This window comes from Hanstruepera flava (assembly GCF_023634025.1).
GTDB classification, from domain to species: domain Bacteria; phylum Bacteroidota; class Bacteroidia; order Flavobacteriales; family Flavobacteriaceae; genus Hanstruepera; species Hanstruepera flava.
This window is the reverse complement of record NZ_JALJCW010000001.1, coordinates 114,717-172,387: the sequence shown is the minus strand read 5'-3', so window position 1 is coordinate 172,387 and position 57,671 is coordinate 114,717. Positions and strand designations below refer to the sequence as shown.

Annotated in this window: 56 protein-coding genes and 1 tRNA gene (2 of these 57 cut by a window edge); 29 read left to right on the top strand and 28 right to left on the bottom strand. The window is 36.8% G+C overall.

Translation table 11 applies throughout. The annotated features are described in order from the left end of the window. From MTX13_RS00915 to acs, 5 genes are all read left to right on the top strand, one after another. Positions 1-133, top strand: partial view of a sensor histidine kinase gene (locus MTX13_RS00915; protein ID WP_250432493.1) — the 3' portion only. It extends 2,555 nt beyond the left edge of the window; only the last 133 of its 2,688 coding nucleotides appear in the window; its start codon lies off the left edge, out of view; its stop codon occupies positions 131-133. Between the two features lie 18 nt (positions 134-151). Next, positions 152-514, top strand: a complete 363-nt coding sequence (locus MTX13_RS00910; protein WP_250432492.1) for a response regulator transcription factor — start codon at positions 152-154, stop codon at positions 512-514. A gap of 85 nt (positions 515-599) precedes the next feature. Continuing rightward, complete coding sequence (locus MTX13_RS00905) at positions 600-824, top strand: hypothetical protein (RefSeq protein ID WP_250432491.1); 225 nt, start codon at positions 600-602, stop codon at positions 822-824. Then, complete coding sequence (locus tag MTX13_RS00900) at positions 821-2,734, top strand: acetate--CoA ligase (protein ID WP_250432490.1); 1,914 nt, start codon at positions 821-823, stop codon at positions 2,732-2,734. The genes MTX13_RS00905 and MTX13_RS00900 overlap by 4 nt, the downstream gene beginning before the upstream one ends. Next, positions 2,727-4,634 carry an acetate--CoA ligase gene (acs, locus tag MTX13_RS00895; RefSeq protein WP_250432489.1) on the top strand — a complete coding sequence of 636 codons (1,908 nt, stop codon included), beginning with the start codon at positions 2,727-2,729 and terminating at the stop codon, positions 4,632-4,634. Before MTX13_RS00900 ends, acs begins: the two co-directional genes overlap by 8 nt. 47 nt (positions 4,635-4,681) lie before the next feature. Here the strand turns inward: acs and MTX13_RS00890 are convergent, their stop codons facing one another. Both MTX13_RS00890 and MTX13_RS00885 read right to left on the bottom strand, forming a co-directional pair. Beyond that, the gene (locus tag MTX13_RS00890) at positions 4,682-5,350 is read right to left on the bottom strand and encodes a 3'-5' exonuclease (RefSeq protein ID WP_250432488.1); all 669 of its coding nucleotides are present in this window, start codon (positions 5,348-5,350) and stop codon (positions 4,682-4,684) included. 1 nt (position 5,351) lies between these two features. Further along, entirely contained in the window at positions 5,352-7,244 is a 1,893-nt protein-coding gene (locus MTX13_RS00885; RefSeq protein ID WP_250432487.1) for a DUF294 nucleotidyltransferase-like domain-containing protein, read from the bottom strand. 143 nt (positions 7,245-7,387) lie between these two features. Between MTX13_RS00885 and MTX13_RS00880 the strand changes: the two genes are divergently transcribed. After that, positions 7,388-9,106, top strand: coding sequence for a serine hydrolase (locus MTX13_RS00880; RefSeq protein WP_250432486.1), 1,719 nt, complete (start codon positions 7,388-7,390; stop codon positions 9,104-9,106). Between the two features lie 42 nt (positions 9,107-9,148). Here MTX13_RS00880 and MTX13_RS00875 read toward each other — a convergent pair whose 3' ends face one another. Together MTX13_RS00875 and MTX13_RS00870 are read right to left on the bottom strand one after the other, a co-directional pair. Beyond that, positions 9,149-9,796, bottom strand: coding sequence for a DUF1801 domain-containing protein (locus tag MTX13_RS00875; RefSeq protein WP_250432485.1), 648 nt, complete (start codon positions 9,794-9,796; stop codon positions 9,149-9,151). Position 9,797: 1 nt separating this feature from the next. Beyond that, a complete protein-coding gene (locus MTX13_RS00870; protein ID WP_250432484.1) occupies positions 9,798-10,310 on the bottom strand; it encodes a DUF3124 domain-containing protein in 513 nt (170 codons plus the stop codon). A 209-nt stretch (positions 10,311-10,519) separates the two neighbouring features. On the opposite strand from MTX13_RS00870, the gene MTX13_RS00865 reads away from it, so the two are divergent. Next, positions 10,520-10,903 carry a hypothetical protein gene (locus MTX13_RS00865; RefSeq protein ID WP_250432483.1) on the top strand — a complete coding sequence of 128 codons (384 nt, stop codon included), beginning with the start codon at positions 10,520-10,522 and terminating at the stop codon, positions 10,901-10,903. A gap of 4 nt (positions 10,904-10,907) precedes the next feature. Here the strand turns inward: MTX13_RS00865 and MTX13_RS00860 are convergent, their stop codons facing one another. The 3 genes from MTX13_RS00860 to MTX13_RS00850 all read right to left on the bottom strand — a co-directional run bounded on the left by MTX13_RS00860 (position 10,908) and on the right by MTX13_RS00850 (position 14,780). After that, positions 10,908-12,854, bottom strand: a complete 1,947-nt coding sequence (locus MTX13_RS00860) for a beta-N-acetylhexosaminidase (protein ID WP_250432482.1) — start codon at positions 12,852-12,854, stop codon at positions 10,908-10,910. A 149-nt stretch (positions 12,855-13,003) separates the two neighbouring features. Further along, on the bottom strand, positions 13,004-13,858 hold the full coding sequence (locus MTX13_RS00855) for a CPBP family intramembrane glutamic endopeptidase (RefSeq protein WP_250432481.1): 855 nt from the start codon (positions 13,856-13,858) through the stop codon (positions 13,004-13,006). Positions 13,859-14,183: 325 nt separating this feature from the next. Then, on the bottom strand, positions 14,184-14,780 hold the full coding sequence (locus MTX13_RS00850; protein WP_250432480.1) for an N-acetylmuramoyl-L-alanine amidase family protein: 597 nt from the start codon (positions 14,778-14,780) through the stop codon (positions 14,184-14,186). A 117-nt stretch (positions 14,781-14,897) separates the two neighbouring features. On the opposite strand from MTX13_RS00850, the gene MTX13_RS00845 reads away from it, so the two are divergent. Continuing rightward, on the top strand, positions 14,898-15,503 hold the full coding sequence (locus MTX13_RS00845) for a Crp/Fnr family transcriptional regulator (protein ID WP_250432479.1): 606 nt from the start codon (positions 14,898-14,900) through the stop codon (positions 15,501-15,503). Positions 15,504-15,624: 121 nt separating this feature from the next. Beyond that, positions 15,625-16,182 carry a YceI family protein gene (locus MTX13_RS00840; protein WP_250432478.1) on the top strand — a complete coding sequence of 186 codons (558 nt, stop codon included), beginning with the start codon at positions 15,625-15,627 and terminating at the stop codon, positions 16,180-16,182. Positions 16,183-16,303: 121 nt separating this feature from the next. Here MTX13_RS00840 and MTX13_RS00835 read toward each other — a convergent pair whose 3' ends face one another. From MTX13_RS00835 to MTX13_RS00820, 4 genes are all read right to left on the bottom strand, one after another. Next, the gene (locus MTX13_RS00835; protein ID WP_250432477.1) at positions 16,304-16,789 is read right to left on the bottom strand and encodes a hypothetical protein; all 486 of its coding nucleotides are present in this window, start codon (positions 16,787-16,789) and stop codon (positions 16,304-16,306) included. Between the two features lie 516 nt (positions 16,790-17,305). Then, complete coding sequence (locus MTX13_RS00830) at positions 17,306-18,133, bottom strand: RHS repeat domain-containing protein (protein ID WP_250432476.1); 828 nt, start codon at positions 18,131-18,133, stop codon at positions 17,306-17,308. 95 nt (positions 18,134-18,228) lie between these two features. Further along, positions 18,229-18,795: a hypothetical protein gene (locus tag MTX13_RS00825; protein ID WP_250432475.1), complete on the bottom strand. Its 567-nt coding sequence runs from the start codon at positions 18,793-18,795 to the stop codon at positions 18,229-18,231. Between the two features lie 84 nt (positions 18,796-18,879). Continuing rightward, positions 18,880-19,398 carry a hypothetical protein gene (locus MTX13_RS00820; protein WP_250432474.1) on the bottom strand — a complete coding sequence of 173 codons (519 nt, stop codon included), beginning with the start codon at positions 19,396-19,398 and terminating at the stop codon, positions 18,880-18,882. A gap of 300 nt (positions 19,399-19,698) precedes the next feature. On the opposite strand from MTX13_RS00820, the gene MTX13_RS00815 reads away from it, so the two are divergent. The 5 genes from MTX13_RS00815 (at position 19,699) to MTX13_RS00795 (ending at position 24,240) form a co-directional block, all read left to right on the top strand. After that, entirely contained in the window at positions 19,699-20,460 is a 762-nt protein-coding gene (locus MTX13_RS00815; protein ID WP_223033409.1) for an NYN domain-containing protein, read from the top strand. Then, entirely contained in the window at positions 20,417-20,905 is a 489-nt protein-coding gene (locus MTX13_RS00810) for a DinB family protein (protein ID WP_317238866.1), read from the top strand. The genes MTX13_RS00815 and MTX13_RS00810 overlap by 44 nt, the downstream gene beginning before the upstream one ends. A 9-nt stretch (positions 20,906-20,914) precedes the next feature. Then, on the top strand, positions 20,915-22,342 hold the full coding sequence (locus MTX13_RS00805; protein ID WP_250432473.1) for a formylglycine-generating enzyme family protein: 1,428 nt from the start codon (positions 20,915-20,917) through the stop codon (positions 22,340-22,342). Positions 22,343-22,353: 11 nt separating this feature from the next. Then, positions 22,354-23,532 (top strand): C45 family autoproteolytic acyltransferase/hydolase, encoded by a 1,179-nt coding sequence (locus MTX13_RS00800; protein ID WP_250432472.1) that lies wholly within the window; start codon positions 22,354-22,356, stop codon positions 23,530-23,532. 78 nt (positions 23,533-23,610) lie between these two features. Beyond that, a complete protein-coding gene (locus MTX13_RS00795) occupies positions 23,611-24,240 on the top strand; it encodes a MarC family protein (RefSeq protein ID WP_250432471.1) in 630 nt (209 codons plus the stop codon). A gap of 52 nt (positions 24,241-24,292) precedes the next feature. Here the strand turns inward: MTX13_RS00795 and MTX13_RS00790 are convergent, their stop codons facing one another. From MTX13_RS00790 to MTX13_RS00760, 7 genes are all read right to left on the bottom strand, one after another. Beyond that, complete coding sequence (locus tag MTX13_RS00790) at positions 24,293-24,856, bottom strand: DUF1579 domain-containing protein (protein WP_250432470.1); 564 nt, start codon at positions 24,854-24,856, stop codon at positions 24,293-24,295. Positions 24,857-24,895: 39 nt separating this feature from the next. Further along, positions 24,896-26,437 (bottom strand): acyl-CoA carboxylase subunit beta, encoded by a 1,542-nt coding sequence (locus tag MTX13_RS00785; protein WP_250432469.1) that lies wholly within the window; start codon positions 26,435-26,437, stop codon positions 24,896-24,898. Positions 26,438-26,477: 40 nt separating this feature from the next. Continuing rightward, on the bottom strand, positions 26,478-27,920 hold the full coding sequence (accC, locus tag MTX13_RS00780; RefSeq protein WP_250432468.1) for an acetyl-CoA carboxylase biotin carboxylase subunit: 1,443 nt from the start codon (positions 27,918-27,920) through the stop codon (positions 26,478-26,480). A gap of 1 nt (position 27,921) precedes the next feature. Beyond that, positions 27,922-28,401 carry a biotin/lipoyl-containing protein gene (locus tag MTX13_RS00775; RefSeq protein ID WP_250432467.1) on the bottom strand — a complete coding sequence of 160 codons (480 nt, stop codon included), beginning with the start codon at positions 28,399-28,401 and terminating at the stop codon, positions 27,922-27,924. Between the two features lie 128 nt (positions 28,402-28,529). Continuing rightward, positions 28,530-29,207 (bottom strand): PrsW family intramembrane metalloprotease, encoded by a 678-nt coding sequence (locus tag MTX13_RS00770; protein WP_250432466.1) that lies wholly within the window; start codon positions 29,205-29,207, stop codon positions 28,530-28,532. 25 nt (positions 29,208-29,232) lie between these two features. Continuing rightward, positions 29,233-29,784: an NUDIX hydrolase gene (locus tag MTX13_RS00765; protein ID WP_250432465.1), complete on the bottom strand. Its 552-nt coding sequence runs from the start codon at positions 29,782-29,784 to the stop codon at positions 29,233-29,235. A gap of 49 nt (positions 29,785-29,833) precedes the next feature. Next, the gene (locus MTX13_RS00760; protein WP_250432464.1) at positions 29,834-30,922 is read right to left on the bottom strand and encodes a M42 family metallopeptidase; all 1,089 of its coding nucleotides are present in this window, start codon (positions 30,920-30,922) and stop codon (positions 29,834-29,836) included. Between the two features lie 113 nt (positions 30,923-31,035). Here MTX13_RS00760 and MTX13_RS00755 point away from each other — a divergent pair, with 113 nt between their 5' ends. From MTX13_RS00755 to MTX13_RS00745, 3 genes are all read left to right on the top strand, one after another. Then, on the top strand, positions 31,036-31,713 hold the full coding sequence (locus tag MTX13_RS00755; RefSeq protein WP_250432463.1) for a DUF4294 domain-containing protein: 678 nt from the start codon (positions 31,036-31,038) through the stop codon (positions 31,711-31,713). Beyond that, the gene (gene trhA, locus MTX13_RS00750; RefSeq protein WP_250432462.1) at positions 31,713-32,339 is read left to right on the top strand and encodes a PAQR family membrane homeostasis protein TrhA; all 627 of its coding nucleotides are present in this window, start codon (positions 31,713-31,715) and stop codon (positions 32,337-32,339) included. The genes MTX13_RS00755 and trhA overlap by 1 nt, the downstream gene beginning before the upstream one ends. Positions 32,340-32,422: 83 nt before the next feature. Further along, complete coding sequence (locus tag MTX13_RS00745; RefSeq protein WP_250432461.1) at positions 32,423-34,762, top strand: patatin-like phospholipase family protein; 2,340 nt, start codon at positions 32,423-32,425, stop codon at positions 34,760-34,762. Positions 34,763-34,929: 167 nt separating this feature from the next. On the opposite strand, the gene MTX13_RS00740 is transcribed toward MTX13_RS00745, so the two are convergent. Beyond that, the gene (locus tag MTX13_RS00740; RefSeq protein WP_250432460.1) at positions 34,930-35,229 is read right to left on the bottom strand and encodes a hypothetical protein; all 300 of its coding nucleotides are present in this window, start codon (positions 35,227-35,229) and stop codon (positions 34,930-34,932) included. A 283-nt stretch (positions 35,230-35,512) separates the two neighbouring features. Continuing rightward, on the bottom strand, positions 35,513-36,388 hold the full coding sequence (locus MTX13_RS00735; protein WP_250432459.1) for a sterol desaturase family protein: 876 nt from the start codon (positions 36,386-36,388) through the stop codon (positions 35,513-35,515). 223 nt (positions 36,389-36,611) lie between these two features. Here MTX13_RS00735 and MTX13_RS00730 point away from each other — a divergent pair, with 223 nt between their 5' ends. The 10 genes from MTX13_RS00730 to MTX13_RS00685 all read left to right on the top strand — a co-directional run bounded on the left by MTX13_RS00730 (position 36,612) and on the right by MTX13_RS00685 (position 49,927). Beyond that, positions 36,612-38,417 (top strand): helix-turn-helix domain-containing protein, encoded by a 1,806-nt coding sequence (locus MTX13_RS00730; RefSeq protein ID WP_250432458.1) that lies wholly within the window; start codon positions 36,612-36,614, stop codon positions 38,415-38,417. A 68-nt stretch (positions 38,418-38,485) separates the two neighbouring features. Beyond that, a complete protein-coding gene (locus MTX13_RS00725) occupies positions 38,486-38,644 on the top strand; it encodes a hypothetical protein (protein WP_250432457.1) in 159 nt (52 codons plus the stop codon). A 1-nt stretch (position 38,645) separates the two neighbouring features. Next, entirely contained in the window at positions 38,646-40,118 is a 1,473-nt protein-coding gene (locus tag MTX13_RS00720) for a serine hydrolase (protein WP_250432456.1), read from the top strand. Between the two features lie 73 nt (positions 40,119-40,191). Next, positions 40,192-41,154 carry an NAD(P)-dependent alcohol dehydrogenase gene (locus MTX13_RS00715; protein ID WP_250432455.1) on the top strand — a complete coding sequence of 321 codons (963 nt, stop codon included), beginning with the start codon at positions 40,192-40,194 and terminating at the stop codon, positions 41,152-41,154. A 27-nt stretch (positions 41,155-41,181) separates the two neighbouring features. Beyond that, positions 41,182-42,039 carry an alpha/beta fold hydrolase gene (locus tag MTX13_RS00710; protein WP_250432454.1) on the top strand — a complete coding sequence of 286 codons (858 nt, stop codon included), beginning with the start codon at positions 41,182-41,184 and terminating at the stop codon, positions 42,037-42,039. Between the two features lie 287 nt (positions 42,040-42,326). Then, a complete protein-coding gene (locus tag MTX13_RS00705; protein WP_250432453.1) occupies positions 42,327-44,855 on the top strand; it encodes a DEAD/DEAH box helicase family protein in 2,529 nt (842 codons plus the stop codon). A gap of 1 nt (position 44,856) precedes the next feature. Further along, positions 44,857-45,243 (top strand): hypothetical protein, encoded by a 387-nt coding sequence (locus MTX13_RS00700; protein WP_250432452.1) that lies wholly within the window; start codon positions 44,857-44,859, stop codon positions 45,241-45,243. A gap of 8 nt (positions 45,244-45,251) precedes the next feature. After that, positions 45,252-47,168: an N-6 DNA methylase gene (locus tag MTX13_RS00695; RefSeq protein WP_250432451.1), complete on the top strand. Its 1,917-nt coding sequence runs from the start codon at positions 45,252-45,254 to the stop codon at positions 47,166-47,168. A gap of 546 nt (positions 47,169-47,714) precedes the next feature. Then, on the top strand, positions 47,715-49,271 hold the full coding sequence (locus MTX13_RS00690; protein ID WP_250432450.1) for a reverse transcriptase domain-containing protein: 1,557 nt from the start codon (positions 47,715-47,717) through the stop codon (positions 49,269-49,271). Positions 49,272-49,273: 2 nt separating this feature from the next. After that, the gene (locus tag MTX13_RS00685) at positions 49,274-49,927 is read left to right on the top strand and encodes an Nmad2 family putative nucleotide modification protein (protein WP_250432449.1); all 654 of its coding nucleotides are present in this window, start codon (positions 49,274-49,276) and stop codon (positions 49,925-49,927) included. Positions 49,928-49,952: 25 nt separating this feature from the next. Here MTX13_RS00685 and MTX13_RS00680 read toward each other — a convergent pair whose 3' ends face one another. Together MTX13_RS00680 and MTX13_RS00675 are read right to left on the bottom strand one after the other, a co-directional pair. Beyond that, positions 49,953-50,699 carry a hypothetical protein gene (locus MTX13_RS00680; RefSeq protein ID WP_250432448.1) on the bottom strand — a complete coding sequence of 249 codons (747 nt, stop codon included), beginning with the start codon at positions 50,697-50,699 and terminating at the stop codon, positions 49,953-49,955. Positions 50,700-51,381: 682 nt separating this feature from the next. After that, positions 51,382-51,455, bottom strand: a tRNA-Met gene (locus MTX13_RS00675). A 173-nt stretch (positions 51,456-51,628) separates the two neighbouring features. On the opposite strand from MTX13_RS00675, the gene MTX13_RS00670 reads away from it, so the two are divergent. Together MTX13_RS00670 and MTX13_RS00665 are read left to right on the top strand one after the other, a co-directional pair. Beyond that, the gene (locus tag MTX13_RS00670; RefSeq protein ID WP_223033436.1) at positions 51,629-52,015 is read left to right on the top strand and encodes an START-like domain-containing protein; all 387 of its coding nucleotides are present in this window, start codon (positions 51,629-51,631) and stop codon (positions 52,013-52,015) included. Positions 52,016-52,070: 55 nt separating this feature from the next. After that, positions 52,071-52,916, top strand: a complete 846-nt coding sequence (locus MTX13_RS00665; protein ID WP_250432447.1) for an aminotransferase class IV — start codon at positions 52,071-52,073, stop codon at positions 52,914-52,916. Here MTX13_RS00665 and MTX13_RS00660 read toward each other — a convergent pair. The 6 genes from MTX13_RS00660 to MTX13_RS00635 form a co-directional block, all read right to left on the bottom strand. Then, a complete protein-coding gene (locus MTX13_RS00660; protein WP_250433847.1) occupies positions 52,909-53,469 on the bottom strand; it encodes a YqgE/AlgH family protein in 561 nt (186 codons plus the stop codon). The two genes, MTX13_RS00665 and MTX13_RS00660, sit on opposite strands and share 8 nt — an antisense overlap. A 121-nt stretch (positions 53,470-53,590) precedes the next feature. Beyond that, the gene (locus MTX13_RS00655; RefSeq protein ID WP_250432446.1) at positions 53,591-53,863 is read right to left on the bottom strand and encodes an HU family DNA-binding protein; all 273 of its coding nucleotides are present in this window, start codon (positions 53,861-53,863) and stop codon (positions 53,591-53,593) included. A 24-nt stretch (positions 53,864-53,887) separates the two neighbouring features. Continuing rightward, entirely contained in the window at positions 53,888-54,160 is a 273-nt protein-coding gene (locus MTX13_RS00650; RefSeq protein WP_250432445.1) for an HU family DNA-binding protein, read from the bottom strand. Positions 54,161-54,352: 192 nt separating this feature from the next. Further along, positions 54,353-55,303 carry a methionyl-tRNA formyltransferase gene (gene fmt / locus MTX13_RS00645; RefSeq protein WP_250432444.1) on the bottom strand — a complete coding sequence of 317 codons (951 nt, stop codon included), beginning with the start codon at positions 55,301-55,303 and terminating at the stop codon, positions 54,353-54,355. A 7-nt stretch (positions 55,304-55,310) separates the two neighbouring features. Then, entirely contained in the window at positions 55,311-57,215 is a 1,905-nt protein-coding gene (locus tag MTX13_RS00640) for a RecQ family ATP-dependent DNA helicase (protein WP_250432443.1), read from the bottom strand. Continuing rightward, positions 57,215-57,671, bottom strand: partial view of an AAA family ATPase gene (locus MTX13_RS00635; RefSeq protein ID WP_250432442.1) — the 3' portion only. It continues 86 nt past the right edge of the window; the window shows 457 of its 543 coding nt (coding positions 87-543); the start codon falls outside the window, past its right edge; it ends in the stop codon at positions 57,215-57,217. Before MTX13_RS00635 ends, MTX13_RS00640 begins: the two co-directional genes overlap by 1 nt.

Sequence of the window (57,671 nt, the reverse complement as noted above, 5' to 3'; positions counted from 1 at the left end):
CATTAAACCTCAAGGTAGTGGTTTAGGGCTAGCTATTAGTAGGCAAATCGTTAAAAAACATCATGGAAAAATATGGGTTAAAAACAATCAAAAAAGTGGCGTAACCTTTGGTTTTAAGCTACCTTTTGACTAAATTGTACTGCTGTAAAATATGAAGAAGATTTTAATTGTAGATGATGAGCCCAACATAGTTATGACGTTGGAATACGCTTTTAAAAAACAAGACTTTGAAGTGTATATTGCGAGAGATGGGAGTGAGGCTCTTCAAATATTAGAAAGGAATGTGCCAGATGTTGTTTTGCTGGACATTATGATGCCGAATGTAGATGGCTATCAAACCTTGAAATTTATAAAAGAACAAGCCAGTTTAAAAAATACCAAAGTAGTATTTTTAACGGCTAAAAATAAAGCTTCAGATATTGAAAAAGGCTTAAAACTCGGAGCAGATAAATATTTACTCAAGCCGTTTTCAGTAAAAAAAATAGTTTCAGAAATTCTTGAACTACTCAATTAACCATTGGTTTTGTGTGCAAACAAACAATGTTTAATAGAATAAGTCACAGATTTGTAGTGTGCTTATTTGAAAAGTAGTATTGATTATGAAATTTCGTATCAACCCATTAGCGTCAGATATTATTATTAGTATCTACGTGCTTATTACCCTATATCTTCGTTTTAAATTTGAAAATGACACACCCATAAGTACCGTTAACTCTATGGTTATTGGTGTTTGTTTTATTGTGATTATTTGGGTTTTAATTAAGCTGAAGGTATTAAATCCCAATTGGTTTGGTTTGTTTAATTCAAAAAAAACAAAGTCATGACCTATCAACAATTTTACAATAGCAGTATTCAAGATCCTGAAGGATTTTGGAAAACCCAAAGCGAAGCACTGGAGTGGTTTAAAAAACCAGAAACTATTGTGTCTAAAGATCAGCATGATTATTATCAATGGTTTCAGGATGGTGAATTAAATTTAAGCTATCTCTGTATCGACAAACACATTAAAGATGGTTTTGGAAGTCAGACAGCTGTTATTTATGATTCACCTGTTACTCAAACCAAACAACATATAACCTTTAACGAATTACATGATGAAGTCGCCAAATTAGCTGGAGGACTCCAATCATTAGGTTTACAAAAAGGTGACACAGCCATCATTTATATGCCCATGATTCCACAGGCTATTTACGCCATGTTGGCTTGCGTTCGAATTGGTGTGATTCATTCTGTAGTATTTGGGGGATTTGCCCCCAATGAATTAGCCATTCGCATTGATGACTGTCAACCAAAAGCGGTTATTACCGCATCTAGTGGCATTGAAATTCAGCGCATAATACCTTACAAACCATATGTGGATGAGGCCATAAAATTGGCTAAACACAAGCCCCAAAAGGTCATAGTTTTTAATAGAAATCTGAATGCCGAAATCCCTAAAAAGGATTATGATGTGGATTATCAAACGCTGGTTGAAAGTTCTATTCCAGCGGATGCTATTTCTGTTCCTTCAACGCATCCATCATACATTTTATATACATCTGGTACAACAGGAAAACCCAAGGGGATTATTCGTGATACTGGAGGTTATGCCACAGCTTTAAAATTTTCTATGAAATATATCTATGGGGTAGAACCTGGAGATGTGTACTGGGCTGCCAGCGATGTTGGTTGGGTAGTTGGTCATAGCTACATTGTTTATGCACCATTAATCAACCGTAATACAACCGTTATTTTTGAGGGAAAACCTATTAAAACACCTGATGCATCAACCTTTTGGCGGGTCATTAGTGAGCATCGAGTTAAGGTTATGTTTACTGCACCAACAGCAATTCGTGCCATTAAAAAAGAAGACCCAAACGGCAAGTTTTTAAAACAGTTTGATATGTCTTGCTTGAAATATCAGTTTTTGGCAGGTGAGCGCTGCGATGTGGCTACTTTAAAATGGACAGAAGAAAAACTTCAAGTTCCTGTCATTGACCATTGGTGGCAAACCGAAAGTGGCTGGCCCATGTTGGCCAATATGGCTGGTTTGGAATTACAGGATGTACAACCAGGATCAGCAGGATTTCCGGTGTGTGGTTATGATATTCAAATATTAAATGAAGAAGGCCAAGAAGTCCCATCCAGTAGTGAGGGCTATGTGGCAGTTAAACTACCACTGCCACCTGGAACTCTAATGAATCTCTGGGGAAATCCGGAACGATTTAAATCAGGTTATTTGGAAAAATTCCCGGGCTATTATTTTTCGGGAGATGGAGGCTATAAGGATGAAGATGGTTATGTGTTTATTACTGGTCGTGTAGATGATATTATCAATGTTGCCGGACATCGTTTGTCAACGGCTGAAATGGAGGAAATTGTCGCGTCGCATAAAGCTGTTGCAGAGTGTGCCGTTTTTGGTGTTCATTGTGATTTAAAAGGCCAAAAGCCAATGGGATTAGTGGTGTTAAAAGCAGAAAGTAATGATAGTGTGGAGGATATCCAAAAGCAGATTATTCAAGATGTACGTCATGAAATTGGAGCTGTTGCTTCATTTCGGGATGTTCTCGTAGTAGATAGGTTGCCAAAGACACGATCCGGGAAAATTCTTCGTAAATTGTTACGCAATATAGCCGATGAGATGAGTTATAATATTCCATCGACAATCGATGATCCTGAAATCATAAATGAAATAACTACAGTTTATAAAATCAATCAAATAGGAATTCATAAAAATTTAACGAGTCATGAGTAATTATCATATCAAACATTTAGAAGAATATTATCAAGTCTATAGGAAATCGGTTCGGGATCCTGAAAATTTTTGGGAAGAAGTAGCCGAAGAACATTTCCTTTGGCGTAAAAAATGGAATAATGTTTTAAGTTGGGATTTTTCAAAACCAGAAATCAAGTGGTTCGAAGGAGCCGAACTAAATATCACCGAAAATTGTATTGATAGACATTTGGCAACTAGAGGTGATAAAACAGCTATTCTGTTTGAGGCAAATGATCCTAACGAAAAAGCCGAACATATCACCTATAGACAACTATACCATCGGGTAAATAAAATGGCCAATGTGTTAAAATCCAAAGGTGTTCAAAAAGGCGATAGGGTTTGTATCTATGTGCCTATGATTCCGGAATTGGCTATTGCTGTATTGGCTTGTGCTAGAATTGGCGCAGTACATTCTGTAGTATTTGCCGGATTTTCATCTACAGCTTTAGCAACGCGAATCAATGACTGCGATTGTAAAATGGTTATTACTAGCGATGGTTCTTATCGTGGCGCCAAAACGATTGATTTAAAAGGTATCGTAGATGATGCTTTAGAATCGTGTCCTGGTGTGGAAACCGTTTTGGTAGCCAAACGCATCCATAGTGATATCACAATGAAGGATGGTCGCGATGAATGGTTGCAACCTTTATTGGATAAAGCATCAGATCAATGCAAGGCTGAATTGATGAAGGCTGAAGATCCTTTGTTCATTTTATACACATCGGGTTCAACAGGACAGCCAAAAGGTATGGTACATTCTACGGCAGGCTATATGGTGTATACGGCTTATACGTTTAAAAATGTATTTCAGTACCGTGAACATGATGTGTATTGGTGTACAGCAGATATTGGTTGGATTACTGGGCATAGTTATATAGTCTATGGACCATTATGTAATGGTGCAACCACCGTGATGTTTGAAGGTGTGCCGAGTTATCCAGATTTTGGGCGTTTTTGGGAGATTGTTGAAAAGCATAGGATCAATCAGTTTTATACAGCACCTACAGCTATCAGGGCTTTGGCGAAGCAAGGTTCAGAACTAGTTGAAAAATATGATTTATCCTCATTAAAAGTATTGGGTTCCGTGGGAGAACCTATCAATGAAGAGGCATGGCACTGGTATAACGATAATGTCGGTAAGAAAAATAGTCCGATTGTGGATACCTGGTGGCAAACGGAAACAGGCGGTATTATGATTACGCCAATCCCTTATGTCACACCAACAAAACCTACCTATGCTACCTTACCATTTATTGGTATCCAACCTGCATTGATGGATGAAAATGGTGAAGAATTAAAAGGCAATCAAGTAGAGGGACGTCTATGTATCAAATTCCCATGGCCTAGTATGGCACGAACCATTTGGGGTAATCATCAACGCTATAAGGACACTTATTTTTCAGCGTTTGAAAACAAGTACTTTACAGGTGATGGCGCTTTAAGGGATGAGGTTGGTTATTACCGTATAACCGGTCGTGTGGATGATGTCATTATTGTTTCTGGTCATAATTTAGGAACGGCACCAATAGAGGATGCCATTAATGAGCATCCAGCGGTATCTGAATCGGCTATTGTTGGATTCCCTCATGATGTAAAAGGTAATGCCCTTTACGGTTATGTAATCTTAAAAGATACTGGTGAAACCCGGAATCATGATAATTTGCGTAAAGAAATCAACCAGATAATCACCGAACATATTGGACCTATTGCCAAATTAGATAAAATTCAATTTACCCAAGGCTTACCAAAGACGCGATCGGGTAAGATTATGAGACGCATCTTACGAAAGATAGCCCATAAGGACACGAGTAACCTAGGAGATATTAGCACATTGCTCAATCCAGAAGTGGTTCAAGATATTATGGATAATGCCCTATAAGAGCAGAAATTAATAGCAATGAAGGCGCTTCGGTTGAAGCGCTTTTTTTATAATAAACCGATGCGCTTTTTAGGTATGATGAGGTCATCAAGTTTTAAGTTAGCTTTTTGATGTCTTAAAAGGGCTATCAATTTCAAAAACAGAACGGCTGTAATATAGGCATCACCAGAAGCTGTGTGCCTATCATGTTGTGGAATATTAAATTGTTTGGATAGGTCATCTAAACTGAAATGCAGGTTTGGGTTTGCTGAATTCAAGGTGTTTTGATAAACAAATCCTGAATCAACAACCTTGTTTTTGAGATTGGGTAAGCCCATTCGTTTCAAGCAGGCATTTACCATCGCAATATCAAAGGCCGCATGATGTGCCACTAGTACCGCATTTTTAATATGCTTTAAAAATTCCATGATAGCAGCTTCTTCGGTGACTTTCTCTAGCTTACCTGCTTTTAGAAGTCCATGAATTTTAACGGTTTCCGCATTAAACGTGTCTTGCTTTAAATAGACTTCCAATTGATCAGAAATAATAATGGTATTGTTTATAATAGCAATGGTTCCAATGGATAGTATCCGATCACTTTTAGGGTTTAATCCCGTGGTTTCGGTATCAAAAACAACGAACCTGATATGATGAAGCTCTTTTTCAGAATGGTTGTCAAACGACGATATATACTCATTCCAGAAAGGTGGATAGCTATGTTTTTTAAACCATCCCATATTACATAAGTTGTGATAATTTAAATCGGGTTTGAATAAGTTCTTGAACCGATTTTATGGCTTTGAAACTACTTTTAAGCTCCAATCTATCTGCCTTACTTAACTGTTGTAAATCTATGAAACGTCCAGAATCCTTATGTTTGAGACCTTGCCTGGTTCTAAAGCGCAACAAATCTTCATAACTCAATAAGCAGGCTTCGTAAATATCCTTGTTTTGAGGTTCTAATGCCATTAATTTTTGATAGCGCGCTGTAGTATTATTGATAGACGCTATGTGTTTGGAGAGAATCAGCAAACGTGCAGCATCAACCAAAGGCACCATAGCACGTGCCTTAATATCAAATTGATCTTTGTGCTCGCCAGAAGATTCAACCAAAAAGTTCCTAAAGAAACTTAAAGGTGGCGGATTGTTAAGGGCATTTAAACCTAAATAATTTAAAAAAATATCATGGGAATCAATAGCATCAAATATGTTTTCAGTTAGTTTGTCAGCCAGAGTTTGGTCACCATAAACAAATGCAAAATCAAAAAATATGGTGCACAGCATCAAATGGTCTTGATCAGGATGGGTAATCCAACGTTTAAATTGGGATTGCCATTCCGATAGTGATAGGCACCATTTGGGATTACTGCCCATCATATTGGCAGGACAATACTCAAAACCTACGGTATTGAGATTCTCGGTGATTTTTTTAGCAAATTCTAAAAAGTAGTTTTGTGTTGTTTCATAGTCTGCTTCCTGAACATTGTCGAAAACCAAAAAATTATCTTGATCAGTTAATAGTAATTGCTCATGTCTACCCTGACTACCCATAGACATCCAAGCATAGGCAGTTGGAGGTTTCGTTGGCATGTCTTTTTGTACCAAACTGATAACTTGCTTGGTGATATTATCGTTAATGGCCGAAATAATTTTAGAAATATGGTTGATAGGTAAATTTTGTTCCAAATAGCGTTTTAATAAAGCTTCACTACGTATTCGAATTTGTTGTAGCTCAAGGCTGGTTTGACAACGTTTAATTTCTTTAACCAATACCGAGGCATTGTTCTCTCGAATGACCAAAATATCGTGTTCAGACAGAATACCTGTTAATATGGAATTCGGTGTACCATCTTTGGTGATGCATAAGTGGGTGATTTTGTGCTCCAACATGGCAATTTGGGCTTCAGCCACAGAAATAGTTTCAAGATAGGTAATAACGGGTGAGGACATAATTTCAGTAACTGAAGCCTTAATACTAACTTGCCCTGTAGCAATCTTAACCCGTAAATCTTTGTCCGTTATAATGCCAATGGGTTTTTGATTATCGGTGATAATGATACTTCCCACACGATTGTCAGTCATGGTTTTAGCAGCATGTTGTATTAGGGTATTCGGATTACAGGTTATGGGGTTTTTACTGTAGGTTATACTTTCAGCTTCATTGAAGTCACCAATAGACATTGTTGAAGGTGGGCTTTGCCACGTACTATCTGGCCTTAATGAGATATTGGAGGCAAAGGATTTCATTAAAAACTTATTAGCTTCCATGTTTGAGGTAATATATTCTTCTAGTAGGTCGGATGATATACTATAAACAATGCTTTCCTCCAATGCTTTGGCCGTGAGTTTATAGTTGCCTTGTCTTATTAGTGCACGTAATCCAAAGATATCACCTTCATCGCACTCATCAACCAAGTTTTGGGTGTCTTCTCGATATAAACCAATGGCTCCCTCACGAACAACATAAAATACACTTTTAACGTCTTCGGTAGTTTTAAAAACAAAGTTTTCAGGTTCCACATAAATCACTTCAACAGCTCCAGATATAGCAAGTAATTGGTCTTGCTGGAGCATGTTGAATGGTGGATATTGTTTTAAGAAATCCGATATACGCAGTGCAATGGTATTCATGACAGAAAGTTAGTCATAATTGTTAGGTATAACTATGAGAAATATCATAAAATTGGTAAAATGATATACATTATAAATCAGAATGTTAAATAGATGATTTTGCGCCTTTTTTGGTATCTTGCTATTAATAAAAATCAATAAAGATGAAATATATAGTTAGCTGTCTATTACTTTTATTAAGTGTTCATGCAATTTCTCAAGTTCAAATACCAGATGCCATAAAAGAAAATATTCAAGCCAGAGTTGAGGCTGGTGAGAATGTTGGAATTTCCATAGCTTATGTGGAAGGCGATAAAGTTGATTTTTTTAGTTATGGCACAACCGATTTAAAACATAACATTCCAGTAAATGAGCATACTGTTTATGAAATAGGTTCTATCTCTAAAGTTTTTACCTGTATCATGTTGGCGGATGAAGTTTTGAAAGGCAGTATGAAACTATCGGATCCCATTGTAAACTATCTGCCAAATACTGTTAAGGTCCCGACGCGTAATGGAAGAGAAATCACCTTGTTGGATTTAGCTACACATACATCGGCATTGCCCAGAATGCCTGATAATTTTAATCCTAGAGACCCAAGAAATCCTTATGTGGATTACACACCAGAACACATTTATGAATTTATGTCTTCCTATGAATTAACTCGGGATATTGGTTCGGATTATGAGTATTCTAATTACGCCATGGGCTTATTGGGGCATATTTTGGAATTACATACGGGTAAAAGCTATGAAACCCTATTAATTGAAAAAATAGCGCATCCTTGCAACATGATTAGTACCAGGTTGGCATTAACCGATAGTATGAAAAACCATTTAGCAAAGCCCCATGCACAAGGTGTTGAAGTGTCTAATTGGGATATAACAGGCTTGGCTGGAGCAGGAGGTATTCGTTCGACAACTGAAGATATGGTGAAGTTTTTAATGGCCAATATGGGTGTGTTAAAACCGAATATATATGAAGCCATGACATTGAGTCAACAGGTAGCTTATGAAAAGCAAACTGATCAATTTAAAATTGGTTTAGGTTGGCATTATGCCCAAAACGGTGATGATACCATAATCTGGCATAATGGTGCAACAGGTGGTTATAAATCATTCACTGGTTTTATAGAAGGAACACAAAAAGGTGTTGTGGTTTTAGGTAATGCCGATACTGATATAGGTCGTTTAGGTATGAAATTATTGGGCGACCCAAGACCATTGGAAGTACCAAAACCTTCTATTGCAACCGTAATTAATAAAGAAATTGAGGCTAATAGTATTAAATCAGCTATAAAACTGTATCAGCAATTAAAGACGGAACAATCGGATGCCTATAAATTTGATGAAAGTCAATTAAACACTTTGGGTTATAAGTATCTATCAGAAGGGCATAATACGATTGCTTTAGAGCTATTTAAATTGAATGTAACTTCATTCCCAAAAGCTTCCAATCCTTATGATTCATTGGGTGAAGGCTATTTAAAAGTGGGTGATACCACACAGGCTATTACCAATTACAAGAAATCCTTGGAATTAAATCCTGCAAATGATAATGCCAAAACCGTTCTTTTAAATTTAGGCGTTGCTAAATCAGAACTAGTTACTGATGTTGAGGTGCCCGAAAATGTGTTGGACACTTACTGTGGCCAGTATGAATTACAACCTGGATTTATTATTACAGTTACTCGCCAAGAAAAACAATTATTTGCTCAAGCTACTGGTCAGCCACAATTTGAGTTGTTTGCATCGGCATATAATAAGTTTTATTTAAAGGTGGTTGAGGCACAAGTAACCTTTAAAGCTAATGACAAGGGCAAAATAGATAGTTTAACCTTGCATCAAAATGGCCAAAATATGCCAGCAAAGCGTATAGAATAGGCGTGAAACACATTCCCATTGTATAATTTAAATTATAGGGTTCTATAAAACTTTGTCTAATTGTTTATGCGAGCCATCGCAATTAGGTTTTCGCTTTGAAAGCCCGCAAACGCAATCGTTAAGGCCATAGCCATTCATAATACGATTAATGTTTTTCTCTATTCGGGATGTTTTGGTTTTAGATTGTTTAGGTTTGTTAAAATACAATAGATAACCACGTTGACGTCCTGGAGTCAAATTTTCGAATGCTTTTTTAAAGTTGAGATCTTCAGAAAATTTCTGTTTCAATTCTTTAGGTGTTTTATATTCTGAAGTGCTTTTTTTCTCAACCTGTTTGCCTGATTTTTCGATTTGTATGGCTTCATTAATATACGACTTTATGGTTGGTTCTAGCTCTTCAATTTCTGGTAAGTCCGTAAACCGTATCTGTCTTGCAGATTGTACGTTTTTAGTTTGCTGTACCAATAGTTTAGCAGGGTCGTTAAGCAAGACACCTTTATGAAATAAAATGGCACAGTAATTTTTAAATTCGTGAATCAATACAATGTTTTTTCCATTATAGGTATAGCAAGGATGCATCCATTTAAACTCTTCATTTAAACCAGAATCACTTATAATATCCCGAAGCTTGGACAATTCAGGCTTCCATTTTTTAAGTGTGTTTAGGTATCTATTAACGTCTTTGTTCATATTATTTAACCCTTTTGCCCTGGGTGGTAAAAGACAGCCCCTGTTGCCCCATAGTGGACGACATAATGCCTTCAAACAAAGGTTCAGGACAGGTTTTAGGTGTTTTCCATTCAAAAATAAAGTTTGAGCCTGTTCCTCCAGAAACATCAATTTCGTCAATTATTATTTCTGAAGTTTCCATAGGAGCTAAATATATGGGCGAATTGAAATATGTTCTTACCGATGTTCCGTGTGTGTCATAATATTCTGCTCTCAACAAGTAAATGGTGTCTGTTTCACTGGTATTTCTCATGCTTATCATAGAGGTTAAACTATGGGTTCTATGCTCGTTTATACTGTAAATTTGTGAGTATACAGATAAATAGGTTTTTCCATATTCTAAAGAATCTTTTTGGGTAATATCAATAGCCCGTTTAGACCAATTTTCAGGGTTAATAGAACTCTTTTCATTCGGTTTTTCTTTACAATTAAAAAGAAGAATTGCTACGAGTATACTTAAATATTTTAATGTCATTGCAGAATATGGTTTTCTAATATTTAAAACAATTTTGGCAGTGGGTTTCACTGTAGCCGAAAGATAGCAATTTTGTGCTGACTTTCCACAAGTATAACAAGCAGCATAGTTTATACAGGCTGAATACCATGTAACATTGTTATTTACTTGTTTTTTGATTAATTTTATTATAATAAAGTGTTTTCTTAATCAACCAAAAAAAACAAAATATGTGGAAGTATGTTTTAGCATGGTTTCCCATGGTTATTGTGGCTATAGCAAATGGTCTCTTTCGGGAAAAGATACTAACCAATTATTTTAAGGAGCTCCAAGCCCATCAGGTTTCTACCTTAAGTTTTATATTGCTTATGGGTGTATACGTTTGGGGTTTGTTTAAACTATTGCAACCAATCTCTTTAACGCAAACAATTTATATAGGCGTACTATGGTTGATTCTTACCATAGTCTTTGAATTTCTATTTGGACATTTTGTAGCAGGTCATTCTTGGGACAGATTACTACAGGACTATAACATTTTTAAGGGAAGATTGTGGCTACTGGCACTTATTTGGGTTACCATTTGCCCTTATATAATTTATAAAATTCAAAACTAGTTTTTTATTTGGTTTTTAAATAAGCTACCAAATCTTCAAGTTTTTCAGTAGAATCCTGTAATCCACCAGGTCGATTTCGTAAAACCCAGATAGTTTTGTGCGATTCTATTAGGTTAGATAGTTCCTGTGCAAGTTCTTTGCGTTTACGCATAGGTATGTTTTTGGTAGCCATATCTTTGGCTTCCAAACGCGCCAATCCTAATTGAATACCAAAAAGTGCCAATTTGGAAGCCTGTTTCATTTCTTTTAAAATGGTTTTGCCATCTTCAGAGGTGGGTTTGGCTTTTTGAAGTTGTTCCAATCCTTTCACTATTTCTTTTTGGGCAGCCATTAAGCCATTTTTATTTAAATGCGTGGTTTGGTAGTGCCCTTGCATCGTCCACTTAAACCGTCGAATCATTAAGTGGTAAGCATTGGCATTACCTTCAGGGATATCAGCTTTTAAATAGGCATCACCCAATGTGAGTAGGGCTTTGGCGGTATAACCAGAAGAATCTTTAAATACATAACGATTGAGTAGATTTTCTAAATGGTTCACCGTATTTTCTGAATAGTTCCAAGCATAGTTGGCACCCAATACCAAAGTGGCATAGCTTACCGACTTAGGCTGAAAATGCCCATAGTCGCCCCAATCGGTTATCAAATAGCCTTTGGCTTCATATTTCTTTCCAGCAATAGCGGCCTTTTTGAGGTTTATAAACCCATTGTGGTTTCGTCCAATTTCAGAACGCCAACTTGAGGTACCTGGACAAACATAAAAATCTAAATCAGCTTCATGGAATTTAGCCAGATTTTTATCAAAAGGGTAGGTGGCATCATAGCCCCAAACCAAAGCAATCATATCCTTGGGTATATCTTTAATAAGTTCCGGATGGTTTAAAACAATATCACCCCAAAATTGGGTTTGTTTGCCGTTTTTAATCACTTCAGCGTTTAGTTTTTTAAGGAAGTCCAAATATACTTGGCCCTTGCCTATGGAATCGCAAAGGGCTTTTGATTTCCCCAAGCCTAGTTCCAAAGTTTCATCACCACCAATATTGGCATAGCGACTTGAAAAATTTGGTAACAATTCGGCATAAAGCTCCTGCATTAATTCAAACGATTCGGGTTTTACAGGCGATAAAGCCGTTCTACTTTTATTGCCCCATTTGGTTTTACAATCAGTTTCACATTCACTCAAATCTAAATAGTCATCATGTTTAAGCCAATTTTCCATATGGCCAAAGGAGTTTTGATTGGGCACCAAATCAATGCCTTTTTTTAAACAGTAATAGTCTAGTTCCTTTATTTCTAAAGCAGTAAGTGGGCTGGCATGTTCCCAAACTACAGGATGATTACGATATGCAAAGGTGTGTTCGGTGTAAAGTTGTAACTCATTAATGCGCCATTCCGCAAGTTGGTCTATAAGTTGATAGAGGCTTTTCATGGTTGGTACCTTATTACGGCTGATATCCAGCATATAACCACGCTTTTCAAAATTAGCCCAATCGGTTATAGTTGTCGTCTTTACGGGTTTGTTTTCTACTTTGGCAAATTCAAGCAGTTGCCATAAGCTTTGCTTTCCGTAGCGTAAGGCATTTTGGTTTTTGGCAAAAAGATGAATTCTAGATTTTTCAATTTCTAATCGGTAAGTATCAAAGTGCGGCAAGGTGGCATCCATTTGAAAACAGATACTTATATCAGAATCACCAGTGTTCAAAATCCAAATTCCTGTAGAAGTCTCTTGTATGCTCACTTTCAAAAATTTTTGTAAGTCTATCAGTTGCGAATTTGAGAACGCTACAGTATCGCCATGGGTAATCTCCTGCGGTTGAAATAGTAAATAGCTTGATGGGGTATTTTGGGCAATAAATAGGTTGCAACAAAGCAGAGCGAAAACAATAGCAAGGAAATTAGACTTCATAGGTTTGGGTGCTTTTAAACGTATGCCAACAATTTTTAGCAAATTCATTACGGAAAAATTCTAAAATTTACCAGCGAAGTAAAGATAGCAAATTGCAATGATACGAGCAGTACGTACCAACTGTGTGTTAGCCAATTTTTATAGGTTGCCTAAAACTGGCTATAAATTATATAATGTGTTGCGCAATATGCCTTTACTTACAATTTTTCTTTTATAGCTTTTCTCCAAAAATAAATTCCAAAAACAGAAGTTACAATAGCAAACATAATACCGTTTTCGCCAAGCCAATGTTCAGTTTCTTCAATTTTCGTGGTTAGTGGAGGCATTATTTTTTGAATATAGACATTACTCACTGCATGAAAAATGACTGCTGGCCATAGACTATTAGATTTAAAAGTGTAATAGGCCATAATAAATGACATAGAAATAATTACTATAAAGAATGTTATAAACTCCAATAGCACATTATTGCTATAGTATACTAGCAGCGGCCAATGCCAAGCAGCCCAAATAATTCCACTAAAAATAGATACACCGGTGAAGGAAAGCACCTTTCTTAATTCATAAATGAAAAACCCTCGCCATCCAATTTCTTCACCTAAAGTTGTTGCAGAAGCTCTTATCACTTCTACAGTTCCTAGTAAGATAATAGCTAAAATTGTGATTGCCGCTGGACTTAAAGTTCCTATTCCAAACAAACCAAGTTCTTTCCCCCATGCTGTAATAGACTCTTCATTAGCTAGATGTCCGAACCCCAAAACCCAGATTAGGATATAAGTGATTAATCCATATAAGGCAGGAATAAAATAAGACCATCGAATATATTTCCAATCTCCCCAATTCCAATTTAGCGAAGAAATTTTACGTCCTTTTATTTTTAAGGTAATAAATGCAGCAATTGCAGGACACCACATTATAGCTCCAACATAAATTCGTGAAGGGTATAAATTTACTAGGGCATAATGAAAAGGTGAAGTTAGAACAATAACTAGAGCAAGAAACAAAAAGATTGTTTTCCACGTTTCTTTTCGTTCCGATAAATTTTTAAGCATTTGGTTTAGGTTTGGTTTATTTTAGCAAGACGATAGGGTAGTATTTTTGTTACATTGTTGCCAACAATCAAATAAACACAATGGCGTGTATTCCCATTGTGTTTATTTTAAAACGTTAATAATATCCACCTACATAGGCGAATAAGGTTTTCAAATCTACTCAATTTTACTTACTCTACCCATACGTAAGTGTAGGTAATCTTTACATACGTAATCACAAAGTCTATTTGTGGTTAATGCACCAAAACACACCGTACTAAATTAGGTAAATAACATCTGCGTAAATAGGGGTGAATTACCCGCTTGAGTAATATTATACAGTTAACTACAACTGCTCCAGCGCTTTTAAAATACCTGTAGCTATGGCTGTTTGTCCAGTTTTACTGGTTAGGTAGTTTCTATCGTTCATATTCGATAAAAACCCCATTTCTAAAAATACCGAAGGACATGTGGTATTTTTTAACAGGTAGAATCCAACTTGATGTATGCCCCTAGACTTTGGTTGAATGTCCAAACGTTCTGAAATATTTGAAGCCAATTTTTTAGATTCCTCATGAAAGTCATTGTCGCCATAAAACAGTTCATATCCAGAAACCGATTCATCTTTATAGCCATTGGCATGTAACGACAGCATATAATGGGGATTCTGTTTGTTAATAAAGGCCATTCGATCTTTTAAACTTAAAAACGTATCAGAATCTCTTGTCAAAATAATTTCAACAGGACTGTTCTCTGCCAGCTCTTGCAGTTTAAGGGCAACCTTTAGGGCAATCTCTTTTTCAGTAATACTATGTCCTTGCTGTCCTTGGTCATGACCACCATGGCTCACATCAATAACCACCGTTTTTTGTTTGGAAGAAGTTGTAAAGGATAAGGTAATAATCAATAAGGCAGCGCCTAAAAGCTTTAGTAGGGTTTTCATAATCTTTTGGTTTAGTAGTATATAAACGGCTTTTATGCCCCTTTGTTGTAGCCGTTGTGGTTTTCTTTACCTATAAAAAGTATGTATAGTATTAAACAATAGCATTATTTACTATTTTTGATATTCAAATGTCTAAACCAAAAAATCATCCAGCGGTTATTCCATTATATCAGTAATTACATTGCGTTAACAGCTCAAGAACAAGAGTTGTTGTCTACCTATGTTTCCCAAAGAAAGTATCTAAAGGGTCAGTACATCCTGCAGCAAGGCGATATTTGCAAACACAGTAGTTTTATTTTACAGGGCTGTACCAAAATGTTCTTTGTGGACGATACCGGTCAAGAACACATCATCATGTTGGGTGTAGAAGATTGGTGGGTGTCAGATATTGGTAGTTTTATTGAGCAAAAACCGGCCCAGTTCAACATTCAATGTTTAGAAGATACCGTTTTGGCACAATTCCATGTCGATACTATTGATGATGTCTTTCAAAAAATCCCATCCCTAGAGCGGTTTTTTAGAAAACTGTTAGAGCGTGGTTTGGCAGCTTCCCAAAAGCGTATCATCCGAAACTTTAGCATGACGGCCAAAGAGCGCTATCTCTATTTTAAAAGCACTTATCCCAATATAGAGCAACGCATTCCGCAATACTTATTAGCGTCCTATTTAGGCATTACCAAAGAGTTCTTGAGTAAAATAAAAAGCCAATTGGCCGCTCAATAAACCCTCCAGCACACATGTTAAACTAGTTTAACATCATTTCATAAACTAGTTCATTTTTTAAACCATGTACTTGTGGCAACTTTGTAGTGTAAAATTAAATACACTAAATAATTTAAATACAATGAAACGATTAACACTCATTATGGTTGCATTCGCAACATTCACAACTATGAATGCTCAAAAAAAAGACATCAAAAAAGACGATAGCCAAGTACAGTGGAAAGGCTACAAAGTAACGGGCTCACATGAGGGTACCATAGCCATTAAATCAGGTAATCTGGTGTTTAATGGCGAAACCTTAACAGGTGGAAGTTTTGTAATGGATATGACCACTATTGGTTCTACAGACTTATCCGGAGAGTACAAAGGGAAACTAGACGGTCACTTAAAATCAGACGATTTCTTCGGAGTTGAAAAATACCCAACGTCACAATTAGTTTTTACTGAAGTTAAAGCTACAGGTAAAAATGCCTACGAAGTTATAGGAGATTTAACCATAAAAAACACCACGCATCCAGTAACATTTACCATGTCTGTTTACGGTAGTAAAGCCACGGCAAACCTAAAAATAGACCGTAGTAAGTACGATGTACGTTATAGATCTAGTAGCTTTTTCGATAACTTACAGGACAAGGTAATCTATGATGAATTCGACATCATAGCAGACTTACAGTTCTAATTAATAGCAAACAGCAAGCAACCCAATTAAAAAGCCACCCTTAAAGGTGGCTTTTTTGTTGGTTATTAGGTTGTTTTTTACCACAGTACTTTGTTGGCTACAGTATTTTTTAGTATTCTCTTTACGGACGTTTTTTGTATTCCGATAATATTTTTTCTTTATCTATTTCAGTCAGTCCAAATTCAGTTTGCATTTCAGGTGGAAATGGTGGGATTTGGTCGTCAATCATAAGCACATCTTGAACTAAATATTCTCCGATTTCTCTATTCCAACCAATACAACCTGATTGATAGTCGACCATATATGTTGTGTCTTGAATTGCTCTCAAGGTCAATTCAGTTCTATCGGCAAATTCTCTTTTTCTCAAAAGTCCCTCGTATGCAATCGCTTTTACAGTTCCATTTGGGTATTCAGTCAGTTTTAGAAGTTCAGATTCCGTAGCGTTTCTCATAATCCATCGTCTTCTGTCAACTTCGCTTTTCGTTGAAACTCCCATTCCGCCAACTCCACTTGTAATTCCACGTAATTCTGCGACCTGTATAGAGTCTTTTATTTCTGTTCTAATTCCGTTCCAATTATAACTCCAATTCGGTTCGTAGTTGCTCACAAATGCAGTAATAATTCCGATTCCGACAATTGTCAAAATCGGGAATAAAATCGAATATCGATTTCGTTTTTGATTATTTCTGCGAGTTCTTTTCATATTGTAGCCAACGACAGCGTTATGCGTAGTTACGTTTTGGATTTTAAAAATAGCGAATTTATTCGCTAATTTTTATAAATACAGAGTAAACGTAAACAAATTGCGTATAATGGCAGTTGGTTCACGTTTTCCCTCGATGGGCAGCGGAAGCTGTAATTAGTACAATCCCCAAGATTCCCGCGTCGTGCGCCATTTGGCATAACGCTGTCGTTGAATCACATATCCAAAGGGACGGGAGTGCGCAGCACGTAGTAACTTTGGTCAGCTTTAGCTGAATGTGATTCAACGGTTTTGTGTATGGCTTGTTGCGGGAAATCAGCTATGATTTTCCGCCGTAACCGAAAGATAGCAAATTGCAATGAATTCCGATTAGGAATTCAGCCGCAATGAGCTATACACGTTGTTGTGCAACGTGTTTTTTTATTCATAATATTCTATTTGTCTTTCCCAAACCATTCCTAACTCTCCATTAGAACTTCTCCTTTTAGAAATCCAATTTCCATTTTCGTCATATACATACTCAAAAGATGTTTGGTGTGTTTGTTCGTCTTGTTCGTTAAACCAGTTCTGAATAGTCATATTATTCATTTCGTCATATTCGGAAACAAACTTCATAAAACTTCCATCAGGATTGAATTTGAACTGTAAATTCTCATTTCCGTCTTTATCGTAAGAATATGTTCTACGGTCTTTTAAACTCCCATCTGGTTTATATCTAAATCTCTCAACCAATTTATTGTCAAAATTATATTTATAGAGATATTTCCAGCCGTTTTCACTTTCAGGACTTTTTAATATCATCTCTACATTATTACCTTTTTCATCGTATTTGTTTGATTGTATTTTAACCAAATTATCGCTTGAATCATAGGTTTTAACTTCAATCATATTATCGTTGTCATCATATGTGTAAGTCCAATAACCTTTTAATTCTCCAGAAGAATTCTTTTGCATAGTTTTTAATGCCTTGCCATTTTCATCTCTCTCATAAAAAGTCGTTTCGTAAATAGAGCCATCTATTTCATATTGTCCCAATTCGATTATCTTCTCATTTTTATCATAAACCTTATAAGAACTTAAATCAGTTTCAAATAGATTTTCTCGGCTTTTTAATTCACCATTTTCAGGTTTATACAAAACTTCCTTTACCATTTTCATTTTTGGTTTCAGACTGTCAGAATTCGATTGAGCAATAAGATTTGTTCCGGAAAAGGAAATCAGAATTCCGAGTAATAATATGTATTTCATAGGTTTGTTCATATGTTGCCCAACGGTCTCCTATAACCGTCAGTTACAGTTTTAAATTTAATGATTTTCGGTTAAGCAAATACGGTTATACAATGTTATAAGCTAGCTTTTCTCCATTTAAACAGCATTACTCTTTTCCGATTTTCAATGTCATTAACTCGTACAGCAGTCACATCTTCAATTCGGTAAATTACAGTTCCTTCGTCTTCTCCCATTTTCCCAACGCAATGCAGAATCAAGTCCGATTCAGATAGTTTGGTAATGAATCCAGAAAAATAATCAGAACCATTAATTTCCAAGCGAGCAATTCGGTCAGTTCCTTCGAGTTGTTTTAATATTCCAGTTTGCCATTCTTCGTCATCGTTTAATTCCAATTCAAATTTTTCATCTTTATCAAGTTCCGATGAATAGTCAATAAGACATTGCATTGCTTTTGCGTAATCATCGTCGAAGTCAACACTTTTTATGTTTTCGATTCGCTCAATAATAATTCCGTCCGATTTTCCATATTTAGTATAGTGTTGGATTGTAACTAATTCTTCATTATAATCTTTCACATATCCAGCCCAAAATCCGTCATCGTCATTATATTTCCAAATTCCGATAATTTCCTTGCTCTCTTTTGATTTATTTAAAATCTCAAATAATATACTTTCGCTCATTGTTTGGTTTATCTTGCTTGTAACGGTCTCTTATAACCGCCAGTTACGGTTTTAAAGTTAATAATTTCGGTTAAACAAATACGGTTATACAATGTTGTAAGCTGGCTTTTTTATTCGCTTTATTATTCTTATCAAACTCGGAACAATCGAAATAATAGCACTTATGCTTATAATCAATCCGTAATTTATTTCGTTCCAATGTATTTTTCTAATGCCGTTATCACAGGCAGTACATTCTGCAACTTTTATATTGCCATCGATAGCAGAAATTCCGATTATAGAAATTCCAAAGATTAACAGAAAAAGCATAATGTTTTTTAAAATCCGTTTTGGTTTAAGACCGATGTTCGCCAAAGAAAAAATCATTAAAGCAAGTCCGAAAATATATTCGAAAGTTCTGTCCGAAAATATTAAAATGTTTTTTCCCACAAACTGGATTCTATCAGAGGTTGAGAATCGAAAAACATCTTGAATTATTCCGCGAAAGTAGCCCTCAAAATAAAATCCAAGTCCCATTCCAAAAATAAATGCTATAACTCCTATTACAATTTTCCTTATCAAATCTATTTCTTTAGCTTGCGTACAACGGTCTCCTATAACCATCAGTTTAGGGATTAAAAATAATGATTTTCGGTTAAAAACAAGCGGGTGCAATTTCGAGTGGATTCTAGCCTGTCTCGAGCATAGTCGAGGGATAGTCGAATCCGCCGACAAGAGCGTAGCGACTGACGAAGCAAATGCGGTTATGCATCTTAAAGTTAGGTTAGTATCCAAGCTTAAAATTAAAATTATTAACAAATCTTGTTGATAACATACTGAAAATGAACAGTTACGGTTGTTTTTGTCAATATGTTATAGTGTAAAAACATTTATGATTACCTTTAAAGTTTAAACTACTATATAATGGATATTAAACTGGCCGTCCTTATCGATGGCGACAACATACCATCAGCTTACGTAAAAGAAATGATGGAAGAAATAGCCAAATACGGCAACCCAACCATAAAACGTATTTATGGCGACTGGACCAAACCACACCTTACCAAATGGAAAAACGTCCTGTTGGAAAATGCCATAACACCCATACAACAATACGGCTACACCCAAGGTAAAAACGCCACAGACTCTGCCATGATTATCGATGCCATGGATATACTCTACAGCCAAAAGGTTAACGGTTTTTGCCTCGTATCCTCCGATTCCGATTTTACTCGCCTGGCAACCCGTTTGCGCGAAGCCGGTATGCAAGTCTATGGCATAGGCGAGAAAAAAACACCAGACCCTTTTATAGTGGCCTGCGATAAGTTTATTTACATCGAAATATTAAAACAACAGGCCGATGATGACACCGCAGGCTCCAGTGGCTCCAAAAAAACAACCAAACCCAATTACGATACCATTACCCCAAAAGACATCCGCTTTATAGCCCATACCATTCAAGACCTCGCAGACGATGACGGCTGGGCATTTCTTGGCGATGTGGGCAGCCTCCTGCAAAAAAAACAACCCAATTTCGACTCCCGTAACTACGGCTTTCAAAAGCTTACACCACTAATCGAATCCATAAAAGACTTCGAAATAGATAAACGCGAAAGTGGTAACGGACGCTTTAAACTCGTATATGTACGCAACAAACAACGTAAAACCCGAAGACGCAAAAAGTAATATGCTAACACAAACCCTAACCAAGCTATTTGTACGCGACCTTTCCAAACTACAAGAGGAAATCAATCTGTACACCACCGAAAGCCAAATGTGGCAAGTTACCCATGGTATTTCAAATTCCGCAGGCAACTTGGCCTTGCACATAGTAGGCAATCTCAACCATTTTATAGGAGCCACATTGGGAAACACCGGTTACATCAGGCAACGCGATTTAGAGTTTTCCAGTAAAAACGTACCCAAAAACACCATTATAAACCAAATTGAAGACACCAAAACCATGCTAGAACAGGTATTGCCAACCCTAACCGAAGCAGACCTGCAGCAGGAGTACAAACGTCGTCCGTTTGAAGATTATATGACTACCGAATATTTTTTGGTACATTTAAGTATGCATTTGGCCTACCATTTGGGGCAAATTAATTACCATAGGCGTTTAATACCTTAAAGCATAACCATGAAAAAGTACCTATTATTATGCATCGTTTTGGCCTGTATCTGTGGGCAAACCTTACAAGCTACCGACCTAAAGATTACAAATGTACGTACCCTAAATAGAACAGAAGTAATAAACACACCTATAAGCGTTATGTTTGATATACAATGGGATAACGCTTGGCATAACCAAAAAAATCACGATGCGGTTTGGGTATTTATGAAATACAATGGCTATTACAACAACCATGTAAAACTGTTGCCTAAAGACTATAAGGTTTTGGTAAACCGGTCCGGAGCTGCTTCACAACCAACCATTGAATTTTCTGAAGATGGTTTGGGTTTTTTTATATACCCACAAAAAAACTATCGTGGTAGTATGAATTTTAAACTGCAAATACTAATTGATACCGAAGGCAAAGATATAGACCGTAATAAGTTAACCGGATTGTCGGTTTACGGATTAGAAATGGTATATATCCCACAAGGGCCATTTACATTAGGAAGTCCAGACCCAGCTGCTAAAGAGAAGGCTGCATTTTATAAAAGCGATAGCAACGGAGAGCCAGATGGGTTAATTACAATAACTTCAGAACAAGCATTTACGGTAGCACCAACAGCGGGTAGTTTATACTATTGGAGTAGAAACCCAATGTACAACGGTGACCAAAAAGGAACCATTCCAGAAGACTTCCCAAAAGGATATGAGGCCTTTTATATTATGAAGTACGAACTAACCCAAGGGCAGTATGCAGCCTTTCTTAATAGCCTGCCAGATACCGATACCTTTAAGCGGGCAGCTATAAGCGGTAGAACCTATCAGGATAATCGAGGCACTATAACATTGGTAAACGGTGTTTATAAAACGAATACGCCAAACCGCCCCATGAATTATATAAGCTTTACCGATGGCTTGGCATTTTCAGACTGGGCAGCTATAAGACCCATAACTGAATTGGAATACGAAAAAGCAGCACGTGGTCCCGATAAACCCATTCCTGCCGAGTTTGTTTGGGGGACCAATACGTATACCAATCTGGAACGTTATGTTGACAGTTCTGGAGAACTTATTTTAGCGAATAACTGGGACGAAAGCCAATTGAATGATGATAATAGGGACGTTTTTGGGGCCTCGTATTATTGGGTTATGGATTTGAGTGGTAGCCTTTGGGAAAAAGTAATTACTATTGGTAACCCAATAGGTCGCGAGTTTAAAGGTAGCCATGGCGATGGTAGTTTACGTTTTGGTAGTGCTACCAATCCCGATTGGCCTACTAGCGATAACGAAGTGGGAGGCTTTGGGTATCGTGGTGGTGGGTATTATGAGATGGGCACACCATATTCCGATTTTAATCCACATTCACCTATAGGGTATCGGTTTTATGGAGCTTGGTCTGGCGGACCACATTCCATAGCGTATGGGTATAGAGGCGGTCGTTCATCGCATTAAAACAATATATTATGAAAAAAAGAATCTTACTAATCATTCTTGTGTTGGTTGTTCTAAATGCTTTAGGGCAGAACAAGAATTCTAATCGCGTATTAAAAGAAATCACCTTATCAGGCACTGGCTACGACTTGGGTTTACAGCATGGTAAACACTTTAAAACAGAAATAGCAGAAATTGTTACCAAGTGGAAAGCCAACACCACTAAATATTTTAAAAAGGATGCCGAGTTAACCCTAGACGCCTTTTATAAACAAGCCAATTATGAAGCAGCCATAAAAGAACACACACCCAGTTTATATGAAGAGGTTAGGGGTATAGCCGATGGTTCTGGTCAAGCCTTTAGGGATATCTTGGTATTAAATTTATTAGATGAGTTTTGGGTGTATATTGACGAGTTGTACAATCACCATTGTAGCGATGTAGGCGTACCAAGCATAAATGGCAGTACCAGTTACATTGCCCAAAATATGGATATCGAAAGTTATACCGATGGGTATCAAACCTTAATTCGATTGGAACGAACCACAAACAGACCCGAACAATTAATACTAACACACCCTGGATTAATTGCCCTTAACGGCATGAACGAAACAGGCGTAGGTGTTGTGTTAAATACCATTATGCAGTTACAGGCATCAAACAGTGGTTTACCTGTGGCCTTTGTGGTAAGGCGGATTATCAATTCAACAGATAAAGCAGATCTGTTGCAATTTATTCAAAACGTCAAGCATGCCTCTGGGCAGAATTATATTATTGGAATTCGTGGAGAAGTTTATGACTTTGAAGCATCGGCCAACCAAGTAGTGCGATTTAATCCTAAAAACACCAATGGTACCGTATACCATACCAATCATCCCATTGTCAATACCGATGTAAAATCATGGTATGAAAAACATAAACCAACCGATGAAAATAAAAGCCAATTACAAAACACAAATAGCTATTTAAGGCTCGCAGCACTTAAAAAGCGTATGGTTGCAACTCCAGAAATTAATGATAACATTATTATGGATGCCTTACGCTCTAAAGACGACCCAGACAACCCGGTTTGCAACACGAATAATCATGATGGTAGAGGCTTTACCTTTGCTTCGGTTATCATGACCTTAACAGGCAATCTCAATTTTCAGATTACAGCAGGACCACCAGATGAATCCCAATACAAATCGGTAACATTCAGTAGTAAATAATTGATTGTTTCCTTACCAAAGTTTAAATATTTGGTAACGTTTGTTTGTGTAAAAAACACGGAATTTGCAGCAAAAACTATGGACTTATTTTTAATTAGTTTTGGTGCTTTATTCTCCATTATGAATCCTCTGGGAACGGTACCCGTTTTTGTAGGACTCACACAAGAAAACACTAAAAAAGAACGTGCGGTAACCGCTTTTTGGACCGCTATTGATGTGTTAGTTATTTTATTATTGTCCTTCTTTGCCGGGAAATATATTTTGTCTTTTTTTGGCATTAGTTTAAACGCTTTAAAAATAGCTGGCGGACTAATTATCGCCTCTTCGGGTTTTGCGTTGTTAACAGGAAAGTTTAGAGAGCATAAGGGCATGAAGCGCGAGAAGGTACAAAAGGATATTGAATCTCGCGACGCCATTTCGTTAACCCCTTTGGCGATACCTATGCTGGCCGGACCAGGAACCATTTCGTTATTGATTACCTATAACCAGGAGTATCAATCAGCAGTACAAATAGGTACTATTTTAGGAGCTATGGTATTGGTAACGGTTGCCATTTATTTGATTTTAAAATCGGCACATTTTATAGTGAAGTTTTTGGGTGCTTCAGGTATAAATGCCCTGTCACGTATTATTGGTTTTATCGTGATAGCAATAGGTGTGGAGTATATTTTATCGTCAGTTATAGCAGTTATTGGTGCAATACTATAAAAAAACCTTCTTTATAGTACATAAAGAAGGTTTTTAGTATTTAAAAAAAAATTTATTGATCTCTATTATAGGTGATTTCCATAGTTTTAAATTCATTACCATCCGTAACCATATACATTTCAAATACATGCTTGTCTTCAGATTTTTTAGTTAAAACATATTTTACATGCATGTCTTTTCCTGTGGCAGGATCCATCATTTTACCTTCTAGGGTTAGGACATCAGCTTTAGGATTATATTGCCCTTCCATAAACATGATACTACTACCAAAATTGTCAATCCATGTGCTTAAAAACTTTTTTTTGGCATTATCATAAGCCGTAATGCTTTCACCAAAAAAAGGTTGCCCCATCATTTCACCAGAATGCTGTGAGCGTTGGTACAAGCCATTCATAATCATTTCGTTTTTAGTAGTGGCTTTTGAAACCGTAGGTGGTTGGTCTGGAGCCATCCAGAATTTTACCGTAGCGTCCCAATTACCATTCATTGAGGCTAGCCATTTGTGATGTTCCCCTGGCGTCATGTTTTCTTGCCAGGCTTTCATTTCTTCAGGGGTTTGAGAAAAAGCAGTTATACCCATTACTAGGCAAACGCTTAAGAGAATTAATTTTTTCATGATGTTACAAGATTAATTAGTAAAAATAAAGATACTAAATTACAATGGAATATTACCATGTTTACGTTTAGGTCTATTCACGTCTTTATCTTCCAACATAGCAAAAGCCTTTATCAATTTCCGTCGCGTGTCTTTTGGTAAAATCACTTCATCTATAAAGCCACGTTCTGCAGCGCTATACGGATTGGCAAATAGATCGGCATACTCGGCTTCTTTCTCTTTCCATTTGGCCTCCTTATCTTCGGCAGCTTGAATATCGCGTTTAAATATAATTTCGGCAGCGCCTTTGGCACCCATAACGGCAATTTCGGCACTAGGCCATGCAAAATTCATATCGGCACCAATGTGTTTAGAGTTCATCACATCATAGGCACCGCCATAAGCTTTTCGCGTAATAACAGTTACCCTAGGTACAGTTGCTTCGCTAAAGGCATATAGTAATTTCGCACCATGTACAATAATACCGTTCCACTCTTGGTCTGTTCCCGGTAAAAAGCCTGGTACATCTTCTAACACCAATAAGGGGATATTAAAGGCATCGCAAAAACGGACAAAACGCGCCCCTTTTTTGGAGCTGTTTACATCTAAAACGCCTGCAAGAAACATAGGCTGATTGGCTACTATGCCTATACTTTTTCCACCCAATCTGGCAAAGCCTACAATAATGTTTTCGGCATAATCTTTATGGATTTCATAAAACGAATCTTGGTCTATAATACCAGCAATAACATCATGCATATCATAGGGCTTGTTGGCATTATCTGGAACGATATTAGATAAGACATCTCGAATTTCATCTTGCAATTCAAAAGGAATATCCAAAGCTTTTTCGGTATTGCTCTGTGGCATATAGCTTAAAAGTTGCTTAACCGATTCTAAACATTCAATATCATTGGAAGCCGTTTTGTGTGCCACTCCAGATTTTACGGAATGGGTGCTTGCACCACCTAGTTCTTCTGATGAAACCTCTTCGTTAGTAACGGTTTTCACCACATTAGGACCCGTAACAAACATATAGCTGGTATCTTGAACCATAATGGTAAAATCGGTCATGGCAGGCGAATAGACGGCCCCACCGGCACAAGGTCCCATAATAGCCGATATTTGTGGAATGACTCCAGAGGCCTGTACGTTTCTATAAAATATATCAGCATAACCACCCAACGAACGAACACCTTCTTGTATACGCGCACCGCCAGAATCGTTAAGCCCAATTAATGGCGCACCAACCTTTACAGCCAAGTCCATTATTTTACATATTTTTTCGGCATGTGTTTCAGAAAGAGATCCACCAAAAACTGTAAAATCTTGAGCAAATACATAAACTAAACGGCCATCTACTGTACCATAACCTGTAATAACACCATCGCCATAAAACTTTTGGTTTTCCATGCCAAAGTCCTTGGTACGGTGTGTAACCAATGCGCCTATTTCTTCAAACGAACCTTCGTCCATTAAATAGTCTACGCGTTCGCGAGCCGTTAGTTTTTTCTTTTCGTGTTGTTTGTCAATACGTTGTTGTCCGCCACCTAAATAGGCTTGGGTTAGTTTATCGTTTAGTATTTTTATTTTGTCTTCCATAATAGTATAAAGTCTATTTCTATTTGAAATATCTTAAGGTTTATTGTTTTGGTAAGCGTAATAGTTTTTTGTCTTCCAAATATTGCTTAAGTGCAATATGGGCAGCAATTTCGGCTTCTCGTTTTTGATCATCCAACAAAGCCTCTGGAGAATAGTATTTTTTCACGAAATGGGTATCAAAATGTCCAGACCTAAAGGCTTCATGTTCGCATACAAACCTACCAAATGGTAATGTGGTTTCAACACCTCTTACCTTATAAGCATCAATGGCTTGAATCATAAGTTGAATGGCTTCTTCTCTTGTGTTACCATAGGTAATTAATTTTGAAAGCATGGGATCGTAATAAATAGGAACTTCCATGCCTTCCTCAAATCCGTTATCTACTCGAATACCTTTACCAACAGGCAATTTATAGGTGTCTAGTGTTCCTACACTAGGTAAAAAGTTATTTAATGGATCTTCAGCATATACACGTAGTTCTAAAGCATGTCCGTGAATTTTTAAGTCTTCTTGTTGCATCTTTAGGGCTTCACCACGTGCTACACGTATTTGAAGTTCAACCAGGTCAACACCCGCAATAATTTCAGAAACAGGGTGTTCAACCTGTAAGCGTGTATTCATTTCCAGAAAGTAGAAGTTATGCTGGTCATCCAATAAAAACTCAACGGTACCAGCACCAATGTAATCACAAGAACGTGCTACATTAATGGCCGCTTCTCCCATTTTATCGCGTAATTCTGGAGTTAATACTGAAGAAGGCGCTTCTTCAACTACTTTTTGATGACGCCGTTGAATACTACATTCGCGTTCAAAAAAATGAAGAACATTGCCATGGTCGTCTGCCATAACTTGAATTTCAATATGGCGAGGCGAGCTTACATATTTTTCGATAAATACGGAACCATCACCAAAAGCCGAAGTCGCTTCGCTAATAGCGCGTTCCATTTGCGATTCTAAATCGCTTTCCTTTTCAACAACACGCATGCCTTTTCCGCCACCACCAGCTGATGCTTTAATTAAAATGGGAAAACCAATTTCTTGAGCAATGCTTTTGGCTTTAGCAACATCGGTAATGGCTTCATCAATACCAGGTACCATAGGAATATTGTATGCTTTTACGGTTTCTTTAGCTGCCAATTTACTACCCATAACCCGAATGGCCTTAGAGCGTGGACCAATAAAAACAATGTTGTTTTTTTCACATAACTCGGCAAACTCGGCATTTTCACTTAAAAATCCATAACCTGGATGTATGGCATCCACATCTAAATCTTTACAAGCTTCAATAATTTTATCGGCTCTTAAATACGATTGGCTTGAAGGGGCTTCTCCCAACAATACCGCTTCATCGGCGTACTTAACATGCGGTGCATGCCTATCGGCTGTAGAATATACGGCAACCGTTTTAATGCCCATTTTCTTGGCTGTACGCATAACACGAATAGCAATTTCACCTCGGTTGGCGATAAGTATCTTTTTCATTCTATTCTAATTCTATTAAGAGTTGGTTTTTATCTACTGCATTTCCATTCTTTACGGCTATATGTTTTATAACAGCATCTCTTGGTGCTGTAATTACATTTTCCATTTTCATGGCTTCAAGAATGAGTATCGGGTCGTCTTCTTTTACTTCTTGTCCTTCTTTTACACTTATTTCAAGTATTAAACCAGGCATAGGTGCTTTTACATCGTTAACACGTTTGGCTGCACCAACCTCGAAGCCCATATCTTTAATCAAGATATCCAGATCGCTCATTATAGCAACGTCATAGGTGTTGTTATTAACAGTAACGGTATAGGTTTTCTTGTTAAAATTACTTTTGGTTATTTTGGCGTTAAAGGTTTCGTTATGATTTAAAACATGAAACTGGGAATCTGAAATTTTAATGGCATCGAATTGATTGAGCGCTTCTTGATTAATATCAAATGTCAAGTCGCCATTAACAATAGTTTTATAGGTCATGAATAAAAATTTAATTATTGTAATACGAAACGAATACTAGATTCGTTTTTTTTTGATGGTTTAAAAATACGGGTAAAATTACAACTCTCCTAATTAAGATTATATGAAGAAAATCAGGTTTTGCCAAACTATAATTTTTGGCGTAAATGCGAATTGATTTGATGGGCCTTAATGGCGTTTCTAGACAATATAATACCTACAATTAAAGACACAAATGCGCCAATCCAAACTCCTGGTACAAAGTCAATGAATAAGAAAAAGTCATAGGCTCCATGGAATACAATGGCCAACAAAAGGCCTTTTAAATTAAGTTGCGCCCGATTATTGGAAAACTTGGCTTGCCCCATAAAATAGCCCATAAGTATGGCAAACGTAGCATGTGCAGGTATTGCGGTAAAGGCACGTAAAATGGCAATTTCGTAACCACCTTCCAGGACATAGAAAATATTTTCTGTAGCTGCAAAACCCATCGATACCATCACAGCATAGACTATACCGTCAAAAGGTTCGTTAAAGGCGTCTTTGGTTTGCGCATAATACCTTACTATAATGTATTTACTAAACTCTTCGGTAAATCCAACAACAAAAAAGGCCCTTATAAATTGCTGCATAATATCTAGTTTATCTAAAGTAACCACATAATCAAACATCATATACAAAATGGTGGTGATAATTATACTTACAAAACCACCGAACATAAAGCAGTAAAAGAGTAGGAGCTTGGGTTCTTTATCATACTTATCCTTTAAGTAGATGTATAATATAATAACGCAAACGGGAGCTATGGCAAAAAGTAATAAATTCATAATCGGGTTATAAAAATAGAAAAAATCATGAAGTTAATTGTGCAATGGTATGGAACACAAACTCATAATAGGGTCTATTACTTGATATAAAATGCTTGTTATAATCACTGGTATCCAAAGCTTTTAAACACGCTGAAATGCTTAATAGTTTTAAGGCTTCAACTTCACCCTGTTGTGGTTTAAGTTGATCAATGGGTGTTTGTAATTCTACAATAAACGTATGGTGGAATTCATTATCGACTATTCCGTTATCATAGGTTTGAAAACACGGAAAAACACCTATTTTCTGTAAATCAGACTCGCGTATTGCCAAGCCAATTTCTTCTAGGGTTTCGCGAATAGCTGCTTCCACAATAGTCTCTCCAGCATCTACATGCCCGGCAACAGATACATCCCATAACAAAGGGCAAATAGCTTTTGTTGCAGCGCGTTGTGCCAAGAGTATGTCGCCACTTGCTGTATATAACCATAAATGGGCCGTATTATGGTAAAACCCTTGGGTGTGGATTTCAGATTTTAAGGCTGTTTGTCCTGTGGGTTCACCATTTTTATCAACAATGTCAATACGTTCGTCCATGATTAAAAAAGCCTCATTCAAGAGGCTTAATGTAATGTGTGTTTATGTCTTACTTAAAATACGAAAATGTTTCACCGTCTTCTATTTTAAGTAAGGTTTCATAAATTAATCGAATAACATTTTCAACGTCGTCTTTATGAACCATTTCCACTGTGGTATGCATATAACGTAATGGTAACGAAATTAAAGCCGAGGCAACACCTCCATTACTATAAGCAAATGCATCGGTATCGGTTCCTGTAGCTCGTGATAATGCCGAACGCTGAAATGGTATATTTTTTTCTTCGGCTGTATCGGTAATTAAATCGCGCAATTTTTGTTGTACAGCAGGTGCATAGGCAACAACAGGACCAAGACCTAATTCCAAATGGCCTTCTTTTTTCTTTTCAATCATGGGTGTCGTGGTATCGTGGGTTACATCGGTAACTATCGCCACGTTAGGTTTAATGGTTTGGGTAATCATTTCGGCACCACGCAAACCAATTTCTTCTTGTACCGAGTTTGTAATATATAAACCAAAGGGTAAGGATTTTTTATTCTCCTTTAACAAACGCGCCACTTCTGCAATCATAAAACCACCCATTCGGTTATCTAAAGCACGACAAACAAACTTATCCTTATTAAGGATATGAAATTCATCAGGATAGGTAATAACACAACCTACATGAACACCCATTTTTTCTACTTCAGCTTTATCTTTGGCACCAATGTCTATGGTAATATTATCAGGCTTTGGGGCTTCTTCTTTAGATTTATTTCTTGTGTGAATGGCTGGCCATCCAAAAACACCTTTTACAATCCCTTTTTTAGTGTGGATATCTACAATTTTACTAGGTGCAATTTGGTGGTCGCTTCCACCGTTACGAATAACGTAAATTAAGCCGTTATCCGTAATATAATTGACATACCACGAAATTTCATCGGCATGACCTTCAATAACTACTTTGTATTTCGCTTTAGGGTTTATAACTCCTACAGCAGTTCCGTAGGTATCGGTAATAAACTCATCGACATATGGTTTTAAATAGTCCATCCAAATTTTCTGACCTTCCCATTCGTAACCTGTTGGCGATGCATTGTTTAAATATTTTTCTAAAAAGTCCATCGACTTTTTGTTGAGTACACTCTTTTTTGCCATGTTTCAATATTTTGGACTAAAATAATAATATTAATACGATTTTAAGGTTTATGCTCATGTAAATTATTAATTTTACAATCGCTTTTGGAACAATTTTAGTTGCCCATTATTACATGAATAAAATTGTATTGATATTTCTCTTATTTCCGTGTTTTTTGTTTGCTCAAATTAACGCAAACGTACAAGATTCAACAGACACGTATTATATAATCGTGGAAGGCGATTCCATTCCACAGTCGGCTATTAATTTAGATGAGGTTACACTGCTTCACAAGTTGAAATTTGATAGTAAAGAAGACCGGCGACGTTACTTAATTATTAGACGGAAAACCATTAAGGTGTATCCTTACGCAAAACTGGCAGCAGAGCGATTGGAGTCCTTAAATGAACGTTTAAAGACTTTGGAAAAGCAAAGTGAGAAACGCAAGTACATGAAAATGATTCAAAAGTATATTGAAGAGGAATTTTCAGAAGAGCTAAAAAAACTCACGCGAACCGAAGGGCAGATATTGGTTAAGCTTATCCATAGGCAAACCGGACAAACGGCTTTTGAATTGATCAAAGAGTTGCGAAGTGGCTGGCGTGCCTTCTGGTTTAACAGTACGGCCAACTTATTTGATATTTCCTTAAAGGAAGAGTTTGACCCCTATAACAATAAAGAAGATTATTTAATTGAAGATGTCTTGCAACGCAACTTTATTGGAGGAACATTAGAACCCCAAAAATCAGCTTTAGATTTTGATTTTTTAGAACTTACTCAAAAGTGGTTATACGAAAATAAAAAACCATAATGCGTCAACAAACTCCATTAGAGGAACAACTTAATGCAGGAACTCATGGTATTGCTGCACTTTTGGGAATTGTAGCACTTGTTCTGTTAATTGTTTTTAATACCAATAAAACACCGTACAGTCTGTTTAGTGTTGTGATTTACGGTATATCAATAATTGTATTGTTTTCGGCTTCAACCCTATACCATGCCATAAAACGCGAAAAGCACAAGCACTATTTTCGAGTTTTAGATCACATTAGTATTTACCTGTTAATTGCAGGAACCTATTCTCCGGTATGTTTAATTCTATTGGAGCAAAGTAAAGGCTGGTTGTTGTTCTGGATTGTTTGGGGTATTGCCGCATTGGGGCTTATCTTAAAAATATTCTTTACGGGTAAATACGAAGCCTTGTCCTTGGTATTATACTTGGCAATGGGTTGGTTGGTTGTCTTCGATTTTACGTATTTATCTGAAGTTTTAGGGCCTAAAGGTGTGTTGTGGTTATTTGCTGGCGGACTATTTTATACCTTGGGTATTGTGTTTTATGCCATAGAACGTATTCCGTATAACCATGTTATTTGGCATCTATTTGTTTTAGCGGGAGCCCTATCCCATTTTTTTATGGTGTTTTGGTATGTTATTTAAATAGCAAATGGTCTAAAGATTACAATTTGATAACAGAAGTTATAAATGAATTGTTATTTTTACTAGCATATTGAGATTCAGCTATGTTAAAACCGCATTTTTCAACCCAATCCATTTATTTAGTTTTTCTTTTTATTGCGTTTTTTGCTACTTCTTTCCAAGCGTTTTCACAAGAAGAAAAACCTAAAGTAGCCTTGGTTTTAAGTGGAGGAGGCGCTAAGGGTATTGCGCATATTCCCGTATTGCAAAAACTGGATAGTTTGGGTATTGTACCCGATTTAATTGTTGGTACGAGTATGGGGAGTGTTATTGGCGGATTGTATGCGGCAGGCTACTCTGGTGATAGTATTGCCCAAATGACCCAAAATGTGGATTGGGATAAATTATTGGGAGGGGAGGTGTCTTTAACCGATGTTAGTGTTGAAGAGAAAAGTGAGTTTGGCAGATACTTGGTGAATTTTGATGTTATAAACGGCAGGCCTAAAATAAAGGCCGCTTTATTAAAGGACCAAAACTTAAGGGAGTTTTTATCAGCCCTTTTATATCCGGTTTATGATGTTACTAATTTTGATGATCTATCCATTCCCTTTCGCTCTGTATCAACCGATTTGGTCAACGGAAAAGAGGTTGTCCTATCTGAAGGCTCTCTGTTATTGGCCATAAGGTCAAGTATGTCTATACCCAGTGTGTTTGAACCGGTTAGGTATAACGATGTTTTATTGGTAGATGGTGGTGTTTTAAATAATTTCCCTACAGATATTGCCAAGAAAATGGGAGCCGATATTATTATTGGTAGCGATGTAGGTGGTGGGCTGGAACCCATAGAGAAGCTAGATAATATAGCGACAATTTTATTTCAAACCTCTATGCTAACCAGTAATTTACGGGTGCCGGAAAACAGAGCACTGTGTGATGTTTTAATAAATCATTACCCCAATTTAACCTATTCAACTCAAGACTTTAATAGTGGTGTTGATATTTACAAGCAAGGCTTAATTGCTACCCATAATAGTTTGCCAGAACTGGAAAAGCTAGCCCAACAAATTGTGCCTTTCCCTCAACGCGACCATAAACTACCCAATACGAAGGACGAAATGGTGTTTACGGAAATTACATACGAAAACATAAGTCCAGAAAATTTAAGTTTGGTTAAAGCCAGAATGGGGCTCAAGACCCAAGTGACCTATACTTCAAAGGCTTTGCGCAAAGCCGTTGATCGTGCTATGGGCACCGAGCTTTTTTATCAATTAACCTATAGGGTTCGGGTTGTAAATGGCCAAAACATATTAATTTTAACAGGGTACGAAAAGTCACCCAATCAAATAAGCGGAGCCTTGCATTACGATACCAATCAAGGAGTGGGCTTGGTAGTAAACTATACAGGGCGTAATATTTTAGGACATTCCTCAAGGTTGCTATTGGGGCTGGATATAGCCGAGCAGCCCAAGTTTAGGGTACAGTACCAACAAAATATTGGCGATACTAAAAATTGGTGGTGGCGCGCGCAGCTATTTGGCGAAAAAATCAGACAGAGTTTTTATTCATTTGGTAATAAAGGCGATGAGCTTAAACGCAATTTCTTTAAATCGAATTTACAGTTTAATAGAGACCTGCATACACTGTATAACTATGTGGGGTTGGATTTTAATTACGAATACACCAAAATAAAACCCAAACTCGACCCTTCTATTAACAATAATGTATACGATTTAAGACGCTATAGTTATAAAAACTTGGAGATCAGTGTGTATTTTCAGCATAATAGTTTAAACAGTGTTTTCTTTCCAACACAAGGGACTTTTATTATGGCACGGCTTTCCAGATCAGTATATAATCATGCAGATGTAGAGTACGATCAATTTAACGACTTTAATACCAATGGCAGTACCAATGGGTTTACCAAAACTACGCTTACGTTTGAAAAGCGACTGCCGTTAAACAAATCGATAAGCTTTGTACTTGCTGCCAATTCAGGGTTAACCTTTATTGATAGTAGGGATTCCAGTGACTTGTCTTTTGTGGCTTTGGGTTCGGGAGCCCAATATTATCTGGGCGGCTTTTTGCCGCACAACAGACGTGATTCCTATAGATTTAACGGTCTGCGTGATTCAGAACTTATTGTCACGCAATTTATTATGGCTCGTGCAGCTGCCCAAATCCAGATACTGCGTAATATTTATGCCACACCGTATTTAAATATGGGATCGGTGGGCTTTGGCGATGCTGATGCGTATCTTAAGGAGCTATTTTCTCCCGATGGTAAATGGATAGACACCAATACCACGAGCTTCCTTTTTTCTGCTGGGACAACGCTGTCTTACGATTCGCTTTTGGGCCCCGTAAATTTTGATATTGCCTATCTGAATAACGAGAATATGTTTAACCTGTTCTTTAGTGTGGGCTTACGATTAAGTATTCCTTAATACTGTGTTTGGGCATGGCAAGTGCGACATACCATGTCATAAAAAACTAGCGCTTTTATAATTAGCTTTGTACTGTAAAGATCAATGAATAAGAAAGATTTGATTGATAGTGTTAGTTTTTTTTGGTTAGTAAAAAAAGGCCTTGCTACTGTAGCAAGGCTTTTTATTTAGTCTTCGCTTATTGTAAGTACCAAAATAAAGTCAGGACCACCATCAACTGGATAGCCTGAAATGCTTTGGCCTTCAATGGTTACTAATTTGCCCATGTAGTCATTCAAGTCAATGCTATCACTTTTTAGGGCATAAAAGGTATCACCTTCCAAAGTGTGGGTGCCATATTGGTAACTGGTAATGCCACTTTCTTGAACAATACCACTGGCTTTAATGTCATAGTCTTTTTGGTCTTTACATTGCATTAGTGCTAATGCAAAAACACATAAGGTAAGGGTTCTCTTTAGGTATTTCAACGTGTTTTGTTTTTTGGGTTAACAACTAAATGTAGTAAATAATTATTAAAACCTTGTGGCTGCAAACAGGGTTTACCATATGACATGCGGTGTCATAAGACATCCCGTGTCATATGGCAACAGGTAATAGCCTTGTACCTTTGTAGTGTTATAAAGAATCATAGGTTTTATAGTTTAATAGCAAACCAATAGATTGATTAATAGCAAATAGTTTTTTGGTTGATTGAGAAGAGCCTCACCCTTGTGAGGCTCTTTGTTTTTGTAGTCCGTAATTCGCTAATTATTACCGCTGCCCCTTTTTAAAACCATAGGTGTTTTGACCAATAAAGTCCCGCGGAAATGTATCATCACCTTCAAACCCCAGTTCTATGGTACCGCTATCTTCAGGAATGTAATTGGTTTTAAAAATATAATCCCAAAGGCTTAAACTTATACCGTAGTTAACGCCGTGCTTGCCTTCAGGTAAATGGTAGGCATGGTGGTATAAGTGCATAACCGGGTTGTTAAAGATATACTTTAAAGGGCCCCAGGTAATTTTAATATTCGAATGGTTTAGGTGCCCTATGGCTATGGTTATAAAGTGTACCACATAAGCCTGTTCGGGTTCAAACCCGCCAATAATCATAACGCCAAAGGTTTTTAAGGGCTTATAAAGCACATTCTCCATCCAGTGGTAACGTAAATGCGCTGCAAACCCCATTTCCTTTACACTATGGTGCACCTTATGGAACTTCCATAAAAACCCATACCGGTGCAACAACACATGGGTAAACCACTGTACAAAATCCAATATTATAAAAAAGACCAATAATTGTGTCCAAAGCGGCCAATTGGACATATCTATTAGGGCTAGACTTTTAGCCGTAATATTAAAGTTGGCAAATACTAAACCTAATATTTCGTAAACCCCACTTATTACGATTGAGAAAATAAAGAAGTTAAAAAACATGTAAAAGGCATCCAGCCAAAAATCGCGTCTAAAAATGGCCTGTTCCTTGCGCCAAGGGAAAGCAATCTCCAAAAGCCAAACGGCTAGCGATATGGCTATAAGTCCCCAGAAATAGTTGGTGTACCAGGGCACTTCAAAAATTATGGAGCGCCAGGTCCAATCTACTGTTCCCATAAAGGCGTTTACAAAAGCATCTATATAGTTTTCCATGGCTATGTGTTATCTTTTTTTTAACTAAAGGGTTAAGCTCTGTTTTTAAAAGAGCAAGTTACAACATATTAATTTTTGCTTCTGTATCTTTTGTCACATAATGTGCCAGGGATGTATAGCCTAATAGTCTTGTAAATGTAACAAATTTGAGAATCTGTATAGTTTACTTTTTTTCTTTTCCTATCTTTAAACCCACCCTGTAACCAATCAATAATACATTTTAATGCCTTCTAATACATCCGCAAACAAAACTACTGTAGCCGTTTTGCCTTTTGTCAATATGAGTAAAAGTAAGGACAACGAGTACTTCTGCGATGGTTTAACGGAAGAAGTCATTAATGCCTTGGCTAAAATCAAAGCTTTGGCTGTGACCTCAAGAACATCATCATTTTACTTTAAAAATAGACAAGTTACTACTAGCGAGGTTCGAGAAAAACTTAATGTAGCAACCTTTATAGAAGGTAGTGTAAGATTAGCTAAATCCAAAATGCGTATCACAGTACAGATGATAGATACGGCAGAAGATTTCCATTTTTGGTCCGAAACATTCGATAGAAATCTGGATGATATTTTTGCTGTACAAGATGAAATAAGCTTATTTATTGCCGAGCGTTTACGGGAGCATATTGGGCATATTGAAATTCAAGATAAACTAGTAGAGCCTATTGATGTTCCTGTAGATATTTATAGAGAATATCTGAAAGGGAGGTATTACATCATGAAGTTGGATTATAAAAACTCTATAAAGGGTATCAATATTCTTCAAAATCTCATAAAAAAAGCACCCAATTTTTCAAATCCCTATCTAGATATTAATCTAGCCTATGTTAATTTGGGAACCATGGGATTGTTACCTGCATTTGAAGCCTACGAGAAGGCCCAGCCTTTTTTGTTAAAGGCATTGGAGTTAGACCCAAAATCATCACGGTCTCAATTAAATTTAGCTTGGATAGAATGCTGGCAGAACTGGAATCTTAAGAAAGCTTACGAACATGCCCATAAGGCATTGGAGATTCAACAGGCAGACGATATTTACTTAACCATTTCTAACTTTTTAACGGTTGAGGGTAAGTTAGATGCGGCACGTAATTATCTTGACAAAGCCTTACAGTTAGACCCTTATGCCGCTATCAACCATCATTATAAGGGGTTTTTATATTACTTACAAGAAGAATACACCACAGCCATACCTTTCTTAAAAAAGGCATTGGAGCTGGACGCAAAGTTACCATTTCCACCCATTTATATTGGGCTTTGTTTGTTACTATCAGGTAAACCACATGAAGCTTTAGCATATTTCGGTTCGCTTAAAGGCTTTTCTGTAAAAGACCTCACTAAATTAGGAGGTGAAACCATGTGCTATGCAAAGCTCAATGAAATGGAAAAATGTAATGATGGATTAAAGGAATTAGAAACTTATTTAACAACAGCGCTAGTAGATAAGGCTTTTACATTTTTGATATTAGTTAATGCCTTGTTAGGTAATTATGAAAAAGTAGTTGATTTAATTACTCAAGCATACCATAAACGGTTGCCATTAATTTTATTATTAAATCCATCACCAATTCTTAAGCCTTTAAAAAATCATAAAGGATTTAAAGACATCATGCTGAAAGCCATTCCAGATAATGTCAACTACAAACAAAATAAAAAGTACAAACAGGCATTACTGGATACCAACGAAATTGAAAGGTTTAGTAAAGAATTAGAACAGATTATGGTAGATTACAAACTGTACCTAAATCCCGATCTGGCATTAAAGGACTTGGCATCTTATCTGGAGCTTCCGGCAAATTATGTCTCTCAATTGTTAAATATGGGCTTTCAGAAAAACTTTTCAGAATATGTAAATTCTTATAGGGTAAAAGCGTTTAAAGAGCGTATTCTTTTAGAGGAAAACAAAGGCTTGACCATTATGGCTGTAGCATATGATAGTGGTTTTAATTCTAAAACAGTCTTTAATACGTTTTTCAAAAAAATAGAAGGGATAACACCAAATGCGTACATCAAAAGCACCCTGAAAAATTAGTTCCGATTTCATAATTAGAACGATCATAAAAACTTCCAACATTACTTTTGTAGTCTAAAGTATGGAACATGAAAACTAAAAAAAGTAAGAAAGGCGTTAGATTAGGAATAGGAATCATACTAGGCACTATTATAGGGTATGTAACCTCAAATATGCAATTATGGTTTGTACTAGGCATTGCTATAGGCGCTGCTTTAGAATATGGATCAAACAAAAAACAATCATAAAATGAAATCACCTATTAAAATAGTATTTTTTGCTTTTATCACGCTTTCAGTGTTAAATGCTTTTGCTCAAAGCGCCAATAAAGAACTATTCAACAGAGTTGACTCGTATTTGGAGGCAAGCGAAACAAATGGCTTTTCCGGAGTTGTCTTGGTTGCTAAAAAAGGAGAGGTGGTATTATCTAAAGGCTATGGATGGGCAGACAGGGACAATAAAATCCCTAACTCACCAGCAACCGTTTTTAATATTGGTTCTGTAACCAAGCAATTTACGGCGTCGGCTATTTTAAAATTGGTAGAGCAAGGTAAAATGAAAACATCGGATAAAATAAGCTCCTATTTTAATCAGACACCCAGCAATAAAAAGGATATAACCATTCATCAATTACTAACGCATACATCGGGAATATCTAATAGAACAGGCGGTTTTAGATATCATGAAGCTAGCAAGGAACAGTTTCTAAAAGAGTTTTTTGAATCAGAATTACAATCTACACCTGGCACAACATACCAATATGCAAATGCCAACTATATTATGTTAACGGTTATATTGGAGTTGGTTTCAGGACAAACCTATAATACTTTTCTCCAGGAGTATTTATTTGAACCTGCACAGATGACAAGCACAGGGTATAAAAGCATCACCTTTAATACAGAGCTGCTCGCACATGGATACTATTATAATCGAGATGATGAGACATGGACAGATTGGGGGACAACCCAACAGCACTTACCTTATAATGACAATCATTGGTATAGCATAGGCAAAGGTGACATTCACTCTACCATTGAAGATTTATATAAGTGGCATAATGCTTTAATTAACAATGCAGTATTAACCTCCAAAACTAGAGAGATCCAAGAAACGGCCTATGTGGCTGAAAATAATAACATGACATCGTATTATGGTTATGGATGGGCCATATCCAAAAGTGATAGCGACACAAAAATCGTTGCCCATAATGGTAGTAATGGCTTGTACTTTGCAGATTTTGTGAGGTTTATAGACGATGATGTCGTGGTCATATACATCACAAATGCGTTTTTAGGACCTGAATCAGAAAACGTAGCGAGAGAAATTGGTAAAATGGTTTTCGATACCAATTATAAGGCTACTCCCATTCCCAGAAATATTTATGAAATGATTCATGAATTTATGAGAACCAATCCATCATCTGATGCCGGAAAACTACCTGATTTTTTAAATAAAGAACTTAAAACTGAATTTAACGATCATGCGGTGTTAAATAGGTTAGGGTACAGCAGATTGAAAAAAGAAGACCAGCCTGATTGGGCATTAGCACTGTTTAAATTGAATGTGAAATTATTTCCTGACGATGGTAATTTATGGGATTCATTGGGTGAAGCTTACTTAAAATACAACCAAAAAGAAGATGCCATATATAGTTATAAAAAAGCAGTTGAATTGGGTAGTGAAGGATCACAAAGTACATTGAACAAATTGTTGAAAGGCTAAAGAAGTTCCAATTTCCAAACACGAACCTTAATCACACAAACAAGTTGCAACTTTGTTGTAAATAATTACAAGTATGAAAGCAGCAGTATATACCGTTTATGGTTCGCCGGAAGTCATTCAAATACAGGAAGTAGACAAGCCCACGCCAAAACCTAACGAAGTTTTAATAAACATTAAGGCATCATCCATAACTAGGGCCGATACTATGATGCGCCAAGGCAAACCAAAGTTTGGTAGGTTGTTTATGGGACTTTTCAAACCAAAAAATACAGCCTTGGGTACAGGGTTTTCGGGTGTTGTGGAAGAAGTAGGTAATCAGATAACCCAATTCAAAATAGGGGATGCCGTATTTGGTGAAAAGCTATTCAGTAACGGTACCAATGCCGAGTACATCTGTGTAGACCAAGATGGTATTATAGCCTTAAAGCCAGACCTGTTGTCTCATGAACAGGCGGCACCCATTTGTGATGGCTTCTTAACTTCCTATAGTTTTTTAAAAGATATTGCCAAGCTTCAATTTGGTCAGCATATTTTGGTCAATGGGGCTTCAGGGAGTTTGGGAACAGCAGCCATACAATTAGCAAAAGTTTTGGGAGCTACAGTAACAGGTGTATGTAGTGCCAAAAATACGGCATTGGTAAAAGCACTGGGAGCGGATGTGGTTATCGATTATGGAAAAACCGATTTTACTAAAGGGCAAACACGCTACGATGTTGTTTATGATACCGTAGGCACTTCATCATATAAAGCCTGTAAAAATGTTATCAGTGATAACGGAGTATTCGTAACACCGGTATTAAGTTTTGAAACCTTAATATATAGCCTATTTAAGCCTAAAAAAGTAAAGTTTTCAGCAACGGGTATACGTAAACGACCAGACCTGAAAGCTTTACTATCCGAATTACAAATCCTGTTTGAGCAAGAAATCCTGCAAACGCATATAGATAAAACCTATAAGTTGGAGCATCTTGTTGAGGCGCATCAATATCTCGAAACGGGCCGTAAAGTAGGCAATATAGTCATTAGTCAACCATAAAACTCATCAATCAAAAAAACGAACAATATGTTTTTTAAATCACAGGAAGGAAAAGAAAAGATTCTGAAGCTTTACAATCAAAAATTAGAACAACTAGAGGTAGCCTATTCAGTGCAACAGCTGGAAACGTGCTTTGGTAACACCAATATCATCGTGTCGGGCGATAAACAAAACCCACCTTTGCTGCTTATTCATGGTACTGGAGGTTGTGCACCACTCATATTGGAATCGCTTTCCAGTCTCACAACTAAATACTGTGTATACGCCATAGATGTGTTGGCACAGCCTAATAAAAGTGCCGAAACCCGTTTAGATATGAAGTCATTGGATTATGGAAAATGGCTCACCGAAATCATCATCAAGTTACGACTTAAAGCCGTTACCTTGGTAGGCTTTTCATTTGGTGGATTGATTAGCTTAAAAACTTTGGAATTTAACCAAACACCCATCAAGCAGGTGTTTTTAATAGCGCCTGTTTACATCGTTAACGGAAATCCTTTGCTTGGTTTAGTTAAGATGTTCATCCCGTTAAAAAAGTTCATTAAGACCAATAATCCAAAGTATATCAAACGGGTTATGGACGCTCTCTTTTCGGAGTATGATACTTTTGCGCTTCAGTTTATGTCGGCTACGTTTCAGCACTGCAACATGGATTTTTCGCCATTGCCCTTACTATCAAAAAAAGCGGCGCAACAGATACAAACACCCATCACTATTTTTGCGGCCGAAAAGGACTTGATGTTTCCGGGTAAAAAAATGATAAAGCGTGCCAATCGCCTATTTCCTAATTTCTTGCAAACGCAATTGCTTAAAGGGTCTAAACATGTACCTAGTACTGCGGATTTTAAAAGGATAGAGGCGGTTGTTTTAAATGGTGTAACATAAAAGTTATTCTTGTTAATTAGGAGTAAACCGATAGAATAGTTAAGCCCAAACACTAACGTGTTCTTGTCATTCCTGCGTAGGCAGGAATCTATTTAGGTATTAAAGAGATTTATAGAATCTACCTTTGGGAGGCTGTACAATAGTAAAAGCCTATTACTTCTTGCTCAAAAACGCCACACCAAAAAAACACCCAAGGACTTGGCGCATCACTAACTTTTATTATCTTTAAACTCTCCCTAAAAAATAGCGACTCTAATTGAGGCGCTTTATTTATGTTATATTTTTAAATGAATAACGAAGCACATGCAAGAATAAAGATTAATCAGCTGTTGGAAGAAGCTGGATGGAGATTTTTTGACGATGAACATGGACCAGCCAATATCCTACTCGAAAACCATGTTAAAATAACTCAAAATGAAGTAGATGCATGGGGAAATGATTTTGAGAAAACAAAGTCAGGTTCATTAGATTTTTTACTTGTTGACGATAATAATAAACCGAAATGCGTTTTAGAAGCTAAAAAAGAGAGCATACATCCATTAACAGCCAAAGAGCAAGCGAGAAAGTATGCTAAAACGGTCGGTGCACAATTTATAATTCTCTCAAATGGAATTGTACACTTTTTATGGGATTTAGAAAAAGGAAATCCAAAACCAATCTATAAATTTCCTTCTCCATCTGAAATGGATGCGATAAAAGAATGGAATCCTGACAGACAAGAATTAGCAAATGAGAGGGTTGGTGATGATTTTATTGCTGTGGTGCAAATGCCTGATTACGCGCAGAGGCCAGAATGGAAAGGAAATCCAATTGACAGCAAAGACTTTATTTGGAATAACGGCTTACGTTTTTTAAGAAAATATCAGTTAAAAGCAATTCAGAAATTGCAGGAAGCAGTAGCAAATAATAGAGACCGTTTCCTTTTTGAAATGGCAACGGGAACTGGAAAAACATTAACAGCAGCAGGTGTTATCAGGCTCTTCTTACGAACTCAAAATGCACGTAGAGTTCTTTTTCTAGTTGATAGATTGGAATTAGAGGACCAGGCATGGAAAGCATTCACACAATACCTAAAACCAGATTACACTACGTTTATCTATAAGGAACATAAAAGCGATTGGAGAAAAGCAGAGATTGTAGTTACAACAATACAATCGCTAATGCATAATAACAAATACAGATACAGGTTCAAACCAACAGATTTCGATTTATTAGTTTCAGACGAGTCTCATCGCTCCATTTCAGGGAATGCAAGAGCAGTTTTTGAATATTTTCATGGTTATAAATTAGGGTTAACAGCCACACCAAAAGATTATTTAAAGAGTGTAGATATTGATAAGGTCAAAGAGAACGACCCAAGGGAAGTTGAAAGACGAATGTTAAGAGATACCTACACAACATTCGGATGTGAAGGGGGCGAACCAACGTTTCGCTATTCTTTATTGGACGGAGTAAAAGATGGCTATTTAATTAACCCTAAAGTTTTAGATGCTCGAACTGAAATAACAACACAATTGCTTTCAGATGAAGGGTATTCAGTAGCTATTAATACAGAAGAAGGTGAAGAAATAGAAACCTTTGTCTCAAGAGATTTTGAGAAAAAATTCTTTTCTGAAAAAACCAATCGTGTTTTTTGTAAAACATTTTTAGAAAATGCTTTACGCGATCCAATTACAAAAGAAATTGGTAAAACAATTGTGTTTGCCGTAAGTCAGAATCATGCAAGAAAGATTACCGAAATTCTGAATGAATTTGCCGAACAATTATTCCCTAATAAATATAATTCAGACTTTGCGGTGCAAGTAACTTCACAGGTTGCTGATGCCCAACAAATGACAATTAATTTTGCTAACAACAATCTGAATGGAAAATCTGCTTGGTTAGATGGATATAAAACAGGTAAAACCCGTATTTGTGTAACAGTGGGCATGATGACAACAGGTTATGACTGCCCAGACATATTAAACCTCTGTATGATGCGCCCTATTTTTAGCCCGGCTGATTTTGTGCAAATTAAAGGAAGAGGAACGCGTAAGCACACATTCACACATACTTACAAGAACGAGCTAAACGATGAAGAAACCATAAAAGAAGAAAAAGAGGTTTTTAAGCTTTTTGACTTCTTTGCTAACTGTGAGTACTTTGAAGAAAAGTTTGACTATGATGAAAAGTTAAAATTGCCCAAACCAAAAAGTGGTGGTTCAGAAGGCGGCGGAGGTGGTTTGGATTTAGATAAGTATACAAGTTTTAAACCAGACCCAATTTTAACTCTCAACGAAGAGCAAATTGGATATGACGGCATGAGAATTGACCGTGAGCTGTTTAGAAGGTTTGAGAATCGAATTGTTATGGACGACATTATAAAAAAGAATGTAGAACTGGGTAATTGGGAACATGTGGTAAACCATATTCAGGCAGAAATTTTTGATAAACCGGATGAATATTTTAATTTAGAAAAATTGCGTAAAGCGGCAAAAATCGATAGAAAGATATCCATACGTGAAGTAGTAGAAAAAATATTTGGTATCATTCCAAAGTTCAAATCAAAAGATGAGATTCTAGAGGAAGAATTTGACAAATTCATGTCTATTTACCCACCAGAAGAAGATGTAAATGTAAGGGCATTGAAGTATTTTTTCAAAGCTTACATAGTTGACCAGGATATAAGAAAGATTATTGAAGCTAAAGATTTTCAATCTCTACAAACACATCCAACTCTGACCATTTTACAATTTAAGGCAGTGGCTAAAAAATACCGCGAAGTAATACCAGTATATATTAAAGATTATATTAAACTAGAACAATTTGCAGCTTAAAATGTTTAAAATAGACAGTAAAAATTCAATAGATGCTAATACCAAATTAAAGAAAGGTATTTATAAAATTTACTGGATTAGAAATAATGGTAAGCCAAAGCACATTTCAAGAATTCTTGGTACAGATAAAGAAGGGTTACTTTATATTGGTAAAACAGATGGCACTGTCAGAAACAGACTCAATCAATTTCGATGTACCGCTTTTTTAAAAAGCACAAACCATTCAGGAGCCTTAAAGTATAGAACATCTAACGCTTTAAGAGAAGCTATGAATAATTCTGAATTATTTTTCGTTGCCGAGTATTGCATCAACCCTTCTGAAAAAGAAAAAATATTAATTAAAGAATACAGAGACTTATATGGCGAAGTTCCGCCATTAAACGGATAGAATAATAAATGCTAGATACTACTACCAAAAAAAGAATTGATGACTGCCGTGACATATTAGTAGGCAAACTTCCTGACCCAAAGGCACAAATTGAACAGATTACCATAGGCTTAATCTATAAGTTTATGGACGATATGGACAAAGAGGCTATTAACTTGGGAGGCAAAGCCAAGTTCTTTTCAGATTATATCATACCAGACCCAAAAGATGAAGATAAAGAGATTACGGTCCCTTTTTCTAATTACAGTTGGGATAGATTATTTGATACTAAAGTCACAGCATCTGAGATGCTACGTTTATATTCGGAAGCTATTGAGGGCATGGAAAAGAACCCAAACATTCCGCAACTATTTAGAGATATCTTTAATAATGCCTATTTACCATATCGTGACCCTGAAACGCTGAAACTGTTTTTAAAAACCATTGGTGAGTTTGAATACACACATAGTGAAAAACTGGGCGATGCATTTGAGTACTTACTATCAGTAATGGGTTCGCAAGGCGATGCCGGTCAATTCAGAACACCTAGGCATATTATAGACTTTTTGGTAGCTATTGTAGACCCAGGTAAAGATGACACTATAATGGACCCAGCTTGCGGTACAGCTGGTTTTTTAATTTCAGCCTTTAAATACCTGAAAGTAAAGAACAACAACCAGTTCACTCCTGACGAGCAGAAAAAGATTATCAAAAACTTTGTGGGTTACGATATTTCACCTGATATGGTCCGCTTAAGTTTGGTTAATTTGTATTTACACGGATTTTCTGAACCTCACATTTATGAATACGACACCTTAAGCAGTGAAGAACGCTGGAATGAAAACTTTGATGTCATTCTGGCCAATCCACCCTTTATGACACCAAAAGGAGGTATCAGACCACATAAAAAATTTAGTATTCAAGCCAATAAATCAGAAATACTATTTTTAGACTATATTATTGAACATTTATATGGGTCAAAAAAGGCAGGAATTATAATTCCTGAAGGAGTTTTGCATAATAATTACTCTTCGTATAAATCAATTAGAGAAAAACTTATTAAGGAAGATTTGCTTTATGCTGTAGTCGAACTTCCGCATGGCGTTTTTAAGCCCTATGCTAGTGTAAAAACACATATTTTGTTTATTGACCAATTTATTGCTAAACAAAAAAGTGAAATTTTGTTTATTCAGATAAAAAATGATGGGTTCACCCAAACTGGAGCTAGAAAGCCAATTAAGCAAAATGATTTATCTGAAACCAAGTTTCTTTTGGAATCTTTTAAAAGTCATAAAAAGGTATTTAGCGAAAAAGTGAAATTTAATTTAGTAGAGAAAACAGAAATACTTAATGATAAATGTTTGAGTTTAGTTGGCAGAAGATACAGAGCAATACACTATGCAAATAGTTCAAATTATCCAACTCGAAAGTTAGATAAGAAGCTAATTAATGTATTTAAAGGAAAATCTGGTGCTCAAAGTACGGAAGAAGGAGAATATCCTTTTGTTGTAACAGCAGAAAATTTTAAAACGTCAAAGAGTTATTCTTTTAATTGCAAAGCTATATGTGTGCCAATAGTTTCATCAACAGGTCATGGCCATGCTAGTGTGAGACGCTTACATTATATAGAGGGAAAATTTGCATTAGCAAATATTATGTGTGGTATCGAAGTCTTGGATGAAACTATATTATTGCCTAAATATTTATATTTCATTTTATCAGCTATGAAAGAAGAAATTATTGCATCTTTAATGACTGGAACGTCTAATGTTTCTCTTGATAAGGACGATTTATATGATATTGAAATACCTTGCCCAGGTATTAAAATACAACAGGAAATTATAAGGTCTCAATTGAGTATAGAGAGTGAAATAGTTCAAATGAAAAAGAAAATAAAAGCTAATTTGAAAAAGCTTGAAAGTGAAGGAAAGAAAGTATGGAATTAATCTATCTATAAATATTAAGTAGAGTAAAAAGACAAGGAATGCTTTTTATAAAGTAATGCCAAACTGTCATTTTTTTTATTTGGCACGATACTTGTTTTATAAACAATGCTTTAGGATATTAATTTATAATAATTAAAGACCTATTGGTGTATTGTTTAAGTTACTAAATCTAACTGACATATGCAATAAACTTGCCAGAATTGTCAGAGGAGCACCTAGTTGGATGAAACCAACAAGGATTAATATCTGCAAGAAGCAGAATATTAAGTTGTTTAAGAGGTTTAATACTTCCATGATACTAATGTTCAATTTTTCCCCGCGCGCCTAGTGTAGCTAGAGCCAGATACCGTACATTGAGTACGTTAGGTTTTTAAGTAGCATTGCTACCAAGTTGGACCTGGAGTGTGGCAGAGAGAAATCTTTGATCCACCATGGGCTGGAGATAGGGTCAGTGAGGTGAAAACCCTCAATGGATTGGGGAGCTTGTTTATTCAAGGTGCTAGCTAATAGTATATCCATGACCCATGCTCCCATTGAAAATATATTATGGAACAACTTTATACTACAAAAGATTGGGAAGATTATGTTAAGAAAGTTGAAGATGACTTTCAACTAAAGACATACCCACAGTTTGACCCATACTTTGACTTCACATTATATAAAGAGAAATTACACAAGCTAGTTTCAGATTCAACGTTTAAAAGTATTAATAGTTACGACTTCACCCCTTTTCTAAAGGTGCTTGTAAAAACACCTAGATATAAATATCAGGAAGGGGATGGAATTTATGACCTTGAAACTAAAATTCGCCCAATTTTGTTTGCTTCTCATTTTGACACCTACATTTATGGTTTCTATGCTTTTGTTTTAAACCGTAAGTACCAGGAATATATTCATCACATTGGTATAGAGGAAGCAATTATGGCTTACAGAAGTGATTTAGATGGTAAATGTAATATTCAATTTGCTAATGAAACCTTTGATGAGGTTGATGAAATGGTAAAAAAGCATGGAGAATGTTCTGTCATTGCATTAGATATCAAAGGCTATTTTGATCATATAGACCATAAAAAATTAAAAGAGGCTTGGTGTAAAGTTATTGGCGAACCAAAATTGCCTCCAGACCAATACCATGTTTTTCGCTCTTTGACAAAATATGCATATGTGAACTATGTTAGTTTCCTAAAACATTTTAGGGTAAACCTGCGAAAACTTGAAAAAGAACAAAAAAGACAATTAAAAAAAGGAAAGGGCTATCAATCATTGTTGGACTTAATTCCTGATACCATTAATGGTGCAGGGTTTAAAAATAAAATGAACTTATTGAGGAAAAGAAAACTGGTAACTATTAATAGCAATAATGGTGTGTTAAAAACAGCAGGTATTCCCCAGGGTTCGTCAATGAGTGCTGTTTTATCAAATGTATATTTGGTAGATTTTGATAAACAAATAGTTGAAAAGGGTAAAAAGGAAGGTTTTTTATACCGCAGATATTGTGACGACCTTCTTATTATTTGCCGTAAAGAAGAGGTTAACAGACTTAAAGATTATTTAATGAATTTAATAAGTAATGATTACAAGCTTATTATTCAAGACAAAAAAACGGCAGTTGTTGATTTCAAAAGAGACACTTTAGGTAAAATCAGGTCCTTCAAAAGAGAATATAACAAAACTGCTAAAACTTTTGATGAAGTCAATTTAAAAGATGCCAAATACAAAAATCTTCAATACTTAGGTTTTGAATACAGTGGTCAAAAGAAATATATCCGAGCATCAAGTTTATCGAGATATTTTAGAAAACAAAAGGCTAGGGTTGTTAAAACTGTAACCATGGCTTACAGTAAAAACTCAAAATCTGATATAATTTATAAGCAACAAATTTTCAGTAGATATTCACATTTCGGCAAGCGTAATTTCTTAACCTATGCTTACAATGCTTCAAAAAAATATTATTACAATTCAGCCAAAGACAAAAAATTTGGAATGGATTCTCCAAGTATAAGGAGGCAATTAGCTGCACATATGAGAATTTTAAAACAGGAAATCGAAAAAACTAGCGAGCAGAGAGCAAAACAAAAAGGAACAAAAATAATTAAAAAATAATCTTGAAATTATATAGTTATTGTATCCCTATAGATGATGGTTGCGCACCAAATCCTTTTTATGGTATTTGTACACTTAACATATGTAAACCAGTCATTCGGCGCACAGCGAAAGCAGGAGATTGGGTTGTTGGTGTTGGATCAAAAAACGTAAAGGGTAAAGATTTATCTGGTAAACTGGTCTACGCTATGTTAGTCACTAAAAAAATGACTATGCAACAATACCATGTATACTGCAAAAAATATGCGCCTAATAAAATCCCAGACATTAGACATAAACATTATAAAAGGAGAGTAGGAGATTGCATTTACGATTTTGATAAAGATCCTTCTGGTAAATTACTGCCTAGTGTCCATGCTATAGAAAATAAAAATACAGATTTGGGAGGTGTTTTTACACTCTTATCAAATCATTTCTACTACTTTGGAGACAAACCTGTTGATATTCCACAACATCTAAAAGGAATTATAAATCAAGGTAGGGGTCATAAATCTAAGGCCAATGACCATTTAGTTCAAGATTTTGTGTTATGGATTGAATCCCAAGGCTATGTTAAAAACCATTTATATGGAAAGCCACAGATAAAAGTAGAATTTAAACAAGCACCAGACGAAGAATATAATTGTGCTGCAATTAGATGCAAAAGCAAAAAATAAAAATAATAATCAATAGCAAACAAAATCAAACCCTAATAACCAACAACCCAACCCCAATCATACTATCCAATCCATAAACCTCGGTTTCAATAACCTCATAAAAACGTACACCCAATACCACAATCCCAACGTGGCTAGGCACAACAACCTGTTCAGGCTCCAACTCAAAAGAAGTTGTACCAGCATCCACCTCAATAAAATGGGTAGGAGAGACCGCTAGGCTATGCTCCAAACTATCAAAATCAAAATCCAAAACCCCTAGCGTAACCCCCAGATGAGTGGCAGCTTTAGGTGCCTTATAAGCTTTGGGTGCAAAATCATTAATAGTTAAACGTTGTGTGTTCCAGTCAAAAGTAGCTTGCCGCTTTAAGGCATCCAATAGACTGTGTTGGGGAGTAAAGGCAAATTGTCGTAATAAATACCTGCCTTTAGCCGTTTGTAAGCCTTCTGTAACACGTCGCTTACCACGTTCAGACACAGTATCAAGAGCCTTAATACTCGTAAACAAAGTCATCATGCGAGCATGCAATTTGTTATGCCTATAACCATGTAAAAACGGCATCAACGCCAACCTAAATGCTTTTTTTACTTGGCTACAATGCCCAAACTCACTCGCATTCTCCCGTACACGCTGCATATTTGGTTGGGTACGTATAGCCTCACCATTAAAACCACCACCAGCCTTTCGGGCATAGCCAATACCTTTAATCACATAAAAGTTGACATCACCCAATGTCCCTGTTATTTTAAATATGCCCTTTTGCCGTGCCATAGTCAGCCTAAAGTAATAAAAACTAGCCAGTTAATCAAGAGGTATAGCGTATATATAGCGTATTAGCTCCATATTTAATCCATATTAAAGTCGGGTCAACCCCGTGTATACTTCAGGTCAAGGTCGATTCAACCTCACAATTTAAGGATCGTCAGTTCGAGTGACCTGTCTCGAGCGTAGTCGAGAGATCGAGAACCTTCTAGATTTATAGAGCCTTCATTTGTGTATACTGTCATTCCTGCGTAGGCAGGAATCTACTTTAGGCATTAAAGAGATTTACAGAATCTACATTAGTGAAACTGTATACAAGTAAAAATCAAACCAATTCTGGCAACGCCAGAAAACCAACGTTTCTTTGTCATTGCGAGCGAAGTATGAGCGTGGCAATCTCTCTAACGTATAAAGATTCTACGTTTTGCTTGCCTTGAGCTGTCACACTGAACAGAACCTGCCTTGAGCTTGTCGAAAGGTCGAAGTGCAGTCGAAAGGTTTTGCATCAAGGTAAAATGAACAGTAAAAACAACTAATATCCAGATTTACAGAATCTACGTTAGGAAATCTGTACAATAGTAAAAACCCAAACACTTACGTGTTTGCCTTTTTTATATACACGCACGTTGAAGCAATCTTCAGTGCTATGCATAAAAAAACCCAGTACATATGTACTGGGCTTTTACTGCTGTAGCGAGATCGAGATTTGAACTCGAGACCTCCGGGTTATGAATCCGACGCTCTAACCAACTGAGCTACCTCGCCATTTTCCTGTGAAAACAGGAATCTCTCAAAATACGGCTCTTACCGTTTTTAAGGCTGCAAATATAACAACAAATTTATTGCATACAAATAAAAAAACACAGAAAATATTTATAAAAAATAGTTTTAAAACTTATTAATTAATGTATATATTGAGCGCACAAATACAAGTTACTATGGATGACAAAATAAAATTTGAAATGGAGTTTCCTATTCATGCTTCACCTCAATTATTATATCAATATATCTCAACACCTTCCGGATTATCAGAATGGTTTGCCGAAAACGTGAACTCCCGTGGCGAGTTGTTTAAGTTTATTTGGGACGGCTCTGAAGAGCAGGCCAAACTGGTAAGCAAAAAAAGTGGCGAGCGTATTAAGTTTAAGTGGTTGGCCGATGAGGACGAGCCGTATTATTTTGAAATCCGTATTCAGGTTGATGAGATTACCAAAGACGTTTCTATAATTGTGGTCGACTTTGCCGAGGAAGATGAAATGGAAGAGGCCAAAATGTTGTGGGAGAACCAAATGTCCGATTTAAAGCAAGTATTGGGTTCAACCTAATAGCCAATACAATATAAAGTCTATCTTTGTCCCAAAATTATTTGGGACTTTTTTTATGATTAATTTTAACGGCACCCTTACTGATAACACCCGTATTTTAACCCCTGATAACCGAGGCTTTGCCTATGGCGATGCCCTTTTTGAAACCCTAAAGGCCTCGCACGGCAGCATCTTGTTTTGGGAGGACCATTACTTTAGGCTTATGGCCTCTATGCGGATTATGCGTATGGACATACCCATGACCTTTACCATGGAGTTTCTGGAGGCTGAAATACTAAAAACCTTGGAGGCCAATAGTCTGCATACCCAAACGGCGCGTATAAAACTTACCGTGTATCGCGATGCCGAAGGCTTGTACTTACCACAAGGCCACGATGTAGGCTATATGATTACCGCACAGGCTCTGGACTCGGATTTCTATTTGTTGGATGAGGCGCCTTATGTGGTGGATTTGTTTAAGGATTATTTTGTGGCACCGGGATTGTTGTCTACCATTAAGAGCAACAACAAATTGATACATGTTTTGGGCAGTATTTACGCCCAGGAAAACGATTTACAAAATTGTTTGTTACTCAATACCGATAAGCAGGTTGTTGAAGCCCTAAACGGTAACGTGTTTATGGTTAAGGGGCAGGTTATAAAAACGCCACCTCTGGAACAGGGTTGCTTAAAAGGCGTGATGCGTAAGCAGCTTATAGATGTTATACAAAAGCTACCCGATTACCAATTGGAGGAAGTCGCTATTTCACCCTTTGAACTACAAAAGGCTGACGAGTTGTTTGTAACCAATGTAATTAGGGGCATACAGCCTGTAACACAATATCGTAAGAAAGCATACGGTTTTACGGTGGCAAAAGATTTACTGGGGAAACTGAATGCCAAGATTAGGCTGACTAGTTAAAGCTGGGATCTTCTGGTGCGTTGGACCAAATGGTGTATTCGCCGCCAAACTCCAGCATTTTTTCTTTCCAAAAGGATTGGTAGTCTTTTTCGATAATCTCTTTTTTGTAGATATTTTCGGTAACCACCCAAGAGTGGGCTTTTAATTCTTCCTGTAACTGTTGGGCATCCCAACCCGAGTAACCTAGGAAAAACCGGATGTGTTTTTCGTTTAGCTGGTTGTTGGCAATAAGTTCTGCTACTTTATTGAAGTCGCCACCCCAATAAATACCAAAGGATATTTCTATACTATTGGGTATTAAGTCGGGCACCTTATGGATAAAGTAAAGGTTGTCCTGTTCTACAGGGCCACCGTTGTAGACTTTAAAGTTGGCATCTATTTCTGGGATTAAATCGCTAATGGTATACTCTAGGGGCTTATTTAAAATAAAGCCAATAGAACCTTCGCTATTGTGGTCTGCCAAGAGGATAATAGACCGGTTAAAAGACATGTCGCCTATTATTGCAGGTTCGGCAATGAGCAGATTACCTTTTTTTGGTTGCGTTGTAATCATATGTTTCATAGATTAACATTTAAATCTAACAATTTTTTAATTAAAAACAAACCGCTTTAGCTATAAATAAAAAAGGTCTTCAAAAACTGAAGACCTTTTAAATTTAATTAAACTTAAAAATTTAGTTAATGGCCTTCGACAAATCTGAACCTGCCTTAAACTTCACTACATTTTTAGCTTTAATTTTTATAGTCTTTCCAGTTTGTGGGTTTCTACCGTCTCTTGCCGCTCTTCTAGACACTGACCAAGAACCGAAACCTACTAGAGATACTCTTTTTCCTTTTTGTAAAGCACCCTCGATATCAATTAAGAAAGAGTCTAATGCTTTTTTAGCAGCCGCTTTAGAGATTCCAGCGTTTTCTGCCATTCCGTCGATTAAATCTGATTTGTTCATAGTTGTATATATTTTATAAGGTTATTAGTTTACAGCATTAGATAAATCTGAACCTGCTTTAAACTTTACTACGTTTTTAGCTTTTATTTTGATAGTTGCTCCAGTTTGTGGGTTTCTACCGTCTCTTGCCGCTCTTCTAGATACTGACCAAGAACCGAAACCTACTAGAGATACTCTGTTTCCTTTTTGTAAAGCACCTTCGATGTCGATTAATAAAGAATCTAATGCTTTTTTAGCAGCTGCTTTTGTAATTCCAGCATTTTCTGCCATTCCTTCGATTAAATCTGTTTTGTTCATAAGTTTAATTTTAAATAATTAATAGATTGTTGGTTAAACATTTATGTTAAATCCTCTACAAATTTATACGGATTATCCACCCATGCAAGTAATAGCAAGGGAAATGCGCCTATTTGTTAATAACTTAACAGATTTGTTAATAAAGCCTATGCATTTCGTCGATATTTTTGAAATATCAATAACAGTAAGGGATTAGAGCATTTTGGCATCGGGTAAAAATTGATAACCGTTTAAAAGGGCCTGACTGTCCATTTTTCGTTTGCCGGGCAACTTGAGTTCTTCAATTATAATGTAACCATTTGTAACAGCGACCGCTAGTGTTTTTTTTGTGGCCACTAGGGTGCCTAAACTTAAATTATGGGCTTCTTCTTTTATGGTGGCCTTATATATTTTGACTTCTACAGTATCGTCTCCATTTATTAAGGTGCTCCATGCAGCAGGATACGGGCTTAAGCCACGTATGGTATTGTAGATGTTTTCCATAGGTGCGGTCCAGTCTATTTTACAATTGTCCCTGTTGAGTTTTGGTGCTTCCTTAACGGTATCCAAATCTTTTTGGGCACGTGTGGTAACGTTACCGCTTTCAATTTGCCTGACGGTTTTTAAAACCAGTTCACTGCCTATATGCATTAATTTATCGTGTAAGTCGCCAGCCGTATCTGTTTTGGCAATGCTTACCGATTCCTGTAGAATCATATCGCCAGTATCAATTTTTTCGTCTATAAAAAAGGTGGACACACCCGAAACCGTTTCACCATTAATAATGGCCCAATTAATTGGTGCAGCACCGCGATAGTCGGGTAGCAGGGACGCGTGTAGGTTAAAGGTTCCCAATTCAGGCATTTGCCAAACGACTTTTGGGAGCATTCTGAAGGCCACTACAATTTGTAAATTAGCCTTTAAGTCTTTTAGTTCCTGTAAAAACGATGAGCTTTTAAGATTGGTAGGCTGTAGGATGTTAAGTTTGTTTTCTTGGGCATAAACCTTTACGGCCGACTCGTGTAATTTACGTCCACGACCCGCAGGTTTATCGGGTGCCGTAATAACGCCTACAATATTATAGTTGTTGTCTACTAGGATTTTTAGGGTGGAAACCGCAAAATCTGGCGTTCCCATAAATACTATGCGTAAATCGTGTTTCATAATAGGTTTAAATATGTGCTAATTTATAGGTATTGGTATGCGTTATGGTTATGATGTTATACTCTAGCAATACCTTTAGGGTTTCTGAAATATCCTCAACCGAATAGGGTAAGCGTTCTTGTAATTGCCTTGAGGAGCAATCGCATTCCTCCAAGGCCCTAATAATGGCGCTTTTAATGGTCTTTGAATCGGGTTTGGAATTTGAGGGTTTGTTTTGGATACACACCGAACAGATGCCGCAATCTTCTACATGGGTTTCACCAAAATAGGTGAGGAGTTGTTTGCTTTTGCAAACCGTATCGTTTTCGATGTATTGTAAAACCGATTCTATTTGGCTGTGCTTTAATTGGTTTTGTTGTTTGATAATCGGTGCTATTCTGTTGATGGTTTTATCGTCCTCACGCGGTTCGATAAAGGTGATACTGGCATCGGTTGTAGCATAGTGCAATTCGATAATGGTATCTTTATGAAGCTGGTTTAAGGTGTTTAATAAAACCGTTTCGGTAGTTGTCGCTTTTTCGGCCATTTTAACCAAATTAATAGTAGTCTGGTGTTCAAATATACCACCATAGGTGCGCAGTAAGGCTTTAATAATATAATTGGTTTCCGGATGCTTGTCGATATATTGAAATACCTGCGAATCGCTAACCAAAAACTGTAGAGACGTTTGTTTGTTGAATTGCTTTGTTAAGGCTATAACGCTTGTTCTGTCTAAAACTTGGAGGGCATTATAGGCCAAGAGGGTATTGAACTTATAGGTGTTGCAAAAGGCATTGAAATTAAAATCGTGACTGGTGTAAGCACCTTCGCCGTATGAGATTTGAAAGTAGTTGCACAATTTACGATAGGCTTTTTTTAGAAAGGCCACATCGGGCAGGACACTTAAAAACTGATTTTTAAGTAGGGTTTTGTCGCTTGCATTTTTTAAGAGCACAGCAAAGGCTTTGTTGCCATCACGACCAGCGCGCCCTGCTTCCTGGAAATAGCTTTCTAGACTTTCGGGTAAATTAAAATGGATGACGGTTTTTACATCGGGTTTGTCTATACCCATACCAAAGGCATTGGTAGCTACCATAATGTCTTTGTTGTTGTGGAGCCATAGGTTTAGCTTGTCCTCCTTTTCCTTATTGGACAATCCGCCATGAAAAAAGGTAGAACTAAAACCTTTGCCTTCTAAAAACCGCGATAGCTCCAAAGTGGCTTTTCGACTTCTTACATATACAATGGCTGCTGCATCCTGTTTTTTTAAAATCTGTTCAAGCTTATAGTGTTTGTCTTCGGTTTCGAAGGTCATGTAGGCTAAATTTTTACGCTCAAAAGACTGCTTGAAGATTTTTACATCCATACAGTCGAGTTCCTGAATGATATCCTCCATAACCGTTGGTGTAGCCGAGGCCGTTAAGGCTATGCAATTTACACGAGGTTGCAAGGTTCGTAACAGAGTAACGTTTTTATAGGCTGGCCTAAAATCGTTTCCCCATTGCGAGATGCAATGCGCCTCATCTACGGCAATGAGATTGACGTTCATTTGTCTGATACGGTCTTGCACCAGTTCTTGTTGTAAGCGTTCTGGAGACAGGTACAGGAATTTGTAGTTGCCATAGATGCAATTATCCAACAAGGTATCGAGCTCACTGTACGCTATACCACTTGTAATGGCCATGGCTTTTATGCCTTTAGCCTGTAGGGCCTGCACTTGGTCTTTCATTAAGGCTATTAATGGCGAAACTACAATGCAAATACCCTCGCGTATTAATGCCGGAATTTGAAAGCATAAGGATTTTCCACCGCCTGTAGGCATGAGGGCGAAAACATCCTCATTATCCAAAACAGCTTGGATAATGTCTTCTTGTAGCGGTTTAAAACTGGTATAGTTCCAATACCGTTCCAGTATGTCCAGAGGTTGTTGCATTATAGGGTATTAACAACATTTAAAATAAAATCGGCACGTTCTTCAACCTTTGCAAATGGGACATCCCATAATTTATAGCTAAACCGCTCGTAAGTATTGAGTAGGTGGTGGTGAATTTTTACGGCCTGATCAAAATTCTCATAGCGTTCACTATCGCTTGTAAAAATTTCCTGCCAAGGTTCTAGAATAAAAACCATATCATATTGATTGGTTTTGCAGCTGTCTACAAAACTGTTGGGATAGCTGTCACCTATATAATCCATATAGGCCAAAACGTCAGGTAGCCCTCTGTCCAGAAATACAATTTCGGTATGGGCATTGGCCGCTTCCTGAAACTGCTTTTCACGCCCTTTAAGCAGTAGCTCACTAAACAGCAATGGTTGGGTTAAAAACAGCTGCTCAATACCATCTTCACGGGCTTTTAGGGTAACTTCCCTGGATATTTCATCTAAACAC

What these genes read in the sequence shown, in the direction of transcription:
- MTX13_RS00910 (WP_250432492.1), top strand. Translation starts at nt 152, where the DNA reads ATGAAGAAGATTTTAATTGTAGATGATGAGCCCAACATAGTTATGACG.
- MTX13_RS00905 (WP_250432491.1), top strand. Translation starts at nt 600, where the DNA reads ATGAAATTTCGTATCAACCCATTAGCGTCAGATATTATTATTAGTATC.
- MTX13_RS00900 (WP_250432490.1), top strand. Translation starts at nt 821, where the DNA reads ATGACCTATCAACAATTTTACAATAGCAGTATTCAAGATCCTGAAGGA.
- acs (WP_250432489.1), top strand. Translation starts at nt 2,727, where the DNA reads ATGAGTAATTATCATATCAAACATTTAGAAGAATATTATCAAGTCTAT.
- MTX13_RS00890 (WP_250432488.1), bottom strand. Translation starts at nt 5,350, where the DNA reads ATGGGATGGTTTAAAAAACATAGCTATCCACCTTTCTGGAATGAGTAT.
- MTX13_RS00885 (WP_250432487.1), bottom strand. Translation starts at nt 7,244, where the DNA reads ATGAATACCATTGCACTGCGTATATCGGATTTCTTAAAACAATATCCA.
- MTX13_RS00880 (WP_250432486.1), top strand. Translation starts at nt 7,388, where the DNA reads ATGAAATATATAGTTAGCTGTCTATTACTTTTATTAAGTGTTCATGCA.
- MTX13_RS00875 (WP_250432485.1), bottom strand. Translation starts at nt 9,796, where the DNA reads ATGAACAAAGACGTTAATAGATACCTAAACACACTTAAAAAATGGAAG.
- MTX13_RS00870 (WP_250432484.1), bottom strand. Translation starts at nt 10,310, where the DNA reads ATGACATTAAAATATTTAAGTATACTCGTAGCAATTCTTCTTTTTAAT.
- MTX13_RS00865 (WP_250432483.1), top strand. Translation starts at nt 10,520, where the DNA reads ATGTGGAAGTATGTTTTAGCATGGTTTCCCATGGTTATTGTGGCTATA.
- MTX13_RS00860 (WP_250432482.1), bottom strand. Translation starts at nt 12,854, where the DNA reads ATGAATTTGCTAAAAATTGTTGGCATACGTTTAAAAGCACCCAAACCT.
- MTX13_RS00855 (WP_250432481.1), bottom strand. Translation starts at nt 13,858, where the DNA reads ATGCTTAAAAATTTATCGGAACGAAAAGAAACGTGGAAAACAATCTTT.
- MTX13_RS00850 (WP_250432480.1), bottom strand. Translation starts at nt 14,780, where the DNA reads ATGAAAACCCTACTAAAGCTTTTAGGCGCTGCCTTATTGATTATTACC.
- MTX13_RS00840 (WP_250432478.1), top strand. Translation starts at nt 15,625, where the DNA reads ATGAAACGATTAACACTCATTATGGTTGCATTCGCAACATTCACAACT.
- MTX13_RS00830 (WP_250432476.1), bottom strand. Translation starts at nt 18,133, where the DNA reads ATGAAATACATATTATTACTCGGAATTCTGATTTCCTTTTCCGGAACA.
- MTX13_RS00825 (WP_250432475.1), bottom strand. Translation starts at nt 18,795, where the DNA reads ATGAGCGAAAGTATATTATTTGAGATTTTAAATAAATCAAAAGAGAGC.
- MTX13_RS00820 (WP_250432474.1), bottom strand. Translation starts at nt 19,398, where the DNA reads ATGGTTATAGGAGACCGTTGTACGCAAGCTAAAGAAATAGATTTGATA.
- MTX13_RS00815 (WP_223033409.1), top strand. Translation starts at nt 19,699, where the DNA reads ATGGATATTAAACTGGCCGTCCTTATCGATGGCGACAACATACCATCA.
- MTX13_RS00810 (WP_317238866.1), top strand. Translation starts at nt 20,417, where the DNA reads ATGTACGCAACAAACAACGTAAAACCCGAAGACGCAAAAAGTAATATG.
- MTX13_RS00805 (WP_250432473.1), top strand. Translation starts at nt 20,915, where the DNA reads ATGAAAAAGTACCTATTATTATGCATCGTTTTGGCCTGTATCTGTGGG.
- MTX13_RS00800 (WP_250432472.1), top strand. Translation starts at nt 22,354, where the DNA reads ATGAAAAAAAGAATCTTACTAATCATTCTTGTGTTGGTTGTTCTAAAT.
- MTX13_RS00795 (WP_250432471.1), top strand. Translation starts at nt 23,611, where the DNA reads ATGGACTTATTTTTAATTAGTTTTGGTGCTTTATTCTCCATTATGAAT.
- MTX13_RS00790 (WP_250432470.1), bottom strand. Translation starts at nt 24,856, where the DNA reads ATGAAAAAATTAATTCTCTTAAGCGTTTGCCTAGTAATGGGTATAACT.
- MTX13_RS00785 (WP_250432469.1), bottom strand. Translation starts at nt 26,437, where the DNA reads ATGGAAGACAAAATAAAAATACTAAACGATAAACTAACCCAAGCCTAT.
- accC (WP_250432468.1), bottom strand. Translation starts at nt 27,920, where the DNA reads ATGAAAAAGATACTTATCGCCAACCGAGGTGAAATTGCTATTCGTGTT.
- MTX13_RS00775 (WP_250432467.1), bottom strand. Translation starts at nt 28,401, where the DNA reads ATGACCTATAAAACTATTGTTAATGGCGACTTGACATTTGATATTAAT.
- MTX13_RS00770 (WP_250432466.1), bottom strand. Translation starts at nt 29,207, where the DNA reads ATGAATTTATTACTTTTTGCCATAGCTCCCGTTTGCGTTATTATATTA.
- MTX13_RS00765 (WP_250432465.1), bottom strand. Translation starts at nt 29,784, where the DNA reads ATGGACGAACGTATTGACATTGTTGATAAAAATGGTGAACCCACAGGA.
- MTX13_RS00760 (WP_250432464.1), bottom strand. Translation starts at nt 30,922, where the DNA reads ATGGCAAAAAAGAGTGTACTCAACAAAAAGTCGATGGACTTTTTAGAA.
- MTX13_RS00755 (WP_250432463.1), top strand. Translation starts at nt 31,036, where the DNA reads ATGAATAAAATTGTATTGATATTTCTCTTATTTCCGTGTTTTTTGTTT.
- trhA (WP_250432462.1), top strand. Translation starts at nt 31,713, where the DNA reads ATGCGTCAACAAACTCCATTAGAGGAACAACTTAATGCAGGAACTCAT.
- MTX13_RS00745 (WP_250432461.1), top strand. Translation starts at nt 32,423, where the DNA reads ATGTTAAAACCGCATTTTTCAACCCAATCCATTTATTTAGTTTTTCTT.
- MTX13_RS00735 (WP_250432459.1), bottom strand. Translation starts at nt 36,388, where the DNA reads ATGGAAAACTATATAGATGCTTTTGTAAACGCCTTTATGGGAACAGTA.
- MTX13_RS00730 (WP_250432458.1), top strand. Translation starts at nt 36,612, where the DNA reads ATGCCTTCTAATACATCCGCAAACAAAACTACTGTAGCCGTTTTGCCT.
- MTX13_RS00725 (WP_250432457.1), top strand. Translation starts at nt 38,486, where the DNA reads ATGAAAACTAAAAAAAGTAAGAAAGGCGTTAGATTAGGAATAGGAATC.
- MTX13_RS00720 (WP_250432456.1), top strand. Translation starts at nt 38,646, where the DNA reads ATGAAATCACCTATTAAAATAGTATTTTTTGCTTTTATCACGCTTTCA.
- MTX13_RS00715 (WP_250432455.1), top strand. Translation starts at nt 40,192, where the DNA reads ATGAAAGCAGCAGTATATACCGTTTATGGTTCGCCGGAAGTCATTCAA.
- MTX13_RS00710 (WP_250432454.1), top strand. Translation starts at nt 41,182, where the DNA reads ATGTTTTTTAAATCACAGGAAGGAAAAGAAAAGATTCTGAAGCTTTAC.
- MTX13_RS00705 (WP_250432453.1), top strand. Translation starts at nt 42,327, where the DNA reads ATGAATAACGAAGCACATGCAAGAATAAAGATTAATCAGCTGTTGGAA.
- MTX13_RS00700 (WP_250432452.1), top strand. Translation starts at nt 44,857, where the DNA reads ATGTTTAAAATAGACAGTAAAAATTCAATAGATGCTAATACCAAATTA.
- MTX13_RS00695 (WP_250432451.1), top strand. Translation starts at nt 45,252, where the DNA reads ATGCTAGATACTACTACCAAAAAAAGAATTGATGACTGCCGTGACATA.
- MTX13_RS00690 (WP_250432450.1), top strand. Translation starts at nt 47,715, where the DNA reads ATGGAACAACTTTATACTACAAAAGATTGGGAAGATTATGTTAAGAAA.
- MTX13_RS00680 (WP_250432448.1), bottom strand. Translation starts at nt 50,699, where the DNA reads ATGGCACGGCAAAAGGGCATATTTAAAATAACAGGGACATTGGGTGAT.
- MTX13_RS00670 (WP_223033436.1), top strand. Translation starts at nt 51,629, where the DNA reads ATGGATGACAAAATAAAATTTGAAATGGAGTTTCCTATTCATGCTTCA.
- MTX13_RS00665 (WP_250432447.1), top strand. Translation starts at nt 52,071, where the DNA reads ATGATTAATTTTAACGGCACCCTTACTGATAACACCCGTATTTTAACC.
- MTX13_RS00660 (WP_250433847.1), bottom strand. Translation starts at nt 53,469, where the DNA reads ATGATTACAACGCAACCAAAAAAAGGTAATCTGCTCATTGCCGAACCT.
- MTX13_RS00655 (WP_250432446.1), bottom strand. Translation starts at nt 53,863, where the DNA reads ATGAACAAATCAGATTTAATCGACGGAATGGCAGAAAACGCTGGAATC.
- MTX13_RS00650 (WP_250432445.1), bottom strand. Translation starts at nt 54,160, where the DNA reads ATGAACAAAACAGATTTAATCGAAGGAATGGCAGAAAATGCTGGAATT.
- fmt (WP_250432444.1), bottom strand. Translation starts at nt 55,303, where the DNA reads ATGAAACACGATTTACGCATAGTATTTATGGGAACGCCAGATTTTGCG.
- MTX13_RS00640 (WP_250432443.1), bottom strand. Translation starts at nt 57,215, where the DNA reads ATGCAACAACCTCTGGACATACTGGAACGGTATTGGAACTATACCAGT.